Source organism: Afipia dichlorophenoxyacetatis, assembly GCF_055386385.1.
On sequence record NZ_AP029250.1, the window covers coordinates 1,932,958 to 1,988,904 of the forward strand.

At 58.5% G+C, this 55,947-nt stretch carries 54 protein-coding genes (2 of these 54 cut by a window edge); 36 read left to right on the plus strand and 18 right to left on the minus strand.

What is annotated here, in order from left to right; all coding sequences use genetic code 11:
* Positions 1-365: the 5' end (the start) of an outer membrane protein gene (locus tag ACZ5C3_RS08935; protein ID WP_464036994.1), read on the minus strand. 1,036 nt of this gene lie to the left of the window's left edge; only the first 365 of its 1,401 coding nucleotides appear in the window; the start codon lies at positions 363-365; the stop codon falls past the left edge of the window.
* A 206-nt stretch (positions 366-571) separates the two neighbouring features.
* Entirely contained in the window at positions 572-889 is a 318-nt protein-coding gene (locus ACZ5C3_RS08940) for a hypothetical protein (protein WP_464036996.1), read from the minus strand.
* Positions 890-1,079: 190 nt separating this feature from the next.
* Between ACZ5C3_RS08940 and ACZ5C3_RS08945 the strand changes: the two genes are divergently transcribed.
* The 6 genes from ACZ5C3_RS08945 (at position 1,080) to ACZ5C3_RS08970 (ending at position 4,905) form a co-directional block, all read left to right on the plus strand.
* Positions 1,080-1,406 carry an ArsR/SmtB family transcription factor gene (locus ACZ5C3_RS08945; RefSeq protein WP_464036998.1) on the plus strand — a complete coding sequence of 109 codons (327 nt, stop codon included), beginning with the start codon at positions 1,080-1,082 and terminating at the stop codon, positions 1,404-1,406.
* 73 nt (positions 1,407-1,479) lie between these two features.
* The gene (locus tag ACZ5C3_RS08950; protein ID WP_464038296.1) at positions 1,480-1,707 is read left to right on the plus strand and encodes a hypothetical protein; all 228 of its coding nucleotides are present in this window, start codon (positions 1,480-1,482) and stop codon (positions 1,705-1,707) included.
* On the plus strand, positions 1,704-2,114 hold the full coding sequence (locus tag ACZ5C3_RS08955) for a DUF1801 domain-containing protein (protein WP_464037000.1): 411 nt from the start codon (positions 1,704-1,706) through the stop codon (positions 2,112-2,114). The genes ACZ5C3_RS08950 and ACZ5C3_RS08955 overlap by 4 nt, the downstream gene beginning before the upstream one ends.
* Positions 2,111-2,554 carry an SRPBCC family protein gene (locus ACZ5C3_RS08960; protein WP_464037001.1) on the plus strand — a complete coding sequence of 148 codons (444 nt, stop codon included), beginning with the start codon at positions 2,111-2,113 and terminating at the stop codon, positions 2,552-2,554. Before ACZ5C3_RS08955 ends, ACZ5C3_RS08960 begins: the two co-directional genes overlap by 4 nt.
* A 101-nt stretch (positions 2,555-2,655) precedes the next feature.
* Positions 2,656-2,928: a hypothetical protein gene (locus ACZ5C3_RS08965; protein ID WP_464037003.1), complete on the plus strand. Its 273-nt coding sequence runs from the start codon at positions 2,656-2,658 to the stop codon at positions 2,926-2,928.
* A 114-nt stretch (positions 2,929-3,042) separates the two neighbouring features.
* Positions 3,043-4,905, plus strand: a complete 1,863-nt coding sequence (locus tag ACZ5C3_RS08970) for an acyltransferase family protein (RefSeq protein ID WP_464037004.1) — start codon at positions 3,043-3,045, stop codon at positions 4,903-4,905.
* A 23-nt stretch (positions 4,906-4,928) separates the two neighbouring features.
* On the opposite strand, the gene ACZ5C3_RS08975 is transcribed toward ACZ5C3_RS08970, so the two are convergent.
* On the minus strand, positions 4,929-5,492 hold the full coding sequence (locus ACZ5C3_RS08975) for a pyridoxamine 5'-phosphate oxidase family protein (protein ID WP_464037006.1): 564 nt from the start codon (positions 5,490-5,492) through the stop codon (positions 4,929-4,931).
* 77 nt (positions 5,493-5,569) lie between these two features.
* Here ACZ5C3_RS08975 and ACZ5C3_RS08980 point away from each other — a divergent pair, with 77 nt between their 5' ends.
* Both ACZ5C3_RS08980 and pdxR read left to right on the plus strand, forming a co-directional pair.
* On the plus strand, positions 5,570-6,238 hold the full coding sequence (locus tag ACZ5C3_RS08980; protein ID WP_464037008.1) for a GntR family transcriptional regulator: 669 nt from the start codon (positions 5,570-5,572) through the stop codon (positions 6,236-6,238).
* Positions 6,160-7,113 carry a MocR-like pyridoxine biosynthesis transcription factor PdxR gene (gene pdxR / locus ACZ5C3_RS08985; RefSeq protein ID WP_464044657.1) on the plus strand — a complete coding sequence of 318 codons (954 nt, stop codon included), beginning with the start codon at positions 6,160-6,162 and terminating at the stop codon, positions 7,111-7,113. The genes ACZ5C3_RS08980 and pdxR overlap by 79 nt, the downstream gene beginning before the upstream one ends.
* A gap of 81 nt (positions 7,114-7,194) precedes the next feature.
* Here the strand turns inward: pdxR and ACZ5C3_RS08990 are convergent, their stop codons facing one another.
* A complete protein-coding gene (locus ACZ5C3_RS08990) occupies positions 7,195-7,860 on the minus strand; it encodes a YybH family protein (RefSeq protein ID WP_464044658.1) in 666 nt (221 codons plus the stop codon).
* A gap of 50 nt (positions 7,861-7,910) precedes the next feature.
* Between ACZ5C3_RS08990 and ACZ5C3_RS08995 the strand changes: the two genes are divergently transcribed.
* Together ACZ5C3_RS08995 and ACZ5C3_RS09000 are read left to right on the plus strand one after the other, a co-directional pair.
* Positions 7,911-8,684, plus strand: a complete 774-nt coding sequence (locus tag ACZ5C3_RS08995; RefSeq protein WP_464037014.1) for an HpcH/HpaI aldolase family protein — start codon at positions 7,911-7,913, stop codon at positions 8,682-8,684.
* Positions 8,685-8,902: 218 nt separating this feature from the next.
* Positions 8,903-9,082, plus strand: coding sequence for a hypothetical protein (locus tag ACZ5C3_RS09000; RefSeq protein WP_464037016.1), 180 nt, complete (start codon positions 8,903-8,905; stop codon positions 9,080-9,082).
* Positions 9,083-9,231: 149 nt separating this feature from the next.
* Here ACZ5C3_RS09000 and ACZ5C3_RS09005 read toward each other — a convergent pair whose 3' ends face one another.
* The 3 genes from ACZ5C3_RS09005 to ACZ5C3_RS09015 all read right to left on the minus strand — a co-directional run bounded on the left by ACZ5C3_RS09005 (position 9,232) and on the right by ACZ5C3_RS09015 (position 10,453).
* Complete coding sequence (locus ACZ5C3_RS09005) at positions 9,232-9,471, minus strand: DUF6894 family protein (protein WP_464037018.1); 240 nt, start codon at positions 9,469-9,471, stop codon at positions 9,232-9,234.
* A gap of 128 nt (positions 9,472-9,599) precedes the next feature.
* Entirely contained in the window at positions 9,600-10,016 is a 417-nt protein-coding gene (locus ACZ5C3_RS09010) for a DUF1236 domain-containing protein (protein WP_464037019.1), read from the minus strand.
* 221 nt (positions 10,017-10,237) lie between these two features.
* On the minus strand, positions 10,238-10,453 hold the full coding sequence (locus tag ACZ5C3_RS09015; RefSeq protein WP_464038297.1) for a CsbD family protein: 216 nt from the start codon (positions 10,451-10,453) through the stop codon (positions 10,238-10,240).
* A gap of 773 nt (positions 10,454-11,226) precedes the next feature.
* Between ACZ5C3_RS09015 and ACZ5C3_RS09020 the strand changes: the two genes are divergently transcribed.
* The 3 genes from ACZ5C3_RS09020 (at position 11,227) to ACZ5C3_RS09030 (ending at position 12,877) form a co-directional block, all read left to right on the plus strand.
* Positions 11,227-11,496, plus strand: a complete 270-nt coding sequence (locus ACZ5C3_RS09020; RefSeq protein ID WP_464037021.1) for a hypothetical protein — start codon at positions 11,227-11,229, stop codon at positions 11,494-11,496.
* A gap of 199 nt (positions 11,497-11,695) precedes the next feature.
* Positions 11,696-11,875, plus strand: coding sequence for a hypothetical protein (locus ACZ5C3_RS09025; protein ID WP_464037023.1), 180 nt, complete (start codon positions 11,696-11,698; stop codon positions 11,873-11,875).
* Between the two features lie 462 nt (positions 11,876-12,337).
* The gene (locus ACZ5C3_RS09030) at positions 12,338-12,877 is read left to right on the plus strand and encodes a DUF4142 domain-containing protein (RefSeq protein WP_464037025.1); all 540 of its coding nucleotides are present in this window, start codon (positions 12,338-12,340) and stop codon (positions 12,875-12,877) included.
* A gap of 141 nt (positions 12,878-13,018) precedes the next feature.
* Here ACZ5C3_RS09030 and ACZ5C3_RS09035 read toward each other — a convergent pair whose 3' ends face one another.
* Entirely contained in the window at positions 13,019-13,921 is a 903-nt protein-coding gene (locus ACZ5C3_RS09035) for an alpha/beta fold hydrolase (protein WP_464037027.1), read from the minus strand.
* 352 nt (positions 13,922-14,273) lie between these two features.
* Between ACZ5C3_RS09035 and ACZ5C3_RS09040 the strand changes: the two genes are divergently transcribed.
* Positions 14,274-14,591, plus strand: a complete 318-nt coding sequence (locus tag ACZ5C3_RS09040; protein ID WP_464037028.1) for a hypothetical protein — start codon at positions 14,274-14,276, stop codon at positions 14,589-14,591.
* Between the two features lie 14 nt (positions 14,592-14,605).
* Positions 14,606-15,226 carry a general stress protein gene (locus ACZ5C3_RS09045; protein WP_464037030.1) on the plus strand — a complete coding sequence of 207 codons (621 nt, stop codon included), beginning with the start codon at positions 14,606-14,608 and terminating at the stop codon, positions 15,224-15,226.
* A gap of 267 nt (positions 15,227-15,493) precedes the next feature.
* On the opposite strand, the gene ACZ5C3_RS09050 is transcribed toward ACZ5C3_RS09045, so the two are convergent.
* Complete coding sequence (locus tag ACZ5C3_RS09050; RefSeq protein WP_464037032.1) at positions 15,494-16,450, minus strand: LysR family transcriptional regulator; 957 nt, start codon at positions 16,448-16,450, stop codon at positions 15,494-15,496.
* Between the two features lie 221 nt (positions 16,451-16,671).
* On the opposite strand from ACZ5C3_RS09050, the gene ACZ5C3_RS09055 reads away from it, so the two are divergent.
* The 4 genes from ACZ5C3_RS09055 (at position 16,672) to ACZ5C3_RS09070 (ending at position 22,867) form a co-directional block, all read left to right on the plus strand.
* On the plus strand, positions 16,672-17,208 hold the full coding sequence (locus ACZ5C3_RS09055) for an OsmC family protein (RefSeq protein WP_464037034.1): 537 nt from the start codon (positions 16,672-16,674) through the stop codon (positions 17,206-17,208).
* A gap of 179 nt (positions 17,209-17,387) precedes the next feature.
* Complete coding sequence (locus ACZ5C3_RS09060; protein WP_464037036.1) at positions 17,388-18,827, plus strand: MFS transporter; 1,440 nt, start codon at positions 17,388-17,390, stop codon at positions 18,825-18,827.
* Between the two features lie 663 nt (positions 18,828-19,490).
* A complete protein-coding gene (locus tag ACZ5C3_RS09065) occupies positions 19,491-21,056 on the plus strand; it encodes an amidase (RefSeq protein ID WP_464037038.1) in 1,566 nt (521 codons plus the stop codon).
* A 323-nt stretch (positions 21,057-21,379) separates the two neighbouring features.
* On the plus strand, positions 21,380-22,867 hold the full coding sequence (locus tag ACZ5C3_RS09070; RefSeq protein ID WP_464037039.1) for a sodium:solute symporter family protein: 1,488 nt from the start codon (positions 21,380-21,382) through the stop codon (positions 22,865-22,867).
* Between the two features lie 70 nt (positions 22,868-22,937).
* Here ACZ5C3_RS09070 and ACZ5C3_RS09075 read toward each other — a convergent pair whose 3' ends face one another.
* On the minus strand, positions 22,938-23,111 hold the full coding sequence (locus ACZ5C3_RS09075; RefSeq protein ID WP_464037041.1) for a hypothetical protein: 174 nt from the start codon (positions 23,109-23,111) through the stop codon (positions 22,938-22,940).
* Positions 23,112-23,408: 297 nt separating this feature from the next.
* Here ACZ5C3_RS09075 and ACZ5C3_RS09080 point away from each other — a divergent pair, with 297 nt between their 5' ends.
* The 3 genes from ACZ5C3_RS09080 (at position 23,409) to ACZ5C3_RS09090 (ending at position 31,359) form a co-directional block, all read left to right on the plus strand.
* Positions 23,409-23,870, plus strand: a complete 462-nt coding sequence (locus ACZ5C3_RS09080; protein ID WP_464044659.1) for a hypothetical protein — start codon at positions 23,409-23,411, stop codon at positions 23,868-23,870.
* A 618-nt stretch (positions 23,871-24,488) separates the two neighbouring features.
* Entirely contained in the window at positions 24,489-30,242 is a 5,754-nt protein-coding gene (locus tag ACZ5C3_RS09085) for an autotransporter domain-containing protein (protein WP_464037045.1), read from the plus strand.
* Between the two features lie 130 nt (positions 30,243-30,372).
* Entirely contained in the window at positions 30,373-31,359 is a 987-nt protein-coding gene (locus ACZ5C3_RS09090) for a glycosyltransferase family 2 protein (RefSeq protein WP_464037047.1), read from the plus strand.
* Positions 31,360-31,364: 5 nt separating this feature from the next.
* On the opposite strand, the gene ACZ5C3_RS09095 is transcribed toward ACZ5C3_RS09090, so the two are convergent.
* From ACZ5C3_RS09095 to ACZ5C3_RS09110, 4 genes are all read right to left on the minus strand, one after another.
* Positions 31,365-31,964, minus strand: a complete 600-nt coding sequence (locus ACZ5C3_RS09095) for an inner membrane-spanning protein YciB (protein WP_464037049.1) — start codon at positions 31,962-31,964, stop codon at positions 31,365-31,367.
* 109 nt (positions 31,965-32,073) lie between these two features.
* Entirely contained in the window at positions 32,074-32,934 is an 861-nt protein-coding gene (locus tag ACZ5C3_RS09100; RefSeq protein ID WP_464037051.1) for an amidohydrolase family protein, read from the minus strand.
* A 23-nt stretch (positions 32,935-32,957) separates the two neighbouring features.
* A complete protein-coding gene (locus ACZ5C3_RS09105; protein ID WP_464037053.1) occupies positions 32,958-34,922 on the minus strand; it encodes a TRAP transporter large permease in 1,965 nt (654 codons plus the stop codon).
* A gap of 130 nt (positions 34,923-35,052) precedes the next feature.
* Positions 35,053-36,063, minus strand: a complete 1,011-nt coding sequence (locus tag ACZ5C3_RS09110; RefSeq protein WP_464037055.1) for a TRAP transporter substrate-binding protein — start codon at positions 36,061-36,063, stop codon at positions 35,053-35,055.
* A 373-nt stretch (positions 36,064-36,436) separates the two neighbouring features.
* On the opposite strand from ACZ5C3_RS09110, the gene ACZ5C3_RS09115 reads away from it, so the two are divergent.
* Positions 36,437-36,841 (plus strand): DUF2306 domain-containing protein, encoded by a 405-nt coding sequence (locus ACZ5C3_RS09115; protein WP_464037057.1) that lies wholly within the window; start codon positions 36,437-36,439, stop codon positions 36,839-36,841.
* A 21-nt stretch (positions 36,842-36,862) separates the two neighbouring features.
* Here the strand turns inward: ACZ5C3_RS09115 and ACZ5C3_RS09120 are convergent, their stop codons facing one another.
* On the minus strand, positions 36,863-37,243 hold the full coding sequence (locus tag ACZ5C3_RS09120; protein ID WP_464037059.1) for a nuclear transport factor 2 family protein: 381 nt from the start codon (positions 37,241-37,243) through the stop codon (positions 36,863-36,865).
* A 97-nt stretch (positions 37,244-37,340) separates the two neighbouring features.
* Complete coding sequence (locus tag ACZ5C3_RS09125; RefSeq protein WP_464037060.1) at positions 37,341-37,982, minus strand: TetR/AcrR family transcriptional regulator; 642 nt, start codon at positions 37,980-37,982, stop codon at positions 37,341-37,343.
* Between the two features lie 128 nt (positions 37,983-38,110).
* Here ACZ5C3_RS09125 and ACZ5C3_RS09130 point away from each other — a divergent pair, with 128 nt between their 5' ends.
* The 7 genes from ACZ5C3_RS09130 (at position 38,111) to ACZ5C3_RS09160 (ending at position 45,429) form a co-directional block, all read left to right on the plus strand.
* Positions 38,111-39,418, plus strand: a complete 1,308-nt coding sequence (locus ACZ5C3_RS09130) for an HlyD family secretion protein (RefSeq protein WP_464037062.1) — start codon at positions 38,111-38,113, stop codon at positions 39,416-39,418.
* Positions 39,415-40,911, plus strand: coding sequence for an MFS transporter (locus ACZ5C3_RS09135; protein WP_464037063.1), 1,497 nt, complete (start codon positions 39,415-39,417; stop codon positions 40,909-40,911). The genes ACZ5C3_RS09130 and ACZ5C3_RS09135 overlap by 4 nt, the downstream gene beginning before the upstream one ends.
* Before the next feature lie 11 nt (positions 40,912-40,922).
* Positions 40,923-41,864, plus strand: coding sequence for an aldo/keto reductase (locus ACZ5C3_RS09140; protein ID WP_464037064.1), 942 nt, complete (start codon positions 40,923-40,925; stop codon positions 41,862-41,864).
* A 465-nt stretch (positions 41,865-42,329) separates the two neighbouring features.
* The gene (locus ACZ5C3_RS09145; RefSeq protein ID WP_464044660.1) at positions 42,330-43,565 is read left to right on the plus strand and encodes a hypothetical protein; all 1,236 of its coding nucleotides are present in this window, start codon (positions 42,330-42,332) and stop codon (positions 43,563-43,565) included.
* A complete protein-coding gene (locus ACZ5C3_RS09150) occupies positions 43,562-44,146 on the plus strand; it encodes a protein-S-isoprenylcysteine O-methyltransferase (RefSeq protein WP_464044661.1) in 585 nt (194 codons plus the stop codon). Before ACZ5C3_RS09145 ends, ACZ5C3_RS09150 begins: the two co-directional genes overlap by 4 nt.
* 308 nt (positions 44,147-44,454) lie before the next feature.
* Complete coding sequence (locus tag ACZ5C3_RS09155; RefSeq protein WP_464038298.1) at positions 44,455-44,640, plus strand: hypothetical protein; 186 nt, start codon at positions 44,455-44,457, stop codon at positions 44,638-44,640.
* Between the two features lie 141 nt (positions 44,641-44,781).
* Positions 44,782-45,429, plus strand: a complete 648-nt coding sequence (locus ACZ5C3_RS09160; RefSeq protein ID WP_464038299.1) for a hypothetical protein — start codon at positions 44,782-44,784, stop codon at positions 45,427-45,429.
* A 123-nt stretch (positions 45,430-45,552) separates the two neighbouring features.
* Here ACZ5C3_RS09160 and ACZ5C3_RS09165 read toward each other — a convergent pair whose 3' ends face one another.
* A complete protein-coding gene (locus ACZ5C3_RS09165) occupies positions 45,553-46,353 on the minus strand; it encodes a helix-turn-helix transcriptional regulator (RefSeq protein ID WP_464037067.1) in 801 nt (266 codons plus the stop codon).
* Positions 46,354-46,450: 97 nt separating this feature from the next.
* On the opposite strand from ACZ5C3_RS09165, the gene ACZ5C3_RS09170 reads away from it, so the two are divergent.
* A complete protein-coding gene (locus ACZ5C3_RS09170; protein ID WP_464037069.1) occupies positions 46,451-47,524 on the plus strand; it encodes a quinone oxidoreductase family protein in 1,074 nt (357 codons plus the stop codon).
* 21 nt (positions 47,525-47,545) lie between these two features.
* On the opposite strand, the gene ACZ5C3_RS09175 is transcribed toward ACZ5C3_RS09170, so the two are convergent.
* Positions 47,546-48,145, minus strand: coding sequence for a TetR/AcrR family transcriptional regulator (locus ACZ5C3_RS09175; protein ID WP_464037071.1), 600 nt, complete (start codon positions 48,143-48,145; stop codon positions 47,546-47,548).
* Between the two features lie 211 nt (positions 48,146-48,356).
* Here ACZ5C3_RS09175 and ACZ5C3_RS09180 point away from each other — a divergent pair, with 211 nt between their 5' ends.
* The 5 genes from ACZ5C3_RS09180 to ACZ5C3_RS09200 all read left to right on the plus strand — a co-directional run.
* Positions 48,357-48,737: a tautomerase family protein gene (locus tag ACZ5C3_RS09180; protein WP_464037073.1), complete on the plus strand. Its 381-nt coding sequence runs from the start codon at positions 48,357-48,359 to the stop codon at positions 48,735-48,737.
* 37 nt (positions 48,738-48,774) lie between these two features.
* Positions 48,775-49,689 carry a DMT family transporter gene (locus ACZ5C3_RS09185; protein WP_464037075.1) on the plus strand — a complete coding sequence of 305 codons (915 nt, stop codon included), beginning with the start codon at positions 48,775-48,777 and terminating at the stop codon, positions 49,687-49,689.
* 322 nt (positions 49,690-50,011) lie between these two features.
* Positions 50,012-50,494: a DUF305 domain-containing protein gene (locus tag ACZ5C3_RS09190; protein ID WP_464037077.1), complete on the plus strand. Its 483-nt coding sequence runs from the start codon at positions 50,012-50,014 to the stop codon at positions 50,492-50,494.
* Positions 50,495-50,503: 9 nt separating this feature from the next.
* The gene (locus ACZ5C3_RS09195) at positions 50,504-51,973 is read left to right on the plus strand and encodes a YncE family protein (RefSeq protein ID WP_464044662.1); all 1,470 of its coding nucleotides are present in this window, start codon (positions 50,504-50,506) and stop codon (positions 51,971-51,973) included.
* A 906-nt stretch (positions 51,974-52,879) separates the two neighbouring features.
* A protein-coding gene (locus ACZ5C3_RS09200) for an efflux RND transporter permease subunit (protein WP_464037078.1) crosses the window boundary here: on the plus strand, positions 52,880-55,947 show its 5' portion. 115 nt of this gene lie beyond the right edge of the window; 3,068 of the gene's 3,183 nt are visible here — the first part of the coding sequence; its start codon is at positions 52,880-52,882; its stop codon lies off the right edge, out of view.

A 55,947-nucleotide genomic window follows, 5' to 3' on the forward strand; every position in this document is an offset into this window, starting at 1 on the left:
GTTGCGCAATTGCCAAAGCCGCAGGACCGATCGTCCCTGAGGCCGCTGCCCTGAATATCGGCCTCGAGACCCAGCACGACGTTGTTGAAGCCAAGAAGATTGTTGAACTGGCGATTGTAGCCGATCTGGCCGCCTCCGAGCGCGCCGAGACCACCGAACCGCGATGTCTCACTGGGGACCTGGACGAGAACGGTCGTTGCGCTGCGGCCGAAGCCGACACCGGCGTTGGCACCGATGTAGAAGCCGGTCCAGTCATAAACCTGGGCGACGGGCGCCTTATAAAATGGTGCTTTTGTTGGCAAATCAGCAGCTTGCGCGCTGGCGGCGGCGCCCAGAAGGACGGCAGAAACAATAAACTTCTTCATAAGGGCCCCAATACGGAATCGAGAATGGCATTTCATACACTGGGAACCCAGCCCACGCTGTAGCGCACCAGCCACAGCGGCTGGGTCAAAGTTCCGTTTTCACCAAGGACGGTGGGGGCGGATGTGGCGGTCGCTTGAACGACGGTGGATCGGCAAAACCAATCAGCAAAACACTGGCGCGACGCCGGCTTTGACTATGGCCGCCGCTAAGTTGCTTTCGCAGCCTTCGAGATCAGGAAGACATGCGAGAGCGCGGCGATGATGGAAAAGAGAGCGAGCCCGAGTTCAGGGCTGTGCACCTTCTCAGGGCTATAAGTCATCGAGGCCCAGATGAAGGCGCGGACAATCAGCATGAACGCAACCATTCCCCACAGCGCCCATCGCTTCGGCGCGGACCATGTCGGCTTGCCGTCGAGACCCCACTGCATCCCGATGCGATCGCTTTTGATACGCGGCTCGAAATAGAGATTGCAGGCGATAACGAAGCCAACAGCGATCAGGAATACGAGATCAGCGGCTAACATGGGTAGCTTCCTTCGGCGTGGAGCCGCTCAGTTGGTGGCTTCGCTTGTTTAACAGGACATGCCGTCAGCAGCCTCATCGTCCTTAGCCCGGACCATAAGGATAGTTAGGCATCTGCTAACGGGCTCCTTGACTCATCCATAACCATCCAGTTATACGTAAATCCATAACCAACGAGTTATTGATTGACCGATGTCCGACGCCGCCCAAGACATGCTGTTCAGAACGCTGGCCGACCCGACGCGGCGGGCAATCTTCGAGCGCTTGTGCCGCGACGGCGAGCAGACGGTCGGCGCGCTGACGGCGCGGGCAGGGGTCTCGCAGCCGGCGGTCTCGAAACATCTCGGCGTGTTGAAGCAGGCTGGCCTCGTGCGCGATCGCCATGAAGGGCGGCAGACGCACTACAGCGCGCAGCTCAATGCGCTGTCGCCGCTGATCGACTGGGCCAGACAATTGCCCGGCTTCTGGGAGAACAAGCTCGACGATCTCGAAGATCTGCTCAAGCGGATGGACCAATGAACAGGCGAGCGAATGGTGCGCCGAGAAAACGAGAGTGCGTAGCGCGACACGCGACGTTCGTAACGTGAGGGAGTTGAACATGAGCTTATGGATTCGGCAGAGCCACCGCTGGCTGTCTATTATCTTTACGCTGACAGTTGTTGCCAATTTCGCCGCGCGAATCTTCGGTGAACCGCCTGCATGGATCACTTACTCGCCGCTGTTGCCACTTTTCCTGCTGCTATTCAGCGGGCTCTACATGTTCGCGCTGCCTTATGTCGTTAAGCAGCGCAATGCGGATGCACGAGGGCATGTGCGATGAGCAAGAGCGAATCTCCCTCGAAACTGATCGATGGACGGATCAAGGAGCTGGGTGACTGGCGCGGCGAGACGCTGGCGCGCGTTCGCGCCATTATCAAGCAGGCCGATCCAGAAGTGATCGAAGAGTGGAAGTGGCGCGGCGTGCCGGTGTGGGAGCATGACGGCATCATCTGCACCGGCGAGACGTATAAGGCCGCTGTGAAGCTGACGTTTGCGAAGGGCGCATCGCTCGACGATCCGTCAAAGCTTTTCAATTCGAGCTTGGAGGGCAACACCCGCCGCGCCATCGACATTCATGAGGGCGAGAAGATCAACGAGAAGGCGTTGAAGGCGCTCTTTCGCGCCGCTGTCGACTTGAACACGTCGGCGAAAGCCAAAAGGAAAACCGCGAAGAAGAAGGAGGCATGATGAACACCACAACGGAAACGCTGTCCGTCGTCGTCGAGCGCGACATTCCTCATCCGCCGGAAAAGATCTGGCGCGCGCTGACGCAGCCGCATCTGATCTCCGAATGGCTGATGAAGAACGACTTCAAGCCGGTGGTCGGCCATCGCTTTAATCTCAGCATGGACCCGCAACCGGCCATGCCCATCGTGCTCGATTGCGAGGTGCTGGCTATCGAGCCGCACAAGACGCTGTCCTATACGTGGGATTTCCCGAACGAGAACCCGGCCTTCGCGCTGAAGAGCGTGGTGACGTTCACGCTCACGCCGACCGAGAGGGGCACACATCTGCGTATGGAGCAGGCGGGCTTCCGGCCGGATCAGAAACAGGCCTATGGCGGCGCCAAATTCGGCTGGCAGAAATACCTCGCCAGCCTGGAAGAGATCGCGGCCCGGTCAAATTGACATCCGCCGGTCATCATTCACTGGCTGTCAAATGCGCATTCATCTGCTATGAGAGCCCCGCCTTGTCCTGATCAGGCGGGGTTTTCATTTTGGGCGTACGAATGAGCAGACTGATCGTTGCGATCATCATGGCCGTTATCGCCGGGGCGGCCGTACAGGCCGAGACCTTCGTGCAATCGCCGCTGTTGCCGCGCATGACCGGCGCTTTCATCTCGCCTTTCGCCCCGGCCGAAGCCGTCACCTGTGAAGATCGCTTTCAGTCGGTCTGCGCACGTCCGTGCACGACATGGGCTGGCGCGCAGCCGGACTTTCAGTTTTCCTACGACATCTGCGTGGCCAGGTGCCCGAGGGCCATCCATGGCACGTGCAGGTGAGGGGCTAAATTCGGCGATATAATACCTGTTGCGTCGAGGTCGCGTCGCTCAAAGAAAGGCCGTGCGGAACCGCTCCTGAGTTTTCAAACCGGGCGGGGTGTGCTTAGAAACGGCATGCATCCCGCTTCGGAACATCGCCGCGACATCGATTGGCTACGGGCCATCGCCGTCATCACGGTGATCGGCTTTCATTTCGAGCTCCCCGGTTTCCGGGGTGGCTTTGTCGGCGTCGATATTTTCTTCGTGATTTCCGGTCTGCTGATCGGCCGGATCATCCAGTCGGAGATGGCGGCAGGGACGTTCTCGTTTCTTGCTTTCTATGAGCGCCGCATCCGCCGGCTCATCCCGGCGCTATACGTTATGCTGGTGATTGTCGCGCTGGTGGGCAACGGTGTGCTGTTCGGTTCCGACCGATCGGAGTTTCTCCGCTCCATCCTGGGCGTGGCGACCTTCACATCGAACATCATGTTCTGGTCGCAGAGCGGGTATTTCGAGCGTGCAGCGTCGGAAAAGCCGCTGCTTCACACTTGGTCGCTCGGTATCGAAGAGCAGTTCTATATTCTGCTGCCGCTGATTCTGTGGCTGGTGTTTCGCATACAGAACATCGCCGTTCGTCGCGCATGCATCGCGGCGCTCGCGGTCTGTTCGTTCATCGTCAGCCAATGGCTTGTGAATACCGATACGGCAGCGGCCTTTTTCCTCATCCAGTCTCGCGCATGGGAATTGCTCGCGGGCGTGATGCTGGCATGGCTGCCCGTGATGCGCCTCGGTTGGTTTGCCCATGTGCTGCGCATCGTAGGCCTGACTATGATTACAATCGCGGTGCTGTCCTACACGCCGCGCATCGCATTTCCCGGCTTCAATGCGCTGCTTCCGGTTGCAGGCGCAGCATTGTTTCTGTCGGCTGGACCATCGTCCTTGCGTGCACGCCCCATCGAACTCATCGGCCAGATGTCCTATTCGCTGTATCTGTGGCACTGGCCGATTTTCACGCTGGCGAAGCTGTCTTCAATTACTCAGACGGTCACGGCGGCGGAGAAGCCTGCTTTGTTCGCGCTGCTCGCTGTGGCAGCCTCAGCGTCGTACTTCCTGGTTGAACGCCGCGTCCGCTATGCGCCTGTTTCGCAGCGGACAGTTTTTGCCGGCTCCGCAGTGGCCACAGTGTTGCTGGTGGCGGTTGCCGTTCTCGGACCAACCAGCATCAACGCGTCAACGCCAATCTCGCACGAAAAAACGTATGAGACGCAACTTGCCTCGGCCTATGACGGAGCCTGCTTCGCCCAGGATTGGACGCGCAACAAGCATCCTGAATGCTTTACCTTCGATCAGCAGAAGCCGGTTGCGCTGTTATGGGGCGATAGCCTCGCGGCGCAGTATTATCCGGGACTGAGCGAAGAAGTCCCGAACAATCTCACCCTGTTGGAAGCGACGGGTGCCGCATGCTTTCCGACATTCAACCCGATCTTCTGGCAAAAGGATTATTGCGCACCATTGGCAAACAACGTCAGGGCGTTCCTGAAGACCACGCCCGTTCGTTTGTTGATCATCTCGGGGGACTGGCTCACCTATAGCCAGGACGCCGGCATGGAAAAGTTCATCTCAAACCTGAAAGCGACCATCGCAGAAGTCGGCGTTCCCGTTGTTCTTGTCGGCCCTTCCATTCAATTCAAAGGCCGGCTTCCGTCCATCCTGGCCCGCGCCTATGCACGTACAGGAAAACTGCCAGCAACGCGGGATATCCTGCTCGATGACGTCGTGAAGCTGGATGGCGATATGAAATCTGCTTTTGCGTCGGTGGAAAGCGTCACCTACATCTCTGCGCTGGACACGATTTGTCCGCGCGCGAATTGTCCGCTGGTTGTTGGCAACGATGTCCCCCTTATCTTTGATCATGCACACATGACCGTGGAGGGCTCCAAACATGCCGGGCATGTGTTGGCACCGCTGATCTTCTCGCACAAAGTCGCAGCACCTTAGCCAATGCGCATGAGGCGTCTTGGCTAAAGATCGCCGGAAGGTGCGATAGCTCTCGGCGTCTTTGTTCTGTCTTTTGCAGGCCACTGTTCGGAAAGCGGAGGCATCGCCGTTTCTTTTCCGGTCATGCGCTCGACCGCGATCGCATACACTGTGATGATGTCGAGTCGTGGGAAAAATCCCTTGGGCCGTTGCGTGTCCGGCTTTCCGTACTTCGCCATTAACGCCTCACAGAAACGTTGCTTGGCATCTCCATCATCGACGATCCGTATTTTCCCGAACAGGCACACGCTTCGATAGGCAAGGCCGGAGTCACATTCGAACCGGCCGTAGTCAAAGACGCCTTCCTGTTCAGCGATTGAAAAACAGACGCGCTGATCCCACTCGACGTTCGTGCGCAGATGCCCGCCAGCGCTCGTGGTGTGCAGATAAATTTCACCGTCAATCCAGACGTAGAGCAGCGGGATGCAATAGGGCGAGCCGTTCTCGCTGACCGTCGCGAGATGGCCGCTATATGCTTGCGCCAGCGTGTCGCGCATATGGTCATCGGACATGGTGCGGTCCGCGCGGCGGATTTGCGGTGAGCTCATGACCTGGTGCATTCCCTGTCGCTGTTCGAACGAACGCGCATTTCGGATTTCATTGCGATCGGAAATAGGATAGAAAAATGTGGTCTTATGAAAAGTGCCACTTATCGCTCATGGGGCATACCACTTTGCCAAGCTCGAAGGCTGTCGTATCAAGGGAGAAGAGCAAGCGAAGCTGGGCGGAGCTCTATGCGCTTGAGATCGACCGCGCAGCGGACGTGACGGTGTTTCACCAGATCTATCTGCAGCTGCGGTCGGCGATCCTGTCAGGAACGCTGCATCCTGCGACCAAACTGCCGTCGACGCGCGCGCTCGCCGCGCAGCTCGGCGTGTCGCGCTCTGCGGTGGTGTCGGCTTTCGAACAGCTTCTTGCTGAGGGCTATGCTACCGGCAAGAGCGGGGCAGGGACCTTCATCGCGTCGGATCTCCCTGAACCGTTCGGCGCGTCTCATGGCCGCAAGAAGCGGTCGGCATCAGCCGCGAAGCCGGTCACTCCTTTGCAGGGCCCTAGTGACTCTATCGACGTGACGATGCAAAGCGACGAGCGCCCCTTCAATTTGGGCCGAACGCTGGTGGACGCGCGCACCGCCGAGCAGTGGCGCAAACTCAGCGCGCACGCATGCTGCGGTCCTTCGGGCGGCATCATCTTGGCTATGGCGATCTGCACGGCATGCCGGAACTACGCAAGTCCGTGTGTGACTATCTCCTGGCCGCGCGTGGCGTGCGGTGCGAGCCTGAACAAGTGGTGATCACAGCGGGCACCCAACAAGCGATCGATATCATTGCCCGCGTCGTGCAGGCTCCGGATAAAGAAGTTTGGGTCGAGGATCCGGGTTATTCATTGACCCGTCTGACGCTGCTTGCAGCGGGTGCGAAGGTGTGTCCCATCCCGGTCGATCAATTCGGCATCAACGTGACTGACGGCATTCGCCGGGCGCCGAAAGCCCGCGCTGTTTTCATCACGCCATCGCACCAGTTTCCGAAGGGCGTTGTGCTGTCGATGGCGCGGCGCCTCGAACTCGTGGCATGGGCGCGGGAGTCAGGGGCGTTGATCGTCGAGGACGACTACGCCAGTGAATTCCGCTATGGCGGCCGGCCGCTCGCGTCACTGCAGGGGCTCGATGAAGATGAGCGTGTCATCTACGTGGGAACGCTCAACAAGGCGCTTTTTCCGGGACTCCGGCTGGGCTACGCCGTCCTGCCGCCTTCACTCGTGCAGGCCTTCGTGACCACGCGCTACCTCATGGATCGCCAGCCATCGAGCCTTTGTCAGGCTGTGGTCACTGCCTTCATGGAAGAGGGGCACTTTACGGCTCACATCCGCAGGATGCGGGAGATGTATCGCGACCAGCGGGACGCGCTTGTTGCCGCGCTCAGGCGCCGTCTGGGTGATCACCTGACTGTCGATCCGCCGGACCAGGGAATGCATCTGGTGGCCTACACGCGGAAGGGGCTATCGGACGTCAGGATCGAACAGGCCGCACGCGAACACGGCGTCATCGTTCGTGCCATGAGCCGTCTGCATGTTGAGGCACCAGCGCAATCGGCGCTGATGCTGGGCTTTAGCGGCTATCCGCAGCAGATCATTCCATCGGCGGTTGCGCCGCCTGGCGCGCGCCTTTGAACGATAAAGCGTTGCCCCGCGTGTCGTGGTTACGGCCGCCCGTTCTTTGCGGACGGCTGTCTCGCAGTGTTGGGCCACCTGTCAGGTATCGAGCAGGGTCGTGCCGTAGAAATTGTCGATAATGCAAAGCCATTTTCCGTCGCTGCCTTTACGGAAAACATGGGTCGCGCGGCCCACGACGGAAGTGTTAGCGCCGTCAGCATCCACGGTATCCACGATGCTCTCCATGATGACGAGCGCGGTGTCGCCACTCTCGATCACCTTCATGTCGCCTTGTCTGATTGTCATCTGGCGATTGAAGTGGTCAGCGATGGCAATGAGCGCCTTTTGGATGCGTGCCTTGCCGGTCACGTTCAGTCCCGGCCTTACAACCATCGTTGCGCCCTCGGCGTAGAATGCCATCACGGCCTCGAAATCTTCCGCCATGATGGCGCGATCCGCGGCTTCGATTACCTGTCTCAGTTCATGTTCCGGCATGTTCGTCTCTGGTTTGGCCTGCGAGACGGACAACAAAAAACCCGCCTCGGGGGCGGGTTGCTTCGGTGAACAAAGACGCGCGCAAACCCACCATTCAATGAATGGTGCGAATAATGCGAAAGGTCTGGGCGCGACGCTTGTCCATACAGGCCATGTATCACATGCGCCGCCGATGTCCAGCGGGTGAGGGCGCGCATGATATTCTGTTGCGGGATCGTTCACGCAGCCTGCATAAACCGCAAAAGGTGATACGTTGCGCGCCGGGTTCAAGCCGCTGGGCAGTCTGGCGACTTAATTGTCTGAACGAAAGGTCTCGCATAATGGAAATGCCGCGTAACCGCTTCAAGGCCGCGATCAAGCAAGGCAAGTTGCAGATCGGCTTATGGAATAGCCTCTGCAGCCCGTTTGCCACTGACGTCATCGCCGACAGCGGATTCGACTGGATCTTGCTCGACACTGAGCACGCGCCGAACGAAATCCCGAATGTCATGGCGCAGCTGCAGGCGCTGACCACCAGCAGCGCCACTCCGATTGTGCGGCCGGCGTGGAACGACACGGTGCTGCTGAAGCGCGTGCTCGACATCGGCGCGCAGGCGGTGCTGGTGCCGTTCGTGCAGAACGCGGAAGAGGCGAAGCGTGCGGTGGCGGCGTGCCACTATCCGCCGTCCGGCGTGCGCGGCGTCACCGGCTCCGGCCGCGCCAGCCGCTTCGGCCGCGTGAAGGATTACCTGAAGCAGGCCAACGACGAAATCTGCGTGCTGGTGCAGGTGGAGACGTCGGAAGCGATCAGCCATCTCGAAAAGATCGCAGCGGTGCCGGGCATCGATGGCATCTTCGTGGGACCTGCGGACCTCGCGGCCTCCATGGGTCACATCGGTAATTCCGCGCACCCAGATGTACAGGCCGCGATCCAAGACGTCGTGACGCGGTTGAAGAAGGTCGGCAAGCCCGCCGGCATCCTCACGCCGAACGAAGCAGAGGCCGATCGCTACATCGAGTGGGGCTATACCTTCGTGGCTGTCGGCAGCGACCTCGGACTCTTGTCAAAGAACGCCGATGCGCTGGCCAAGCGCTTCGCTGCGGCGAAGAAGTAAGACGCGATCATCGCAAAGCGTCTGCAGAGCAGGCGCGTTCTTTGATGTATCTGGCGGAGCGCGATGCGCTCCGCCAGAACTGGTGAGGCGTCTTTGAAACCTTTCCACGTTCACAATGTTATCATCCCGCAGCGGAACCGGGTTGACTGGCAGTTGCTAAAAAAGCCGCTCGGCGTAATGCCCGTGCGGCTTTTTTCTTTGACTGGAGGGAGGACGACATGCCGAACGACAAGGAGCTAAAGCCGAATGACTTCCCTGTTGAAGTCGAAGGCGAGCAATTGGTCACCGCGGACGGAAAGCCAATTGCCAAAGCTCGGGCGCCTGAAGTCGCGCAGGACTTAGCGGACCGTCTCAATGAAGATGAGTACCGCAAAGAACAGGAGAAGTGGTCGGCCTGAAAGCGGACGCATCGACTGATGGTGCTGTTAACAGACTTGAGCAGAGGTGAGCACGGCATCGCTTACACTCAAGAGGCATCACAAGCCGCCCCGTCACTTCTTAGCGAGATCGCCCGTCTGACAACGCGCGCCGCCTCATCAAGTCACTGCTAATCGACCATACTCCGAGCAGTCGGTTTAATGTGGATCTCAAAGAGCGTGTTCTCAAATTCGTCCGCGACTCGCATACACCAGTCTTGACCGGGCTTCAGGTCGCCATCCAATTCCTTCAAAAGCTCGCCCGCTGAGGTGGTCGCCTCATGCCATGCTGCTCGGATATCCGGAAGTTCAAGACCATCTAGATCGAGTCGTTGATGAATATGGCGCACGTGAAAGAAATATAGAGGCATCAGAAAAACTCCGTCGGAGCTTGGAGGTGCACCCGCTCAAAGCGAGCGCACTCCAATCTCCGACAGCAAGGGGTGTTGTGCACACTTGGGGTCGCTTTGCTAAGCGAAAATGGATATCGCCCCTTGGGCTATTCAACGATTTCAACGATACGCCGCGTTCGCGGTTCGACGAGCACGGTCCGACCGTTCACAACAGTGTAACGGTATTCGCGGGCTCCATACTCTGGCGGAACGTCGTAGTAGGTAACTCCGTCTGCAGGTAGCTCCGCGCCGACGACCACATCGCGCGAATAAGTATAAGATGGCCGATGTTGCTCAACGACGTAACTGCGGAAGCGAGGGCGCTCATCGACGCCTAAGACACCGGCAACGCCACCGGCGACGCCGCCCAGCACGCCGCCAACAACGGCTCCAACCGGTCCTGCTGCGCGTTCTCCTTCGCGGGCACCGCGGTCGACGCCGCCCGGCACACCTTGTGCACTTGCTGTAAGAGGAATGGCCGTCGTTGCGAGGATGAGCGCGAGTTTAGCGTATGAACGAAACATTTGGTTCTCCCAATGAATTGTGAGGGACGAACAGACTTGTGTTGGATATGTTCCGTAAGCGCTTGCTGCTTCGCCCATAATCTTGAACACTTCGCCGCCTTGTTTCGTCGTGTGTTGCAAGCGGACCCCGGTCCTTTTGCCGGCGTTGTGGTTTCACCATCGTGCTCTCCAAGAAAAAGCCCCCGCAAATGCGGGGGCCAATGGTGTGGTGTCGAAAATAGTTACAGGGGCTTCTTGAGGGCGTCGGCAGTTTTATCAACGGCTTCTTTTGTCGTGTTCTTCGCGTCGCCCGACAATTTCTGGGCATCGCCTTTGAGTTCTTGCGCCGCGCCTTCCGATTTCAATTTGTCGGATCCGACGACACTGCCAATGCCTTGCTTAGCCTTGCCAAGAGCCTCGTTGGCCAAACCCGCAGCTTTATCTGTATTCCCGCTCATGTCCGTGCCTATCTGTTTGTGTGTAGATACGAACATCGCGAGAGTACGTTTGTTCCGAAAAAGCTAGCCAATTCATAAGGCCGCCGACTTATCATTCGCACGTCATAACGGAACAGAGCGAGCGAGGCAGGGAACAGCAGGAGCAACGGTTCGTTGTGTAATTAGAATGGGCGCTTAATGCTCCTGGAGGACACAGCGATGGATACCACCACGCTTTTGATTATTGTGCTTCTGATTCTACTGCTCGGCGGTGGTGGCTGGTATGGTCGTGGACGTTGGTACTGAATGACACGTCCGGTCTGGCTTTGTCTTGTCCGCGTTCTGATTTTAAGCAGTCCGGCAGGCCTTCCATCGCAAAGCGACCGGAGGCGAATTTACCCAGCGTGAGGCTTGGGCGAGTTCGCGTTAGCTACGAGCGAAGCGGCGCACGTGTTCGTCTTGTCATCATCATCTGCAGTTTTATGTTGACGGTCACGGGGACGATGAGCCGCGCCGCGGTGGAGGAGATCAAGCTTCCACCCGGGGTGACGTGCGAGGTCGTTCGCGAGATGGTTACCCTGCATGGCACGCTGGCTGCGTATGCGTGGGCCAAAGTAAATGGCTATTCCAGGCGAGAGATAGCGCAAGCGCGGAAGTGCCTTCGCACCTGAATCTCACCTCTCGCCCACTCGGCAAAACGCCCGAAACAATTCATCTGCAATTAACCTCGAAGATTCTAAGCGTGCAACCATTCGCGGTATCGAACGTCGGTTGCACAACAGTCAGGACGGACAATGCCAAATCTTTATGATGTCCATGCCGCTCGAATTGCCCAATTGCATCGCGAGTCTTGTGAGATCCGTCAGTACGCCATCGGCGGCGAGGCAGATATTGATGGATGGCGGCTCTCCCGAATGATGAGAGACGCTCAGACGCCGGCGCAAGCCGTTGATGCCGATTGCAAACTGAACGCGTGGATTAAGGAAACACATTTAAACAACCAACCCGCTTGGCGACCGTTCCGAGCTTTTTTTGCTGACGATATCGGAGTGTCACTGCGGTAGACGTTGCGTTGGCTGCGCGCCTTAATTGGCGCGCGGCTTTTGTCGCGAGGTGGCCGAACCCGAAAGTGTGATCAGGTCGCGTCCGATAAGCCGTGCAACGGATACGTAACAGGAGTAAGGAACTTCGATCACCGCCCCGCCCTCGGCTTGTATCGGTGACTGAGAGTATTGCGCTCCCGCCTGATCCGGGAGTGCCCCTATGCCAGACTACAGAGCCTATCTCATTGGCCGTGACGGCCACTTTTTCAACGCTGAGGAACTGGTTTGCGATAGCGACGAAGTCGCCATTGAATCCGCAAAACAACTTGTCGACGGCCACGATGTTGAGCTTTGGCACGGTAATCGCAGAGTTGCGAGGTTCGATGCGGAGAGAGAGTAGGCCCCTCAGCGTTCTATTTTCGATAATGTCATGGATGCTTCCCCAACTTGTGCGGAAGCGTTCGGGGTTTGTTTAGGTTCGTAAAACTATCCCAACTTAAGACTCGTGTTCCTATGTCGGGACGAGCACATTGGACCATCACCGCTCCATCATTGGCAGCTATCGGTGACAGAGAGTTTTGCGCTCCCGCCCATTCGAAAGGCGAGCGCCATGCATGAAATAGATAAGCATTTCTGCCCGTACTGCGGTTCTCAATTGGCCGCCGCTGATAAAGGCGTGCGCACGAAACATTCGTGCGATAAGTGCGACGCTGATCCACTGCGATCCGCCAAAGTGCGCGCGCTGATCAATCGGCCCGGCCTTCAGCCACCAGAAGAAGAGTAGTCCGCTTTGGGAACGAGTTTCTCGCTTTGCCGTTACTTTGAGGGGCTGCATTCGCGCTCTCGATGAGGAATTCTTTTAATGAAAACCGTTTCTCTCTTAGCTGTCGCTGGCTGTTTGATGTCTACCGCTGTGTTCGCGCAATCGGTTGGAGAGAAGACAGGCGTCAATTCAACGCTCGGCGTCGCTCCCTCGACTGCTGATTTCGTGAAGGAGGCGGCAACAAGCGATCTTACTGAGATTGCCGTTGCCAAGGTCGCTCTTGAGAAAGGCAATGTGGACGAGAAAAAGTTCGCGAACCAGATGGTGACCGACCATACGAAGACCAGCTCAGAACTGAAGGCGCTTGTGACGGGCAACGGAATCAAGGCTGAAATCCCCGCCGCGCTCGACAGTTCGTCGCAGAAAAAGGTCGATAAACTCAAGGATACAAAGCCGGCGGATTTCGCAGGCGAATATGACCCGATGCAAGTCGGTGCTCACAAGGATGCAGTTTCGCTCTTCGAACGTTACGCCAAGGGTGGCGACAATCCAAAATTGAAAGAGTGGGCCGGTAAGACACTGCCGCATCTTCAGCATCATTTGGAGATGGCGCAGGCTCTCGACAAAAATCGAAAATGAGACTCTGAACCCACGGACGATACAGGCGGGCCTTGGTGCCCGCCTTTTTTATGGAAGAGACCATCCAGAGACCGTCCATTGTTCGATTCAATTAGGAAGGGCGGTCCCATCAGCAGTCGGCGTTGCGGATCACGGACATCGTTAGTGCAGCGTCTCAGCTGCCGCTTCGTCGATTGCCGCCATTAAATGATCGGTCGAAGACTGTTGGATCATGTGACCGGCTCCCGCGATACGGTGAAACTTGCTCTGCTTGACTTCGTCGTGCAGGCGGCTTGATTGCTCATCGATATCGATGATCCGGTCATTTTCGCCTGCAAGGATGATCGTCGGCATCGCAAGTTCGTTGTATGTCTTTGCGGACGCAAATGCGGCGGGGATCATCAAAGCCGTTTCTGCTGCGCCGGCGCGGATCTGCGATGGCCGGACGGCCATTTCCTTGGGAAAGCCTGCAAATTTCTCCGGAACCGATCGCGGCCCGAACATCTTGCGCATCATGGCTGGCCACAGCAACCGGCTGGCGATCGGTGAGATGGTGGCGCTGAAGATATCGCCAAGCCCCGGTATAGCGGGTGACGACAAGGCCACTACGTCAGCGCGCGCAGTTGGGAAATAATATCCCGATGCCAGCACCAAAGCCTCGACAAAAGAAGGATGTTTGGTCGCGAGGGCAACGGCGACAGACGCTCCCCACGAATGTCCAAGTACGATCGCCTTCTGAACATTCAGCTTATCAAGTGCCTTCATGAACAGATCTGCTTGCGCCTCCGGCGTCCAAACGACATTCCGGGGTCGCAAGCTATGTCCAAATCCCGGGCGGTCGAACACGATCACCCTGTAATTCTCGGCCGCCAGATCAATCAGGCCACTCGACTCGAAATCCTGGATCATGCTGCCGTTGCCGTGAAAGAGAACCAGCGGCCGGCCGTCTCCGCGTTCCACGTAATGCAGACGCACCCCGTCGATGTCGGCGAACTGCCCCTGCGGGGGATTATCGCGCTGCGCCTTCTTGGCAAGCTGCCGGTTGACGATCGCCGTGGCTACCAAGACACCGGCTGCTGTCGCGGCGACGGTTACTCCCGGATAGCTCCTCGCCAAAGCGAGACAGTTTGAAAGGAATGATGAGGATCGTCTGTGCCGGAGCGTCATGTGCAGGACCTTGGTCGGACTGCACGATGACTCAGATATTGAGGAATGTTGCAGCACATGGTGAATGGGCGAGATGTCCGTTCGTTCCGTTCCCGCAAACTCGCATGTGAGGTGATATCTCGATCTTCATGTCTCTCTCTCAAGCATCATTTCGCGGCCATTCACCGCAGCACGCGACTCATTCGTCGTGGATAAGGAACTAACACGGCAACGAAAGGTTACGAGCGCTCCTACTCTCTTGGAGAACACAATGAAACGCTCAATTCTTTTCGCCTGCATCGGCTTTCTGGCCGCGACGACAGCATCAGCTCAGAGCCCGCCGGCGCAGTCGGGACCCAATAACAACGCGGTCAACAGCTCTGGGCAGAACAATTCGGATGCACCTGTTGCGGGTCGTAACAGCTTTACGGAAGGCCAGGCCAAATCAAAAATCGAAGACGCCGGCTATACGAACGTCTCCGAACTGAAAAAGGATGACAACGGTGTTTGGCGTGGCAAGGCGAGCAAAGATGGCTCCTCCGCGGCGGTCAGCGTCGATTTCCAAGGCAACATCAACGCTGCAAAGTAACGGAAGGATTCCAAATGACCGCTACAATTTCTCGACTTTACGATAACTATGCCGAAGCTCAAAAAGCCGTTCAGAACCTTGAAGGGGCCGGGGTGCCTCACTCCGACATCAGCATTGTGTCGAATAATTCCGACAACTGGTTCAGCACTGACAAGAAGGTCGATCGCGACCATGATGGCGTCGATGATCGTGCCGAGGGAGCAGGGAAGGGCGCCGGCATCGGCGCAGGTGTTGGTGGCGCGGCTGGATTGCTCGCTGGCCTTGGCTTGCTCGCGATCCCCGGGCTCGGACCAGTGGTTGCCGCCGGATGGCTGGCTGCAACAGCGGTCGGTGCTGCAGCGGGCGCCGCAACGGGCGGCATTGTAGGTGCACTCACGGAAGCTGGCGTCTCAGAAGAAGATGCGCACTCTTATGCTGAAGGTGTCCGACGCGGTGGCACGCTTGTCTCCGCACGCGTTCCGGAGGCAGATCGCACTCGTCTTGACGCGGTTCTGAATAAGTCTGGTGTCAACTTGCGTGATCGCAGCGCGGCTTGGCAGAAATCGGGTTGGAAAACATTCGATCCCGGCAGCAAGCCCTATGGTGCCGATGACGTCCGCAAAGAGCGTCAACTCTACGGCGGCAGCCTTCGCTAATCACTAACGAAATGGCCCGCTTCGGCGGGCCGTTTTTTTTGATCAGAACGATTGCGTTTCGCCTCATCTCGCACAGTGTGGCCATTCGCACCTCTTGCGATCTTGGACTTCTGTCAAAGAACGCCGACGCGCTCGCCAAGCGTTTTTCTGCTGCGAAGAAGGCTTAGACGATAGCGCAACGCACTCCTCAGATCTCGCGGAGTTTGAGCTTAGCCAGATCCTCCATCGCTTCCGGTAAGCGTGATCGCACGCCGGGAAGTAATACGGCTATCGAGCCTGTCGTTTTGCATCGGTTGCGCCGGCTCGGGTTTGCAAACTGGCTTTCCATTTTCCGGCTTTGATTTGCTTGAGAACAAGCGCCTCGAGGCATTTGATCAGTTCCTGAATCGCCGGCGAGTGCTCACGGTCGCGGCGCGTAGCAAGCGTCCATTTGACCGACATGCCCCGGATAGGAATGGCTGTGAGCAGGTTGTCCGATACGTCTTGTTGAACCGCCGATCTTGGCAAAATGGCAGATCCAACGCCCCGCCTGGCAAGTTCGAGTAGCATCGACAGCGTATTGGTTTCCGAGGCAATTTTAGGCTGAAGATCCAGTTGCTGAAAGGCGACATCAACCCGCCATCGAATGTAATTGGGAAGTTTGTACAGGACGAGCGGCAGTGTCGAGATATCGGACATCGTGAGCCGCGACTTGGAAGGCGAGCAGGCTGGGGCACTTGCGAGCACCATTTCCTCGGTCGCCAGGATCTTGACCGAGGTATTCCGCAGATGCGATCGCGTCGAAAACATCAACGCCATGTCGAGCTCTCCGTCGATGAGCTTGTCGCCCACGAGATTGCTGATCCCCTCGTGAACGAAGAGATTCACCCGAGGAAACTTCCTGCTGTACATTTCGATCAGTGGCCCATTGATAACAGCCACCAGAGAGGGTGGTAACCCGATCGCGATGCTTCCGCTCGGTTCGCGATCGAGCGTTGCGACATCCTCCTGCAATTCATCAAGCTGCCGTACCACGTTTAGCGCCCTGGTGCTGAGCGTGAGCCCTGCAGGCGTCAAACTAATTCCGCGCTGGTGACGGACGAACAGTTGCGCGTGGAGCTCGCGCTCCAACAGGGCAATGCGCCTGCTGAGCGTCGGCTGGCTCAGGTTCAACACCTGCGCAGCTCGCCCGAAACTTCCGAGCTCCGCGATCCTGAGAAAGCAACGTAGCGACTGAGCGTCCATCAATCATTCCGAAGGCGTTTGAGCGACACCGCGTCAGACATACCGGAAATGGCGGTCCCGCTGTGTGTCTAGGTTTGCGTGCAGTTGGTGCGCGAGGGATCATACATAAAATGCATCGCAGCGATAGCTGGTTTGTCGGATTTCAATGGGGGGGCAGCTCTCTATAGTGGGCCCATCGCCTGACGATATCGCGGTGATGTTGTAATGATGGAGGAAATGGAATGAACATAACTGTAAAGCCCGAGTACATCGAAGCCGACGGCACATCATTGACCGGACGGTTTCCGATCAGCTTCGAGTTGGAGGGATATTCCTCAGGAAAGCGAAGGAACGACGTCAAGGTCGGGATGGTCGAGCCGGTGCGTCTTCAGCTCTGGGACCTGGCAAGCGATGAAGGAAAATTCCATGGAGGCGACGAAACCGCACCCAAGCCTCTCGCGCTTTTCACGGCTGGCGTGGTCACCTGTTTCATGACGCAGATGCGCACGTTTGCGCGGCAGTGCGGCGTGCAGGTTCGCGGGTTGAACACGAAAGCCAGGTTTGAATGGTACGCGCAGCGCAACGGTCAGGATCCTTACGTCGCGCACCCTAATCAATTTGTGCTCGATATCGAATTCGACACGGACTCTTCGCTGGAAGCGCAGAAGCGTCTCATTCGAGCCGCTGCAAAGGGCTGCTTCGCGGAACAAATCCTGTCAGTCGATCTCGTGCACCGCCTCAAGCATGGCGATGAATGGGTCGTGTGTGAAGTCGATTAGCCTTTGGTCATCAAGGCATCCCGCGCGGGTGTGAGCATCCGCGCGGTCAAGACACAAGAGCAGTCAATGCTCAAGGCGAAGGGAAGCAACGCTATCACGTCCGCGAGCCGCACCAGTCAGTCGTGCTGGTCGCGGCGGCGAGTCGTTTTAAAAACACAAAAATCGAAGGGAGAGTATACATGTTGGCCGCACTTGATCGGCAAGTGAACCTAACACGCAATCAATATAAACTCGTTTCGGCGGCAGTCTTTGGCTTTGGCCTCGAGTTTCTTGATTATTTTCTCATCGCGTTTGTTTTGACGTTCGTGACATCGTCGTGGCACCTGTCATTTGGGACGTCCGCAGTCATTCTCCTCTCATCCGGCATCGGCTCGATGATAGGCGCGCCTTTTTTCGGTTTTCTTGCGGATCGAATTGGACGCCGCAAGGTGTTCATGATCACCATCGCAATATTCAGCGTGGCTACCTTCGCGCTTTGCCTGACGCCCGACGATAAGGATCTGGGTTGGATTTATCTGACAGCCTTCCGCCTTTTGATAGGTTTCGGTGCAGGGGGCTTGGTATGTGTCGACCTTCCACTTGTTCAGGAATTCATGCCCGCGCAAAAGCGCGGGGTTATCACCGGCTTGATCACATCGTCGACGCCGGTCGCGTTTTTCTTAGGGTCAGTCCTTGTTGCTTATGTCAGCCCATATGTTGGCTGGCGTGGATTGATGGCCATTTGTTTCGGATTGAGCTTCATCACACTCCTGATCCGAAGCTGGATTCCTGAATCGCCACGATGGCTTCTGGCTAACAATCGTGTTCGTGAGGCCCGCAACTCCGTCGCCTGGGCCTTGCAGGTTGATCCCCAAACTTTGCCGCTTGACCCCGAAAACAAAGCCGGCATCAAACACTCGTTCCGCGACCTGCTGAAATATCCGCGGAGCTTGATTGTCTCATGGATCACCAATCTTGGGGCGCAAACCGGATATTACGGGCTGACACTATGGACGCCAGTTCTGTTGGTGCAGCTTCTGCATCTGAGCCCGGCTCAGGTCGGTTCTTATATGATGGTCATCACGCTCTGCGCGTTCGCGGGACGCGTTGTCCTGTCCCTACTTTCCGAGAAGATAGGCCGGCGCGGCACTGGCGTCCTCTGCAGTTTCGGCGCGGCCGCGGCTCTTTCGCTTGCTGCATTCGCAGGCGAAGCTCAGGTAGGGATGGTGCCGCTCTTCCTGCTGTTCTTGATGATCTCTTACTTTTTTGGCGAGGGCGGCTTTGCTATCGTTGCTCCTTATTCTGCGGAAGTCTGGCCTTCCGCGCTGCGCGCGACCGGCATGGGATCCGCTTACGGGTTTGGCGGGTTAGGAAAGATCATAGGGCCGTTGGGTCTGGCCGTCGTCGTCGGGTCGTCCAATCTGGTTTTACCGGCGGCATCCAGCGCCGCTGTCACGCCGGCGTTCTTATACTTCGCCGCGTGGTACGCGTTGGCCGGGCTCATGTATCTGTTCGTCGGCTTTGAAACGAGAAATCGATCTATTGAAGATATCGATCGCGGTCTCGATCAACCGTCCTTGCCGAATGCCGCAGGGATATTGAACTCCAACCTCGAGACAAAGCCCCATCTTGTTCGGTGATGATCAGAGCGTGCCAGAAAACGCTTCGCTGCAGCGAAGACATAAGACGCAATGATTGAATTGGCAGCGGAGCGCAATGCGCTCCGCTGAGGCGCAGAGGATTTGTCGGTTATGACAGCGATAGCCAAAGTACCGTAATCGCAGCTGCTGTGCCGCCAATCCCCAGGACCCAGTCCAAAGGCTCAAGAAGGTGCGGCCGGTGTCGTGGTTCATTCTCGTCCATGAACTCCAAACGAGTTGAGCGACAAAGAGTTCCATGACGGCGCGTTGCAAATGAGACTTCCTTCTCTTGCCACGAGCACTCAACGAACATTGCTCTCGATTGGAATCAGTGGGATGCGGCGGGCTAGTCACAGCTCTATCGCAGCGCGATAGACTGACTCGTTTATTCCATCTTCTGAAATCTTCTCCGTTCCGCTTTCTGAAATTTCCGCGTGTACATTCCATGAATTGAAATTTCAGCTGCGGTAAGCGGCAATGTGCGAAGAAAAAATGCGTTCAGCTTTGTGTGATCGTTGACACGCGATGTTCTGCTCATAGAGTGATCGCGCTTAATCACTCGTCTGAAAATTTATCTGCGTACGCAGAGCTCAAGGCAACGCTCTCCACACTGTGGAGTAGCGCCCAATAAACTTGCCAAAATTTATCCGGGGAAGATCGTCCATGACTGGAAATGATTCAAATAAAGACAAGGCTTTTGGCGCAAACGAATTGACGCGGCGGGATTTTGTCGACCGATCGCTTGCCGTTGGTGCATCGGCGCTGGCAACGACAGTGTTCTCCGAAAGCGCATTCGCAGCGAAAGCAGATGCGCCGATGCCGATGTCGATCAGCGAAGCCGGCAAGCGGATGCGGAATGGCTCACTGTCATGCGTTGACCTGACGAAAGCCCATTACCACTACATCGAGATGTATCAGCCGAAGCTGAACATGTTTATCTCGCAGCTGAAAGACCAGGCGTTGAAGACGGCGGCTGAGCGCGACGCGGAGCTCAAACAAGGGAAGGATCGCGGCCCGCTGCACGGCATTCCGATCCTGGTGAAGGATCTCTACGATATGGCGGGAACGATCACCACGGTCGGATCCAAAGCCTTCGTTGACCGACGCTCCACCGAAGATGCGACGTCGGTACGCCATCTGTTAGAGGCAGGCGTTGTTGTCCTCGGCAAGACCAACATGAATGAATTCGCCGCAGGCGTGTCGGGCACCAACGCTTACTTCGGCGACTGCCATAATCCCTGGGCGCTCGATCGCTCGCCGGGAGGATCGTCGAGCGGCAACGGTGCGGCGCTGGCCGCAGGCATCGGCTTCGGCGGCACATCCAGCGATACCGGAGGTTCGATCCGCGTGCCCGCAAGCTGGTGCGGCATCGCCGGCATCCGCCCGACCTATGGTCTCGTTAGCCTGCATGGACTTTTCCCGCGCGCCTACAGTCTGGACTGTGCAGGCCCGCTAGCCCGTAACGTGTACGATCTCGGGCTGCTGTTGGACGCGATGGCGGGTTACGACCCCCAGGACAAATTCTCCGCGCTGGCGCAGCGGACGAAATCCTATACGCAAAATATCAAGGATGGCGTGAAGGGTGTCACCTTCGCGACGGTGAAGGACTATACCTACAAGAATGTCGACAAGCCGGTGGCCGATGCGGTGGCGGCCGCGGCTGAAAAATACAAGAGCCTTGGCGCCAAGGTCATCGAGATCGAGATCAAACCGCTGGAAGGTGAACTCGATTACAACAAGCTGTTCACCAACATCCTGCTCTATGAGTTCAACCAGATTCTCGGTGAGAAATATAACAACACGCCGAATGCGGCAGACCTCTACGGTCCGATCGTGACCAACAATATCGCCGTCGGCTCGAAAGTCTCGCGCGAGGACTACGAGCGCACGATGGCCGATCGGCCTGCGATCATCGCGCAGCTGAAGGATGCTTTCAAACAGGCCGATGCACTGTTGATGCCGGCGCTCCCCACGACGGCTCCCTTGTTAAAGGCTTCTGCGCAGGATTTCGGGCGCGGGCGGCAATTCACGATTCCGTTCAGCTACGCGGCACTCCCTTCGGCGGTGGTGCCGTGCGGATTCGACCCGGACGGATTGCCGATCGGACTACAGATCGTCGGCAATCACTTCAGTGAAGCCGCGCTGTTGCGGATGGCTTATGCCTATGAGCAGGCGACCGACTTTCACACAAAGCATCCGCCGCTGTTTGCAAAGACTGTTCCTGCCTAAACAAGAATAGGGAGGCAGGAAAGTGCGCCAACGGTGCACATGAATGTCGCAACTCAAAATCAACAATCCATCACAAGAAACGAAAAACAACGCGGGAGCGAATCTATGTTGAGGGCCGCAATAGGCTTGGGAATTCCCTTTACGGCAGTTGTCCTGCTGCTTCCTTACATCAATACGTTTGAGTTCACGCTGTTCAACATCCCGTCGCTTTATCTCTGGATGTTTTCCTGGTTCATCCTGACAAGTGGATGTTTGTGCAGCTGCTGGTGGTTCTTTGACCGCCACAGGCCAGAAGAAAATTGAACGCGGCTTTGGGGGCTACCATGGCAACAGTTGTTTTCGCAGCTTTGATTATCCTGTCCCTTGCGCTCGCTCTTGCTTCAAAAGGGGGGCATCATCCCAACAACGCGAAGGACTTCTTTATTGCTTCCAGGCAATTCGGAAGTTGGTTGGTTTTCTTTCTCGTCGTTGGCGAGGTCTATAGCATCGGGACGATTATCGGATTCCCTGGAGGTATTTATGCCAAGGGAGGAACCTATGGCGTCTGGTTTCTAGGCTACATTCTCTTGGCTTACCCGGTCGGCTATTTTCTGAATCCCTGGATATGGCGAGCCGGCAAGCGTTATGACGCGGTCACTTTGCCTGATGTGTTCAAAGGCCACTTTGCCGGCCAATACGGCCGCCGCGCGCTGGAGCTGACTGCAACGATTACCGCGATCACGTTTCTCGTGCCTTGGGGGCAGATACAATTCGGCGGCATCATCGTCGCATTGCATGGCCTTGGCTGGGATATCCACGCCGGCACCTTGGCTGGCGTCGCCGCCATTCTCGCATTTTGTTACGTAGCGATCTCCGGCATTCGAGCGCCGGCCTATGTCGCTATTCTCAAAGATACTCTGATGATGGCCGCGATCGTCATCACAGGGGTCGCTGCGATATCGGCGGTTGGCGGCGTTAGTCCCATTTTTGAAGCGGCCAAGGCGGCTTCGAATAACCATCTCGACCAGCAGGAATTGCGCTTCACGATGTCGACCATTGCTTTTCAAGCTCTCGGGTTCTGGCTCCTGCCTTTTAACATTCAGGGGATTTTTACAGCGAGATCCGAGCAAACAGTTCGTCGCACGCAAATGATCATGCCGCTCTACATGCTGATGTTCCCATTTCTGGTGATCACGGCTTACTACGCCCTGGATCACCACGTTGTCGGTGGAGGAGAGGCGAACAACGCATTTATTGCGGCAGCCGTACAGTTGTTGCCGGGATGGGCGATTGGCATCGTCGCTGCGGGCGCGTCTCTGTCTGGATTGCTTGTGCTTGCCGGAATTAGCCTTGCTATCGGTCCGCTGGTCTCGCGCAATCTGTTTAGTCACATTCCCGAGCAGAAGCAGCGGGGCATCACAAAAATCGTTGTATTCTGCTATTTGCTCGCCTCGATTGCTCTCACGCTGTTCGCGCCGACCTTGCTTCTCACCGTCAACAACACGGCCTTCTTCGGCATGACGCAATTTTTCCCGGGGGTGCTTTGTGTCCTCTTTTTCAAGCGCGCCAATCCGATTGCCATAGCTGTTGGAATGGTTGTGGCTGACGTGCTTTGCATCACATTTTATGTGATGCAGACGCCGCTATATGGAATCAATATTGGATTGGTGGGCCTGATCGTCAACATTTGCATTGTTGCGATCGGCAGTCTGGTTGCTCTGATCTTGAAAGGTGAAATGTCCAATCCGATACCTGTGGCGTATCAACCTACAAAAGCTCTACAGCGTCTGAAAATAGCCGATGACGGAGCAGTCGGCGAACCAGCACAATAGGTTCGCGCTAGCGAAAGGCGTTGCGTCGAGCCCCACCAGGCTCGACCTGCGCTACGGCGCGGCATGCCGATCAGGTCGTTGTTTTGTCCGAAGCAACGAAGAAGTACACGATGCCATAGATCGGAATGAAAACGGATAACAGCGTGTTGGCGATTGAGCCGTTCTCAATACCTTTCATGGCCCCCATCACCGGCCCCAGAAGCATGATGATCATGATGAGTATGGGCCAGCCGATCGAATTCATGGCATTTGTCTTTCGTCGCTCAACGCCGCTCGTTTGAATTCAGTCGACACCTTTTTTGAGAGTTGAAGTATCACGTCGTAATGCCTTCATCTCAGGATTTGCGCGTCGACATCAGAAAAATAGCACGCTGCCATTTCGTTGACTTGGACTATTGCGTCATTCCACTTTGCTTTTCGCGTCATGCATCGCATCGCTCACAGCATGTTCAACTCGTCACGCAAATATTGCGAACCTTCGGAGCTCGCCAAGCGTCCAATCCTGTGCGCACATGATGTGCCGCAGTGAGGGAGATGTGAGATGAAGACGAGGGCCGCCACAAAGGTGAGGGGCGCAGCAAAGATTATGGGTGCCGTCCTGCTGTGTGCATTCACAGCGCACGTCGCAAAGGCCGATACTTGGCATTTCAGGGATGTCCTCCGCCCGCATGGCCACGCGCGCTCGATGAAGGCCAAGATGGCGGACGCGCATAAATGCGGCGCTGTTGGTCATGCATTTTCGGATGATTTCCTGCCCACCATGCAACAGTGCATGTTGCAATACGGCTGGGCGCTCGATCACATTATTCCCGACCCCAAGCCTCGCTATGCGCGCGGTCACGGCAGAGACGATGACGAAGAAGAGTTGAACAAGCGGAATTGGGACGCCTCCAACGACGCGGAGCGGCAGAGGGATGAAGAATCGCGATCGAACGATGCCGCGCAGCAGCAACAGGAACAGCTCAACAACGATGCGGCTATCAGGGATCTGAACAATCAATGATGGCCAATGAGCAGGTGCGGGGCGGGGGCTGCTGTGTCTGGTTCACTCTCGACTTAGAAAACTTCGGAAAGGCCGCTTAGGGCGGCCTTTCGTGTTGATGATGATAATTCGGTCGACGAGGGCGAGGGCAGCGCAGGTCGTGGCTCCCAATCCCGAAGCAGGTTCGAGAGAGCGGTGTGCTCTTGAGCATCGTCTTAGGCATTGGCTCACTGGGACTGCTCTCGACGAATGCCAACGCGGGTAGGCAAATTTTGCCGATGCGAGCGCGACGATGAATCGATCGTCATCGATGTGTTGCGCCAAAGCTTCACTGCCGCGAAATCGGACAACGTTCCTCTGACGCCAAGCTGGAGTGCTGCCCAGTCCAAGCCTGCAGCCCGCGCGCCAGCTACTCATGGTTCCGTCGAATCATTTGATCGCGGGAGCAGAACGCCCAGCAGCATCATGATCCACGACGCCAGTTAGTGCTGCGTTCGCCTTGAGCTGTTTCGCGTAAGTGCGTCATCCAGAGCAAAAGATGCTGTTCGCGTGTCAGCGCATCTTGAAGCGCAATGCCCCTAACGGTCGTTCGACCATTCCTTATCGATGCCCGGAACTGCATGCAGCAAATCAGGGAACGTGCGCGTTGAAGTGTGGCGGCTCGCCGCCGGCCTTTTCCTTGTTATCGGTCTGTTGCTCTTGGTGCCGGCGGTGGCCCAGGCGCAAGCGCCGACGTCCACAAGCATGAGTCCTCTCGTCGGGTGGGCGGGTTCAAGTGTCGCCACGATTTTCAACGGAACAAATCTCGGCGTCACTGGCACGACCACGGTCACGATTGGTGGCGTGACGGCGGTCGGGCCGACTGTCTCCCCTGACCAGAAGCGCGTCAGTTTTACGATTCCGGCGATGGCCGCTGGCGATTACAATGTCGTCGCGACCACTCCGGCTGGCGCGACGGCACCGCTCATCTTTGAATTCGTCGGGCCGCCCACTATCACGGCGGCTTATGCGCCGACGACAATCTCCGTCACCGGTTCGTCGACGCTGACGCTGACGATCGCCAATCCCAACGCCCGTTTGGGCCTCAACGGCGTTGCAGTCAGCGCGGCGACTCTGCCGTCGGGTCTCACCGGCACCAATCCTTCCACGACCTGCGGCGGGACCGCGGCGACAAGCGGAAGCGATGTGAGTTTGTCGGGCGGATCCGTCGCCGCCCACGGCAGTTGCACCGTCACTCTGACCGTATCGGCCAGCACGGCGAACACTTACCCCGCTTACACCAGCGGTGCTGTCTCGGGAGGAAACGCTGCGCTTCTGGTGGGGACGCAGAGCGGCTCGCCCGCAACGACACCGACCGGACTCGTCGTCAACCCGGCACCACTTGCGGTGACACCGGGGGCAGCATCGGGCGTAACAGTAGGTGTGGCCTATAGCCAAGCGAATCCGGCAAGCGGTGGCGTCGCGTCTTATACTTACGCGCTCGCATCCGGATCGCTGCCGGCGGGCACGACCCTCGATTCCAATACCGGCATAGTGAGTGGCACGCCGACCACCGCGGGGCCGTTCAGCTACGCAATCAAGGCAACGGATAGTCAAGGCACGCCGGTGACGGCCACCGGCGCGACGGTGTCGGGCACCATCGCCAAGGGTTCGCAGACCATCAGCTTCACCGGGCCCGGCACGCAATCGTTGTCCGCGTCACCGATCAATGTCAGCGCGACATCGACATCAGGTCTTGGCGTCACATTCACGTCCGCCACCACTGCGGTTTGCACGGTTTCCGGAACTTCGGTGACGTTGCTGACGATCGGCACCTGCACCATCAATGCCGATCAAGCCGGCGACAGCAACTGGAACGCGGCGCCGCAGGTGCCGCAGTCATTCACGGTGACGCCTGCGGCGCTGGTGGTCACGCCGGGGGCCGCATCGGGAACGGCAGTGGGCGCGTCATACAGCCAGGCGAATCCGGCGAGTGGAGGTGTTGGGCCTTATACCTACGCGCTCGCATCCGGCGCGTTACCCGGCGGCACGACGCTGAACGTCAGCACCGGCGCGGTGAGCGGGACACCGACCATTGCGGGGCCGTTCAGCTACGCAATCAAGGCGACCGACAGCCAGGGCACGCCGGTGACGACGACTGGGGCGACGGTGTCGGGCACCGTCGCCAAAGGGACGCAGACCATCGGTTTCACCGGACCAGCCGCCACATCCTTGTCGGCTTCGCCGATGAGCGTCGGTGCAATGGCGACATCCGGCCTCGGAGTCACATTTACATCCGCCACGTCGGCGATCTGCACGGTGTCCGGAACTTCGATCACGCTGCTGACGACTGGCACCTGCACCATTAATGCCGATCAAGCGGGCGACAGCAACTGGAACGCGGCACCGCAGGTGCCGCAGTCCTTCACAGTGACGCCTGCGACGTTGGTGGTGACGCCGGGGGCAGCGTCGGGAACGACAGCGGGTGTGTCCTACAGTCAGACAAATCCGGCAAGCGGGGGTGTCGGGCCTTACACTTATGTGCTGGTGACCGGATCGCTGCCGGCGGGCACGACTCTCAACCTCAGTACGGGCGCGGTTTCAGGCACGCTGACCACCGCAGGGCCGTTCAGCTACGCGATCAAGGCGACCGACAGCCAGGGCACGCCGGCGACCGCAATCGGCGCGACCGTATCGGGCACCATCGCCAAGGGTTCGCAGACCATCAGCTTCACCGGGCCCGGCACGCAATCGTTGTCCGCGTCACCGATCAATGTCAGCGCGACATCGACATCAGGTCTTGGCGTCACATTCACGTCCGCCACCACTGCGGTTTGCACGGTTTCCGGAAATTCGGTGACGTTGTTGAGCACGGGAAGCTGCACCATCAATGCCGATCAAGCCGGTGACAGCAACTGGAACGCGGCACCCCAAGTGCTGCAGTCATTCACGGTGACGCCCGCGACGCTGGCGGTGACACCGGGTGCTGCCAGCGGCGCTCAGGTCGGCGCAAGCTATAGCCAGGCGAATCCGGCGAGTGGAGGCGTCGCGCCCTTTACTTATACGCTCGCGTCTGGATCGCTGCCGGCAGCTACGTCTCTCAATGTCAGCACCGGTGTGGTGTCGGGCACGCCGACCGCTGCGGGACCGTTCAGCTACCAGATTCAGGCGACAGATAGTGCCGGTCCGCCGCATGTGACCGCGACAGGTGCAACGGTGTCGGGCACCATCGCCAAAGGTGCGCAGACCATCAGCTTCACCGGACCGGCGGCCACATCGTTATCGGCTTCATCGGTGAGCATCAGTGCGACGGCGACATCAGGTCTTGGCGTCACGTTCACGTCCGCCTCCACCGCGGTTTGCACGGTGTCCGCAAATTCGGTGACGCTGCTGACGACTGGCACCTGCACCATCAATGCCGATCAAGCGGGCGACAGCAACTGGAACGCTGCGCCCCAAGTGCCGCAGTCGTTCACGGTAACGGCTGCGACGCTGGTGGTTACAGCGGGGGCGGCGTCGGGAACGACAGTAGGGGTGTCATACAGCCAATCGAATCCGGCAAGCGGTGGCGTCGCGCCCTTTACATACGCGCTCGCATCCGGATCGCTGCCGGCAGGCACGACTCTCAATGTCAGCACCGGCGTGGTGTCGGGCACGCCGACCACCGCCGGGCCGTTCAGCTACCAGATTCAAGCAACGGACAGCGCAGGTCCACCGCACGTGACGGCGACGGGGGCGACGGTGTCGGGCACCATCGCCAAGGGTTCGCAGACCATCAACTTCACCGGACCCGCGGCTACATCCTTATCGGCTTCGCCAGTGACCGTCAGCGCAACAGCAACATCCGCTCTCGGAGTCACATTCACATCCGCCACCACCGCGGTCTGCACGGTTTCGGGAAATTCGGTGGCGCTGCTGATGGCCGGAACTTGTACCATCGCCGCAGATCAGGCGGGCAATGCCAACTACAACGCGGCGCCGCAGGTGTCGCAATCATTCACCGTGACGGCTGCGGCGCTGGTGGTTACGGCGGGGGCAGCCAGCGGCACGCAAGTCGCCGCAAGCTACAACCAATCGAACCCGGCAAGCGGCGGTGTGGCACCATATACATACGCGCTGGCGTCCGGATCGCTGCCCGCAGGCACAATTCTCAACGTCAGCACCGGTACGGTGAGCGGCACGCCGAGCATCGCGGGGCCGTTCAGCTACCAGATTCAGGCGACAGACAGCGCCGGTCCGCCGCACGTGACGGCGACGGGAACGACGGTGTCGGGTTCGATCACTAAAGGGTTGCAGACCATCAGCTTCACCGGGCCTGCAACGACATCGGTGTCAGCTTCACCAGTGAGCATCAGCGCAACGGCGACATCCGGTCTCGGAGTCACATTCACATCCGCCACCACTGCGGTCTGCACCGTCTCGGGAAATTCGGTGACGTTGTTGACGCCCGGCACCTGCACCATCGTCGCCGATCAGGCGGGCAATGCTAACTACAACGCGGCGCCCCAGGTGACGCAGTCGTTCACGGTGACGGCCGCGGCCGTGATCGTCTTCACTCCTACTGCGCTCTCCGGCGGCGCGGTGGGCAGCGGCTACAGTCAGACCATCGCGGCATCCGGCGGCACCGGGCCCTATATCTATTCGATCGCGTCCGGTTCGCTGCCGAGCGGCTTGTCCTTGAACGCTTCGACCGGCCGGATTGACGGCACGCCTGCGGCCTCCGGCAACTCCAGCTTCACCGTCTCGGCCAAAGACGCGCACGGCGACATCGGGGCCATCACCTACACACTGGCGGTCACGGCGCCGTCGGTCGTCGCGGTTTCTTCCAACGTCCCGGCCATAGCCGGTACCACGGTCAACGTCGATCTCACCAATGGTGCGGTCGGTGGTCCCTTCACCAGTGCGCAACTGCTCTCGTTGTCGCCGGCGTCAGCGGGTTCAGTGGTCATCACGCTCGGTGACACCGCATCGAATTCCGACATGATCGTCGCCGACCTTGTCTCGGCGGGACACTATCTCCTGAAGTTCACACCGGCATCGACGTTCTCCGGTACCGCGGTGGCAACCTTCACACTCAGCAGCGCCTTCGGAACCTCGGCGCCAGCGAAGGTCACGTTTGTCGTCTCAAAGCGGCCCGATCCAGCCCTGGACCCGAACGTGATCGGTGTCGTCACTGCGCAGACGCAGGCAGCGCAGCACTTCGCCTCGACACAGATGACCAATTTCAACGACCGCTTGGAAGCGCTGCACGATGGCTGCAATCAGAACGCTTTCAACATTTCGCTGAGCGATAGTCGCAACCCGATCAGCAGCACCCCGCTGACACGCGTAGGCGCCGGCGACGCCGCGGCCGCCGGCACAGAGGCCAATACGTTCTGGCGCGACAACCTGCGGGGCGGCTTCACTGCGGATGGATCCGACAAAGCTCTGACATCTGCGGGCCAATCTGGCAGTGGCGCTTCGTCACTCCCCGGTGCCTCGTCAAACAACCGCGCCTCCGGCGATGATGTCGGGCGCCGCAGCGATGCCGTCGACAAGACACGTGCGTCGAAAACCGCGAGGCTGGGTGAGTGCGAGGTCGAGCGGCGGTTCGCCGCCTGGACCGGTGGATCCGTCACCTTCGGCAAACTGACGACGGGCACCAATGCCGGCACCGCCTACGTCAGCAGCGGCGTCAGCGCTGGTGTCGACTATCGGTTCTCGTCGGCCCTCACTGCAGGCATCGGCTTCGGCTATGGCCAGGACAGGAGCGAGATCGGAACCAACGGCACCGTGAGCAAGGCATTCAGCACCAGCGCGGTTGTGTACGGCTCATGGCATCCAAGCCGTTCCACCTTCGTTGATGCCCTAATTGGCTACGGCATCATGGATTTCGATTCCAGCCGTTTCATTACGAGCAACAATGAATTCGCAAACGGGCGGCGCAAAGGTCAGCAGGTCTTCGGTTCGCTGACGTCGGGCTATGAATACAGGGCCAATGGGCTTCTGGTGTCGCCGTATGCGCGGATCAGCGCGGCTTGGTCGACACTCAATGCGTTTACGGAATCCAGCGGTGGGGCATTCGCCCTGAGTTACGGCGCGCAGACTGTAAACAGTTTCACCGGAGGTTTCGGCCTGCGCACCGCCTATCAATTCAAGCAACCCTGGGGAGTTATCACGCCGCGTCTGCGTGTCGAATATGCCCATGAATTCGACGGCGCTAGTCACGCCTCCGTGGGCTATGCCGATCTCGGCGCCGGTGCGGGATCTGCGCTGCAGATCGCGCCGACCGGCAGTGACTATGTCAACGCGGAACTCGGTGCCGACTTCAACTTCGCCGGCGGCTGGATGATCGGTATCAGTTATCGCACCGCCTTTGGTCAGGACAAGACGCCGCCTCAGACAGTGCAGATGAGAGTCGATTCAAGATTCTGATTAATTGTAATTAACTTCAGCGATCATGTGATGTCGGATGCAACCTTCGGGCGGGCGCTTGTCGGGACGGAACAAACTGCCGCTGCGTTGTGTTCTGTTCGGAGATATTTTGACCGGACCTTGAAAAGACATGAGCTCAGTGGACGTTGTCGTTCCGTGCTTCCGGTACGGACATTTCCTTGATGAATGTGTCGGAAGCATTTTGAGCCAGTCCGGTCCCGCGTTGCGCGTGCTCATTATCAATGATGCGTCGCCCGACAACACGGACGACGTTGCGAAGGAGTTGGTCCGCTCCGATCCCCGTGTCGATTATCGCAGGCACACCTCAAATCAGGGTCTTATTGCAACTGCCAATGAAGGCATCGGCTGGGCCAGCGCCGACTATATGCTTTTGCTGTCCGCGGACGATTACCTCCTGCCGGGCGCTCTATCGAGATCCGTCGATCTCATGGACGGCCATCCTTCGGTCGCTTTCACCTTCGGCGGCGCGGTTGCGCTTGACGAACGAGGGGAACGATCACGCTTGAGAGCTGGCGTGAGACCCAAAACGCGCATCTTATCCGGGCTTGATTTTGTTGCACTTAACCGGGCGAGGAACATCGTGGTGTCGCCAACCGTTGTGGTTCGCACAAGCGTGCAGCAAAGATTGGGTGGGTATTTAACTGACTTACCTCACACGTCCGATATGGAAATGTGGTTACGGCTCGCCGCTCACGGTGACATCGGCGTTATCGCCGCAGACCAGGCCGTGTATCGACGGCACTCGGCGAATATGTCGAACGGGTTTTCGCTGGAGCAAGATCTCCTCCAACGCAAGGCGGCGATTGAACATTTCCTCAATAACGGCGCCGCCAGGCTGACGAACCCCGACGATCTTCGCGTCTGGTTGACCCACCAATTGGCACTTGAGGCGATCAAGTGTGCAAGCATCGCCTTCAACGACGGCGCGATGGAAAACTCGGCCCACCTCTCTCAACTTGCATTGACTATTGATCCGGCCGTTAAAAGGTCGCGCCGTTGGCGATTTCTCGCCTGCAAGAGAGCTATTGGATTGCGCGCATGGCAGCGTGTGAGTCCCGCGGTTGAATGGCTGAGGTCTAGGAGCGAAGACCGCTGAAGCGGCTACGTTCGCCCCACCGCAGCCAACAGCGCGTCTCGCTCAGTTGCGGGCAGGGCGCGAATGCGTTGCCGAGCGATGAGGCGCAAGGCGGCAAATCCACCAAGGAACACCACCACCTTGCTGACGATACCGAAGACTGGCATGAACCAGGCCCATGTCTCAAGGCTGTAAGTGAAGGCGACGAACGCATTGATCGCGGCAGAGACGAACATCAAGCCTGCCCAGACGAAGCCGACGATGACGGCGACATCGGGCACGACTTTTTGGGCGATCTCGGGCAAATAGCGATTGAGCCAGCCGGGCTTGAGCATCACCACACCGATGATCGCGTAGATCACGCTTGGCTTGAACAGCACGAAGCGCGGGTCGTTGGTGAGAAGCGTTGCTCCGCCCGCAGTGACAACCAGAAAGAGGCTCAGCCATTCCATGGTGTCGATTTGCTTGCGGCGGACGAGCTGGATACCGATCTGCGCGACGCCCAGAGCGATGCCGACGCCGACCGAGAGAACCGTGTTGTGCGTCAGGAGATAGAGGATGAGAAAGACGATGGTTGACGCGAGGTCGAGCAGCAGCAGCCGAGCGGCGTTGAGAAAGTCTTTCATTGGGCGTTGAATTCCGCTGTGCGGCTGTGCGGCTTAAAAGCCGTTATGCGATTTTCAGATACGGCGGAGCCCCATGTGCTCCGCCAGAATACGTCTCAACTCAACCTTCTCAAAACCCATAAAACGCCGCCGCGTTGTTGACGAGGATCTTGCGGCGGAGGTCATCGCTCGGCGCCCAATCCTGCAGCAGGTTCAACAGTGGCGTCGTTTTCGGCATTTGCGTCTTCTGGCCGACATGCGGCCAGTCGCTGCCCCACACGATCCGGTCGGGATTGACCTCGACCATCACGCGCGCCATTGGCAGCAGCGCCTCGTAGTGTTCGGCCTGACCAGCGGCGCGGTACGCACCCGAGAACTTGGCCCATGTGTTGCCATTGCTCAGCAATCGAAGAAGTGCCTGGAATGCCGGGTGCTTCACTCCATCGCTCGGATTGATGAACGCCATGTGATCGAACGAAACCGGGCAGGAGAGTTTCGCAACGCGGTCTTCCAGCTCGATTAGCTGTGGCGCCTTGGCGAGAAACTCGATGTGCCAGCCGCGTGCGCGGCAGCGGTCAGCATCGCGTTCGAGGCCTGAGAGATCGAGGCCGCCAGGATGGGCGAGGATGTAGCGGATGCCGCGCACGCCTTGCTGGTGCAGCTTATCAAGGTCGCTGTCGGTCAGATCAGCGGCCGGCACGATAATGGCGCGAAACGGCATGCCGAGCGCTGCGCCGAATTCGAGCTGGCAACGATTGTCCGTGCCATAGACGCTGGGTTGAATCGCGACCACGCGCTCAATGCCAAGCGTCTTGTAGAGCTTGCGCACGGCACCGACATTCGCTTCCGGCGGCGTGTAGTCGCGGTCATCGACATACGGATACTGTGGCGCGGTGCCGAACATATGCATATGGCAGTCGGTCGCGTTGGCAGGCATCGCAAACGACGGCGCAGTGGGATTGGGATCGGGCGCCAGGCAAAGTTGGGTCATGTTCGTTTCTCTTTTTGGATTCTCTATTTGCTTTGCAGAAGCGAGGGGAGCACGTGGGTGAACCACGGCACGAAGGCAACAACCAGCACGCCGATGATTAGCACCACGAAATACGGCAGCATCGCTTTGGTGGTGGCCTCCAGCCGGCTCTCGGCGACGGTGCAGGAGACATAGAATCCGATCCCGATCGGTGGAATGAAGATGCCCACGCCCATCGCGAGGATCATGATCATGCTGTAGTGGATGATGTCGATGCCATATTGCGTGGCGATCGGCATCAGCAGCGGCCCCAGAATGATCAGCGCGGGCAGGCCTTCCAACAGCGAGCCGACCACAATAAGCAGAACGATCGAGCCGAGAATGAAGACGATGCGGTTGTCACCAAGCGAATGCAGGATTGCGGCGAGACTTGCAGGCAGGTTGGCTGCGGTCAGCGTCCAGCCGAATGAGAAGGCCGCTGCGATAATAAAGAGCACCATGCCCGCGAGCAGGCAGGAGTCGACCGCGATGGTGTAGAGCGTCTTGAGGTCGACCGCACGATAGATCGCGTAGGCCAGCACCAGACCATAAAGCACGGCGACGGCGGAGACTTCCGTTGGCGTCGCGATGCCGAAGCGGATGCCGATCACCATGATCACCGGCATCACCAATGGCAGAACCGCACCGCCGCAGGCGCGCAGCAATTCCGGCATCGTCGCGCGCGGAATGGATGCTGTGCCGTTGTTGCGCGACAGGATGTAGTTGAGGATCATCAACAGTGTCGCGATGACGGCGGCGGGCAGAAGCCCCGCGATGAACAGCGTGCCGATCGAGATCGGCGCCACCGATCCCAGCACCAACATGGCAAGGCTCGGCGGGATGGTCTCGGACATGGCAGCCGAAGAGGCGAGCACGGCCGCGCCTTGCTCGGGCTTATAGCCCTGTTTCTTCAATTCCCGGCGCAGCACCGAGCCGACCGCGACAACGTCGGCGATCTTCGAGCCCGAGATGCCGGAGATCATGTAGATCGTCAGCACCACCACCTGCAGCAGGCCACCACGCATATGGCCCACCAGCGTCATGGCAAAGCGCACCAGGCGCAGACTGATGCCGCCTTTCTCCATGATGAGGCCGGCCCAGATGAAGAACGGCAGCGTGAGCAGGATGAAGTTGCTGGTGCCGTCGAACGTGTTCTGCGCGGCCGCGATCAAGGGCGCGACGCCGCTGACCAGAAGGAACATCAGCGAGCCGAGCAGCATGGCGAAGGAGACCGGCAGTCCCAGCAGCACGGCAAACAGGAAAGCCACCAACATCACGCCGAGGGCAGTGCCATTGCTGAGACGCAATGAGGGCACGACGCTCGCGGTGTAAACGACGCCGACCAGCAAAGCGACGACGATCGCGGCAGGAAGCACGTGGCGCGGGGCGTATTCGAAGACCAGCCGCTCCAGCGCGAAGACCACCACCAGCGCAAGGCCAATGGTCAGTGGCAGCATCAGCCACGCGGAATTGATGTCGAGGATCGGCGTATTCGACATCGATGCAATCGACAGCAGATTGAGCGAGACGTAACCAACGACCGCGGCGGCTACGAGCACCAGAAGGTCGATGCCGACGGCGACGGAGATACGCATGTTAGGGGGCAGCTTCGCCGTCAGGAATTCGACGGTCGAGTGATGCCGCGCGCGATAGGCCAGCGCGCCGCCGATGAAGGCGATGAGTGAAAGAAACATCTTCGCGGCTTCATCGGACCACAGCAAGGACTGATGAAACCAGAAACGCGAGCAGATCTCGGTCAGGACGATGCCGAGTTCGATGACGAGCGCTGCCACCAGCACGGCGCGGCAGACAGCATCGATGCCATTGAGGGCGCGTCGAATAACGGATGCCACCGGACCGTTGCGCGTCGCGTGTGCGGCGGGATCGATCAATCCCGCCGGATTCGTTAGATCATGCCCCGCGTGAAGCGAAGCCTGCCTAGTACCCGCTTTCCGAAGTTCGTGATCCATCGCAACATCCACCTTAACGAACTTCGGAAAGCAAAGGGTACTAGCAAACTATAATGCTAGTACCGCTTTCGATTTGAAGTCCCTGTCGCGCGTTTGCCGAGAGTGATGCAGGGACTTCAAATCGGCGGTACTAGCCATGCCCGGCTTCCTTGAGCACGGCGTCGTAGAGATCGGCACCGATGATATCCTTGAATTGCGGATAGACGCTCTCGGTGGCCTTGCGATAGGCGGCCTGGTCAACATCAACCAGCGTCATGCCCTTGGCTTTGAATTTTGTCGCGATCTCATCGCTCTTGGCGGCGATGGTCGCGCGCCAGTCCTTGGTCAATCCGACAGATGCTTCGCGGATCGCCTGCTGCGCGGGCGCAGGCAGTGTGTCGAACTTGGCTTTGCTCGCCATCAGCACACCGGCGTTGTAGACTTGGTTCGTCAGGTTGACGGTGTTGACGATTTCGTCCTGCTTGGTCGCTGCCACCGAAATCATCGGCGTCTCGACAGCGTCGATGACGTGCTGCGACAGCGCGAGATAGACTTCAGTGAGATCGATGGCGACCGGGCTTGCACCCAGCGCCTTGAAGGTGCCCGCGAAGATCGCGCCGGGCTGCACGCGGACCTTGAGGCCCTTGATGCCATCCGGCGTCGCGGCTTTCTTGTCCCGCGTGGAGATGACGCGCCACGCCCAGTGGCCGTAACCGAGGCCATAGATGCCCTTCGACGGCATCATGTCGAGCAGCTTTGTGCCGATCGGGCCGTCCAGCACGCGCTCGGCGGAGGCGCTGTCGGAAAAAAGGAACGGCAGGTCGACGACCTGGAATTTCGGAAACACAGTATCGATGAAGCCTGAGGTGTGCGCGCAGAAATCGATGATGCCCGTCTGCAGGCCGGTCATGATGTTGGTGCCGCTGCCCAACTGTCCGATGCTGAACACCTGGATTTCGACTTCGCCGGACGTGCGCTTGGAGACGTCGTCGGCGAAACGCTTCAGCACGTCATAGACCGGGTGGGCCTGGGTATCCGCGAAGGTGAGTTTGAGCGTGTGGGTCGGCGTTGCGGCCCAGCCACTGCGGCCGACAAAAGGCATCGCAATGGATACGGCAGCGCCTGTCGCGCCGATCTGCAAAAACTTGCGTCGTTCAATCATGGTCGTTTCTCCCTGAAATGCGCCCGATCTTTTGCCGGTTCGCATGTGTGACGGTCGTTATTCGATAGAATGTATTCCCTGAGATCGCGCGGCTGCGGGTCGAAGACCTGCGCCGGCGAGCAGATGACAATGTGGAGGATAAGGGCTGAGGGTTGAAGCGGTTAGCTTTCGTTGTCCGATGTTTGCGCTCACCTTATCGGCCATCTTGGAAAAAGCTAGCTCATATCGCTTGGCGATCTGAAGATTGTTGATGGCGAAGCCAGTGGCGCGATGCAGAGTTTTTTGGCACCTGAGAAAACGCTTCGCGTTTCATTATTTGACATGGAGCGGTGGCCCGTTTTGTAATCCGGTTTGCCAAGATCAGGGGGCTCTGATGAATTTTGCGCCACTGCTGGATGCCATCGCTCCAATTCCGCTTCACGCGTTCGCTGCGATGGCCGCGCTGATCGTCGGCATCGTCCAGTTCGCTGCTCCGAAGGGAACGCTGCCGCATCGAACCATTGGCTGGGTTTGGGTCGTGCTGATGTTGACCATCAGCGTCTCCTCGTTCTGGATTCATGGGACTAGCTTCAGACTCTGGCGAAGCTGGAGTCCCATTCATCTCTTGTCGATCTTCACGCCGCTGATGTTGGTGCTCGCCGTTTTCTATGCCCGCACGCACAACGCGAGAGGGCACAAGATCACGATGATCTCGATCTTCACCGGCGCTCTTGTGATCGCGGGTCTTTTTACACTCGTGCCGGGGCGGATCATGCACCGGGTCGTGTTCGGGAGTTAGAGTCGCGTCATCGCTTGCGGCTTACCCCGCATGCTCCACAAGATGCGCACGCGAAGGAGCAGGGGCAAATCCATCGGTGAAATATTGCGTTTCGTTGGCCACCAGTCCGTCGCGGAATTCCATGATGCTGACTGCGTAAGACGGCTGGCCATCATAGGTCAGCACGAATTCGGTAACCCACAGATCACCGCCGCCGATCATCCGGCGGACTGTAAAACGTTTTTTGTTGGGTTGGAGTAACCGGCTTTCCTGAATGTTGCGGCGGCCCCGGATCCGCTCGCCCGATTGCGGATAATAGAGAACGGCATTCTCGTGATAGATGTCGTGCTCGGCTTCAAAATCGTTCGCGTCCGAAGCCTGCCAATGGCGCTGCAACGCAAGGCGCATTGTTTGATTGTCCATATGGCTCTCCCTCCGCTGTTCCCGCGATCAGTCCTGCAAGGAATTCATTGTGCGGGACCTTGTTCCGGCACATGGGCGGGATTGGCGGGTGCGCCAGTCACTTTGCCTCGACCGGGTATCCGCAGATCACACCTACGGCTTTGCGCGCAATCTCCCGCAATTCATCACGGGAAGTGCCCGCACGGGCGCGGATGGCGATCGTCTGCATGGTCGCGGATGCAAGGATCGCAAGCGCCGCCGGATCGGCGTCGTCCTTCAGCTCGCCTTTCTCAACCGCGAGGCGGAAGCGCGCTTCAAAATCGGCGTCGATCAATCGAACCCCCGTGGCAACACTCTTTCGGATCTCAGGATCCTCAAAGCTTTCGGTGACCGCGGTTCCGATGACAAAGCAGCCGCGCCGCTGGCCTTTGTTTGAAAAATAAAACGACAGCGCGGCGTCATAGGCAAGCATCAACGCCTCGGCCAAAGGACGGTCGCCCGCGAGAGCCTCGCGCGTCGCGGCCAGACTGGCCTGCCAATAGTAAGACAGCGCTTCAATATAGAGAGCGTGTTTGTTGCCGAATGCTGCATAGAGGCTCGGCGGATTCATACCGGTCGCAGCGGAGAGGCTGTCGAGCGACGTGCCGGCATAGCCCGTCTTCCAGAATGTTTCCGTTGCACGCTGCAGCGCGGCCTGCCGGTCATAGTCGCGCGGCCGTCCTCGACGCTTCACTGCCGTATCGCTCTTCTTTTCCGTCATATCACATGGAACCTTCGGTTTCCGAGCCTCGGCCAATATTTGTAGTGAATATTATAAAAATCAAGCTTGATTGTCGAATTCGGCCTCATTAATTGTAGTGAACGTTACAAAATTAATGGAGGCCGATCATGAGTTTTCATTTTTCGCCGTTCGCGCGCTGGATGGGCTCGGGGAGGGAACTCGCTGAGAACGGTGATGTGGTCGAGTTTCCTGTGCCCAGTCGAGGCCAGGCTGCCGGGACGGAGCGGGCGCTCGCGGTGACCGGTGCAACCACTGCGGAGATGACAAATCCCGCGATGGATGCGCAGCGCAACAGGGCGGTCGATGGCCCGGCGTCCGTCAGCGCGGCCGCTCCGCACCGGAAGGAACTCCGCGCGCGGCTGCGCCGGCCTCTGATGCTCGCGCTGCCGATCGTGTTCGCTGTGTTCGGCGGTGCCTACTATCTCGCCGAAGAGCCTTATGTCTCGACCGACAATGCGTTCGTCCGTGCGGCGAAGATGTCCATCAACGCGCGGGTTGCCGGGCAGGCCGTCGCCATCGCCGTGCGGGACAATCAGCGCGTCCGGCAGGGACAGGTTTTGTTTCGGATCGATCCCGAGCCCTACCAGATGGCAGTCGATCAAGCCGAAGCGCGGCTGGTGAGCGCGCGTCTGCAAATCGATGCATTGAAAGCGACATACTGCCAGCAACAGGCTGAGCTCCAGTCGGCTCAGGATTCAGCGGCTTTTAACGAGCGCGAGTTCGATCGCAAGAAAACCCTGGTTGCCTCCGATTTCACGCCGAAGGCTGCGTTCGATCGCGCCGATACCGATCTCAAGGTGGCGCGTCAGCGCATCGTCTCGATCGAACAGCAGATCGCAAGCACGGTGGTCGCGCTGGCTGGTGATCCCGATATCGAGATCGATCGCCACCCGACAGTCCGCGCAGCCAAATCACAGCTCGATCGCGCCCGGCTCGATCTCTCTTATTCGGTGGTGAGAGCGCCTGACGACGGGATCGTGACCAAGGTGGACAATCTGCAGGTTGGTGACTTCGTCAATCCCGGCGCCGCCGTGTTCACACTGCTCTCGAGTCGAGAAATCTGGGTCGAGGCGAATTTCCGCGAAACGGGTCTGACCCATATGCGTCCGGGTCAAGACGCAACGATCGATGTCGATGTGTATCCAGGTCGAACGTTCAAGGCGCATGTCGTCAGCATGAGCCCGGGCACCGGATCGGATTTCGCGGTGCTGCCGCCGGAAAATGCGACCGGCAATTGGGTCAAGGTCGTTCAACGTCTGCCGGTGCGCCTCGAACTCGATGAGGCCGATCCGAACCGGCCGCTGTTTTCAGGGATCAGTGTCACCGCGCGGGTCGATACGCGCCACCGCGGCTCCTGGCTGAGTTTGCTCTGTGCCAGTCTGCTGCAGCCGGCGGTCGCGACGGAGGTCAAATGAGCACGGCTCTTGCCACGCATAGCGCAGCCGATGGGCACGGCGTTATCACCGCGGCGGCCCTGATGGCGACCTACATGGAGGCGGTGAACATCTCGCTGCCGAATGCGGCCCTACCGCATATCCAGGGCACGCTGTCGATGGCCAACGACGAGGTCGGCTGGGTGTTTACTGCATATATCGTCGCAGGCGCCGCGGTGATGCCGATGGCGCGCTGGCTCGCCGGACGCTTTGGCCGGAAGTTGATCTTTCAGCTTGCGCTCGCCGTCTTTGCGCTTGGTCTGGTTCTCGACACGCTTGCAACAATGACCCTTCAATTTGTCTTCGCACGGATCGTCCAGGGAGCCGGGGGAGGCGCACTCGGCCCTCTGTCGATGGCGATCCTGCTCGACGTGCTGCCGCCGGAGCGCCATGGCCGCATCGGCCTTGCGGCGACGGTGTGCTTCCTGCTTGGCATCAGCAGCGGTGCAAGCATCGGCGGCTGGTTCAGCGAATATCACGGCTGGCGCTCAATCTTCATGATCAGCCTGCCGATGGTGGGCTTTATCGCCCTCACGATGACGCTCTTGCTTCCCGAGAAGAGAGCGGAGCGCAACCCGCCCTTCGACTTCTTTGGCGTGGCGACGGTATTGCTTGGCTTGATCGGCCTGCAGATGGTGCTCGATCGCGGCGAACGCCTGGAATGGTTTGCCTCAGCGGAGATCTGGGTGGAAGCGATCGCCTCGATCTCGGGATTCTATCTTTTCAGTGTGCATGTCCTGACGAGCGATGCGCATTTCCTCAATAAGGCGCTGTTCAAGGACCGTAACTTCATCCTCTCGGTGATCATGATATTCGCCGTCGGCTTCGTGCTGTTGCCGACTCTCGCTCTGACCTCGCCGATGCTGGAGGAACTACTCGACTATCCGGTCGACACCACTGGCTACATGACGCTGGCGCGTGGCGTGACGCTTGTGGGTGCAGTCGTGCTGATGAGCTTCGCCCCGGCGCGGATCGACAATCGGCTGTTCATGATCGGCGGCATGGCGATGGTGGTCTATGCCAATTGGCTGATGCTTGGCTATTCACCTGAAATGGACTGGCGTCTGGTGGTCGTGGCGGGGCTGCTCCAGGGCACCGGTCTCGGCACGTTGCTGCCGGCACTCACCAAGGTGGCGTTCAGCACGCTCGATCAAAAATTCCGTCCGGAAGGCACGGCGCTGTTCAGTCTGTCGCGCGCCTTTGGAAGCACCATCGGCATCGCGATCGTCCAGCTGTTTTTTTACAACAACACCCAGGCGATGCACCTTGCGCTCGCCAAACACCTCACGCCGTACCGAACCGTTGCTCATGTCGCGAGTTCATTCAGCCAGCCGGGGCTTGCCGCGCTCAATGGCATGGTCACGCACCAGGCGGCTTTTGTTGCGGTTGTCGACCAGTTCAAAATCCTGATGTTCGCCATGCTGATCGTGAGCCCGCTGGTGCTTTTTCTCCATAAGCCGCAGCCGGTCAAATAAAGGAGTATCCCATGACTACACCTGACACGCTTCGCAATACGCGTATTCGCCTCAATCACGGATCTGTTTTGATGCCCGCTGCGGGCTTCGGCACCCTGATCCCCGATCCTGTCGCGACCAAACAGGCGGTCAAGACTGCGTTGGAAGTGGGCTTTCGACATTTCGATACGGCGGAGCGCTATCGCAACGAAGCCGTGGTCGGTGAAGCGATGAGCGAGGTCTTCGACACGGGGATGGTTCGGCGCGATGATGTTTTCGTAACTGCCAAACTCTGGAACACCAATCATCGTCCAGAACGCGTCAAACCGGCCTTCGATGCAAGTCGCCAGCGGCTGCAGATCGACACTGTCGATTGCTACATCATCCACACGCCCTTTGCTTTTAAGCCCGGCGACGACCAGGACCCGAGAGATGAGCAGGGCAAGGTCATCTATGACTCAGGCGTGACGTTACTGGACACATGGCGGGCGCTGGAGGGCCTCGTGGACGAGGGGCACTGCAGGTCGATCGGCTTGTCGGACATCACTTTGGAGAAGCTGCGGGAGATCGTGTCAGTTGCGCGGATCAAGCCGTCCGTGGTGCAGGTGGAATCCCATCCATATCTTCCCGAATGGGAGCTGCTGGACTTCTGCAAGGAGCACGGCATCGTGCTGCAGGCGTTTGCGCCCTTGGGACATGCAATGCACCCGAACGTGCTCGATGACCCGATCATCGAAAACATCGCACGGCGCGTTCACAAGACACCGGCTCAAGTTGCCTTGGCGTGGGCGTTGCAGCGCGGGACCGCTTTTCTCACTACTTCCAAGACGCCTCGCCGTATCGAGGAGAATTTCGACATTTCGGCCCTCCCTGAGGATGCCGCGCAGGAGATTGGAGATAGCATCACAACGCGCGTTCGGTTTAACCCGGTGGTAGAAACCGGCGTCCCAGGATTCATTCCCGGAACCAAATGACGAATGGGGCCGCCTTGGCTCCGGCGTATTGCGGTTGAGTTCAGGGACCGAAACTAGCCGTTGACGATGAGCCCGCGAAGGCCATTTTAGATGGACCGCCGAACTTGAGGCGAGCGAACGAGCGTGGCAGTGTGTTGCCAGACTGCATTTTGATTTGCCGCAAGACACGTTTCGGAGATCGGCCGAGTTTGAGCGCGGCCTGACCTGTTTTCTGCAATGAAGGCCAAGACCACTGTTTTTTAAAAAGGCCACACTTCTTAAAAGTCCTGTCGATTGAACGTGCAAGCTGGTTGCGAAAGTTCATAAGCAAGTTCGTCAAGAACTTGGACCAGTCTCATTATTTGCCGGTGCGGCGCAGTTGCCGGCCCGGATGCCACGACGAAGTTCCTGATGATGCAGTTCTTGATGACGCAGCTTTTGGATTGAAGGCAACCAGCCGGAATTCTCATACACCTGGGAGGAGCGATGATGGACGAGCCACTCATCCTCAACAGACTGGTGTTTCATATTGGCGGCTATGATCCGCATATTTTGCCGGAGACGTCATATCTCCGGTTTGTTCGTGAGTCGAAGCGGTTTGAAAAAACCTGGAGTGCGACAGTCTCGGTGTCTCCGCCGAACCTCACGGCCGATGAGGCGATATGGCAGATCACGACCACAGGCCCGAATTGGCAAGTTGAGACGCGCTATTGTCTGGTGCGTTGGGATGACATCATTGCGACCGTGGCTCGCCAGCCCTGGTGGCGCCGCATTCCTCTCAGTCAGTTGGCGTTTATCGATTTTGCCGCGGCGGGCGCGCTATGGGGTTATATCCGCACCAATTGGCGATACGCACTGTTCTTTATTTATCCGTTTTTGCTTTTCGATGCCTTTGTCCTTATTGCCTGGTTTACGGGTGAATTTTTTACCCGCGCGAGCAATTCCATTTGGGTCGGGATACTCGCAGGGCTCATAACATTTGCTGCTCTGGTGCGGGGGCCGTGCCGGTGGTTCGGCCTCGCCACGTTGTTCGATGATTGGATATTTTCCAGCGCTTATGTCCGGACTGCCTATCCTGTTCTTGAACGAAGGCTCGACGTCATCGCAGGCGAAATAGACAGTGCTGCGCGCCGCGCTCAGGTGGACGAGATCCTCGTCATCGGCCACAGCCTTGGTGCCGCGATTGCCGTCGATCTTCTGGCTCGCGTGGTGGCGGTGAATCCTTCCATCGGCGAACGCGCTCCGCGAGTGGCATTCCTGTCGGTGGGGTCGTCCATTCTCAAAATCGGACTGCATCGCGGTGCCAAACATTTCCGCGCGTCACTTCAGCGTGTGGCCGCAGCCCCCGGCCTATTCTGGGCGGAGTATCAGGCGTTGACCGACGTGATGAATTTCTACAAGACCAATCCAGTTTCCGAACTGGGCCTCACGGCAATTGACCGCCCGGTGGTGCGCATCGTAAGAATCCGCAGCATGTTGGATCCCGTATTTTACAACCGCATCCGTCGCAATTTTTACAGGGTGCATAATCAGTTCATCAGCGGCAACCAACGGCGCACGCCGTACGATTATTTCATGCAAGTCTGTGGGCCATTGTCAGCAAAGCGGCAGGTCGAATTGCCGGAGGGAGCAGCCTCGGCGCTTGACGCAAACGGCGCATTGATCGGCGTTGAGCCGGATAATCACACACCTGTTGAATCAGCACGGATAAACCAACGGTGACGCCATCACTTGCGAAGGTGATCTTCGCTCTTCTCGCAGTGGGCTGGTACGTTATTCGTTTCCCTTATGAACGAAGGTCCCGCCTCACGCCTGTCGTGCGCAACGCCCGTGGTGCGCGCGAGATCGCGCTATTGTCCATTTCTCTCACGGGTCTTGGCATTTTGCCCTTCGTCTACATCGCAACCGGATTCCCGCGCTTTGCGAATTATGCCTTTCGGCCGGCTCAGGCCTGGATCGGCCTCGTCGTCGCGATCGCGGCGCTCACGATGTTTCGTTTGACTCACAAAGCGCTCGGGCGGAATTGGTCCGTCAGTCTCGAAGTCCGCGAAAGTCACAAGCTCATTTCGAGCGGAATTTATCGCCACGTGAGGCACCCGATGTACACAGCCTTCTGGCTGTGGGCCGTTGCGCAAGCATTGCTTCTGCCGAACTGGTTCGCCGGATGCGCCGGGCTTGTCGGGTTCGGTATTCTCTTTTTTGGCCGAATTAAAAAAGAGGAGGAATTAATGCTGGAGAAATTTGGCGACGATTATCGCGCATATATGTCGCGAACCTCTCGCGTGATTCCCTGGATTTATTGATCGGCAGATCTCGTGGAGTGCTCTCGGCTGCGAAAAGCCTGACAAACACAGGTATCCGCGGTGTGATGATGCTGAAGCACACAGAAAAAGCGGAACTCCACGTGTTATTTTAGACACATCCTTAAGAATTCTCCCGCACCCTCAATTAAATCCAAGCGCTTTTATTTGTTTGCCACCTTTGGTGTGGCAAGCTTTCACCAGCGTAAATCGCCGCAAATGGGGTTTTCGAGCACGACACGTTTTCCAAACCTTATCCAAGGAGATGGCTAATGCTGAAGGCTCTCGTCGTAACGACAGCATTGCTTGGAATGGCAAGTCTCGGAACTGCAAGTCTCGCTACCGCCGCCGACCTCCCGCGCGCCCAGCCTGTGGTCTCACAGGCGCCAGTTGGAAAAATGCCGATCGGCAAATATCCGGTTGGAAAGTACCCGGTTGGAAAATACCCAGTTGGAAAGTATCCGACTGCTGCTGCTCCCGTTGTGACCAAGGGGTAATGCGCTTCCGCTCTTTGGGGTGACGTGTCGTCGAGCTTCGTCGGCGCGTCTGTGAGCGGAATGCAAGTCTTTATCCAGACTGCTTTTATCTCAACGTCTTTATCTGGACGGCTTTAGGAGCTGACAGTGCAAATGACTTCAATGAAAGGGAGCCGCAGAGGCTTTTCCCTAACGGGCTTCTGTGTGCTCGCAATCTTGCTTGCAGCGGGCACTGGCGTTGCTTCGGGGCAGCAACTTGCAGCACGCGGCGAGCCTGAAAGGTCCAGTCAGGCCGCAACGACGACGGAGACTTCCGGCAGACAGGCGCACAAACCGCGGGAGCAATATCCATATTACGTCGACTTCCGCGCAAGGACCGCGGCGAGTTATGGCCATGCGTTCGTCTGGTACGGCCGCAGGACCGATCGAAAAGTTGAAGTTGCGGGGCTGCATCCAGCCGGAGAAAGCACGGTGCCTTACGTTCTTGGCCACGTGTTGCCGGTGCCTTCTGAGACCGGTGCAAGTTACGGCGACCTCGACGCTCAATACCTGACGAGCAGTTATCGCGTTTATCTCAATGAAGCGGATGGCAAACGCGTCTTCGCCTACATCAAGAAGCTGCAGAAAAGTTCGCCGGTTTGGAATGCCGTGACATACAACTGCACAGCGTTCATTGGCGACATTGCGAAGTATATGGGTCTGAAGACGCCATATACCCACCTGCTGTACCCGGAGGAGTGGGTGGACAATCTTCGTAAGATCAACGGTGACCGCAAGGTGGTGCAGCTGGCGCCCGAACGCGTGCAGTAATCCAGTTCGAGGCAGCGATCGTTACGCGCGCGCAGATGCTTCGCGCGCGTTCGATGTTTTGCACCTGAGTATCATGCCGGCCACCACTCAGCCGCGTTGCGATAAAGCTGAGGGCTCCCGCGCTTAACTCCGCCGCTTGGCCGTGCGTTGTTTCGGCTGGCCATAGATGACCAGCGTCAGGCGCGGATCGTCGTTGGTCTGAAATGTCGCATAGGTCGTCTTGATCGTTCCGAGCTCGGGATGTCGCATCACTTTCTCGCCGGACGATCTGATGCGGACGCGGTGCTCTTTCCACCAGCGCCGAAACTCGGGGCTTAGCTGTCGCAGCTCTTCCACCAATTCCATGAACTCCGGCGCATCGGACCAGAAATCGTAATTGACGCGGAAGCTCTCCAGCATGCCGCGCGCTTCCTGCTCCCAGTGGGGGTAGCGCTCCTTCATCTCCGGCGCGGTGAACATCTGATAGAGCGAGTTGCGCTGCTTCGCCGAAATCTTGGCGTAGTCGCGGAACAGCCTGACGGCGTGCCGATTCCAGCACAGCACATCGAAACGGGCACCGACGATATAGGCCGGCGCGTTCATGCAGTTGATCATCTCGACGAGGTGAGGCGGCACGGTCTCCTTCGTGAAGCGCCGTCGAGGCGGCCCGAAGGCCAGACTGTTGAGGTGAGCCTGATCGGCAGGCGTCAGACGAAGTGCCTGTGCGAGCGCATCCACCGTCGCACGCGATGGCAGTGAATCGCGTCCCTGTTCAAGCCTCACATACCAATCGACAGAAATGCCCGCGAGTTCGGCGACTTCTTCGCGCCGCAGACCCGGCGTTCGCCGCCGCGCCACTACGGGCAGGCCGCAATCGGCCGGGTTCAGCCGCTCGCGCCGCTGGCGCAGCAATTCGCCGATCTGTTTGCTGGCGGTTTGGGTCATTGTCCTAGCCTAGCACTATCCTAGGATAAATCTCCCCCTGAATAAGGTCCAGAGCGATCGCTAGTCTTTTGCTTGAATACTCGCGAAAGGAAAAGAGATGAAGGCATGGCAGATCGAACGCCTGGGCGGCGCAACAGCCCTCCGTGATGTGTCGATGCCCGAACCGCGTGCCGGAAGCGTCGTCGTCAGGATCGAGGCGTCGGCTCTGATGTCCTATCTGAAAAACTATGTGGACGGCAAATTGCCGATCTACGATCCTCCGGAGGGATGGTTCACCCCGGGCGGAAATGCGGTAGGCATCGTGCATGCTGTCGGCCCGGATGTGTGTCACATCCATCCGGGGCAGCGCGTCTTTGTGTCCTCGCACATTGTTGCCGACGAGCGGATTGCGGAGCCTGCACAAATCCTGCTCGGCGTGACCGCCATGGGTCCTTCCGGTAAATCGCTTCAGCAGGACTGGCGCGACGGCACGCTCGCGCAATATGCGCTCGTTCCGAAGTCCTCGGTGACGCCGCTGGATGGCCTCGATGCATTCGATGCCGTGCAACTCGCGGCGCTGACGCGGTTCGCGGTGCCCTATGGTGGGCTGTTGCGTGGACGCCTGGTCGCAGGCGAGACATTGATTGTCACCGGCGCAACCGGGGCCTATGGCAGTGCCGCTGTCCTGCTGGCGCTGGCGTTGGGAGCAGGGCGCGTCATCGCCGCCGGGCGGAATGAAAAGAAGCTTGAGAGTCTCATTCAGATAGCTGGGTCGCGCGTTGAGCCCGTCATCCTGTCAGGTGATGTGGTCAGCGATGCAGCGAAGCTGCGCGCTGCTGCCGGACGCGGTGCGGACATCGCCTTTGACATGGTCGGCAATGCCCGCGATCCGAATGCAACACTTGCAGCGCTGCGCGCTTTGAGGCGCGAGGGCCGGCTTGTGTTGATGGGCAGCATGTCAGCGCCGCTGCCGATTTCTTATATGGAGGTAATGATGAACGGCCTCGAGATCATCGGGCTGTTCATGTATCCGCCCGATGTGTATCGCAGGCTCGGCGCGCTGGTTCGGTCGGGAATGCTGGACATTGGCGTCATTCGGCCGCGGACGTTTCCTCTCGATGACCTGCCTAGGGCGATGGATGCGGCCGCCGCAGCAAGCGCCCTCGAGTCCGTCGTTATCACCCCAAGCTGATATTTCCACGGAGGAGTTCGGCTAGCGGCTCTCCTTGCCGAGGATGAGATCGATCGTGTGCCTGGCGATCTTGCGAAGCTGGGCCTCGTCATCGAAGGCGCGTTCCATCACGGCCAGTCCGCGCGCGACGGTCGTGATATGTAACGCTGCAAACTCCGGCGCACCGCTGAACTCGCCGCGTTTAACACCATCGGATAAAGCGTCTTGAATGAGGCGTGTGACGCGCGCCACCATATCCGCGAAGGCTTGCCGCGCGGTCTCATCCAGCCCCTCATCGTCGGACGGGTCTAACTCCATCAATCCTCGCGTGGTCGGACATCCGCGAGGCGGCGAGCCGGAACGGAAGTTCTTGATGACGGCTTCGAAGAACGCCGTGAGGCGCTCGCGTAACGTCCCCGAACCGAGCGCCTTCTGGATAGAGCCGAGATATTTGCCGGAGTAGCGCTCGTAGGCGGTGAGAAACAGCGCTTCCTTGCTGCCAAAGGCATTATAGAGACTGCCGCGCTGGACGCCGGCCTCTCGCGCAATATCCGCAAGCGATGTACCGCGCACGCCCTTGCGCCAGAATTGATCGAACGCGATCCGCAACACGTCGTCGTGGTCAAATTCGCGCGGCCTCACATGTCTCTCCTCTTTGCACAGGGCGAATTCCCGCATCCTGTGCGGGCTGGAAAGTATTTGACATGGTGTCAAGAATATGGACATCATTTCTTGACACTACGTTAAAAACAACTTGGGGCTGATCGCTCGCCTTTTCAATGGGTGAATTACCAGCCCGAGGCCGCGCGTTGCGGTCGCCGTCACCATAGCCAGTGTGTAAAAGGATCTGCGAATGCCGCTCGTCCACATCTCGTTGCGTGCAGGAAAGCCGGAAGCCTATCGACAGGCGATCTTCGACACGCTCTACCGCGCGATGCGCGAGACGCTCAACGTGCCCGAAGACGACCAGTTCATGACCATCACGGAGCATGACGCTGGGAATTTCCGTTACGGCGGCTCCTGCTTTGGCATCACCCGCAGTGAGAATGTCGTGTACATCCAGATCACGGTGTTCAACACCCGCACGGCTGAACAGAAGAAAGCGCTGTTTCAGCGCGCCGCGGAGTTGCTCAGCGACAGCCCCGGCATCCGGCCGGAAGACGTGTTCGTAAATATTCTCGAATCCGCGAAAGAGAATTGGTCGGTCGGCCACGGCCTCGCGCAATTTGCGTGAGGGGAGTGCCTGACCTGAGCCAAGACTGGACGTAACCATGACTGACCAGACCTCGTCGACCTCATCACCCCGAAGTGCCGCCTCGGCATGGATGTTTGGCCTCCTGGTTTTCATCGTGTTCGCCTGGGCCCTGAACTGGGTTGTGATGAAGGTTGCGGTTCAGGAGATTTCGCCGCTGTGGGCCGTCGCCGTCCGCACGGTGATCGCGGTGGCCGTGCTCGTCCCCGGCGTCGCGCTGAGCGGCCAGCTCACGTTGCCGGCGCGCGGCGACGTGCCGATCGTTCTGGTGATCTCGCTCTTTCATATGACGGCGTTTGCCGTGCTGATGACCATCGGCCTCAAATATCTGCCGGCCGGCCGTGCCATCGTGCTCGGCTACACCACGCCGTTGTGGGTGGCACCCGCCGCCTGGATGTTTTTGAAGGAGCCGCTGCCGCTGCTTCGGCTTGCCGGTGTGGCCCTTGGGCTTGCCGGCGTGTTCGTGCTGTTCGATCCGACGCGGTTCGATTGGCACTCGCCGGAGACTGTCAAAGGCAACGCTCTCGTCCTGCTGGCGGCGCTGTGCTGGTCGATCAGCATTGTCTATACGCGCGCGCACCGCTGGATCGGCACGCCGTTTCAATTGATCGTGTGGCAGACACTTCTGGCCGCCATCATGCTCATTGGCTTTGCATTTGCGCTCGAAGGGGCGCCGAACCTGAACTTGAGCTCGGCCGCCGTCTGGTCGCTGATCTACAACGGCGCGATCGGCACGGCCCTTGGCTTCTGGGCGATGATGATCGTCAACAAGGAGTTGCCGGCGACAGTCACATCGCTCAGCGTGCTGGCGACGCCGGTGGTTGGCATGTTCATGTCCGCGATGATGTTGCATGAACATATCGATCTGCCGCTCGTCGTTGCGAGCCTCATGATCGCCTTAGGGATTGCCATGGGCGTGGTGCGGAGGCGTTGAGCGTCATGTCAGTTACCCTGACAAATCATCGATCTCACACGCAGTGACGACAGCGTTCGGCGCGAATTGTCGTGAAGTCGTCCTAATTCGAATTTAAAAGTGGCGACTCCTTGTGACATGAGGATTTGCCACTCGCGGCTCCCCATGCCGGAATGCGTGGCGTGCGTGTAAACACTGGCATCGCATGCCGGCCGGAATAGTCCGCATCGTCTGGTGTTTGCGTCTTGCATCAATTTTGTCTGATGGGGTGACAATGAATTTTCTTTTCCGAGCCTCTGTCCGAAAGCGCGCAATTTCTCTTGCAGCAATATCGGCGGTTGCGATGATCTCTCTGGCGGGCGGACATCTGCTGTCGTTCCGCGCGATGGCCCAGGACACCGAGCACAATCTTGAGAACTCGGCCGAAGCGTCGTTTCTCGCCGAAAACGATACCGCGATGTCCAAGATGATGGCGGACATGGCGGTGAAGCCGACTGGCGATGTCGATCGCGATTTTGTTGCGATGATGGTGCCCCACCATCAAGGCGCGATCGATATGGCGAAAGCGGTCCTCCGTTACGGAAAAAACGAGCAGCTCCGCCGCATGGCGCAGGAAATCATCGTGACCCAGCAACAGGAGATCGCCGCGATGCGCCTTGCGGTGGGAGAGCCGTTGCCGCCATCGGTCGCTTCGCCAACGGCGGCCGAACCCGCAGCGCCTTCGTCAGCAATGCAGGGCACGATGGAGATGTCACACGGAGCCAAGTCTCCTGATGCAATGTCGCATGGGTCTCACGGCTCCACAAATTCAATGAATACGAAGTAGGACATCGAGATGAAGCGCACACTTCTGGCAATGAGCTTTTTTGCCGCCACCTCGATCGTTACACCAATTTGGGCAGGTCAAGCGCCCGGCGCTGCAAGCGATTCGGATATTCCCGTCAGTCATAAGGATCGTGTCTATACCGCCGAGCAGTTTTCCAACACCGTCTCGGTGACAGATCCCGTCGACAACACGCTCCTGGGCGTCATCCGTCTTGGCGATCCGCAGCCAGGAAATTTCAGCCCGCTCTACAAAGGGCAGGTTCTTGTCCACGGCATGGGCTTTTCGTCCGACCACAAGACCATTGCTGTGGTTTCGATCGGCTCGAACTCGGTCACCTTCATCGACACCGCCACCAACGCGGTCAAGCACACGACCTATGTCGGCCGCTCGCCGCATGAGACGTTCTTTACGCCCGATGGCAAAGAAGTGTGGGTCACGGTGCGCGGCGAGGACTATGTATCCGTGCTCGATGGCACGACGTTCGAGGAGAAAACGCGGATCAAGGTGCCTGCAGGCCCGGGGATGCAGATCTTCTCACCCGATGGAAAATACGGATACGTCTGCTCGTCGTTCAATCCGGAGACCGTGGTTGTCAATGTCGCGGATCACCAGATCGTCGGGCACGTCAAGCAGGACAGTCCGTTCTGCCCGAACATCGCAGCGACGCCGGACGGCAAGCAGGTCTGGCTCACGCTGAAGGACGTCGGCAGAACGATGGTCTTCAATGCGCAGCCGCCGTTCGATGTGATCAAATCGTTCGACACCGGACCGATCACCAATCACGTCAATATTGTCCATAATGCAAATGGGACGTTTGCTTACGTCACTGTTGGTGGATTGAACGAGGTCAAGGTGTTTCGCACCGATGATTTCTCGCAGGTCGCAACCATTCCGGTCGGCAAGCTGCCGCATGGCTTGTGGCCATCGGGCGACGGCAGCCGTATTTATGTTGGGCTTGAGAATGCTGATAGTGTGACCGCCATCGATACCATGACCAACAAGGTGATTGCGACGAGCCCGGTTGGGCAGGCGCCGCAGGCCATTGCATATGTGCCGAACGCGGTTCCCGAGGGCGATGGCAGACAAGGCTTGCGGCCGATCGGTCTTGCGGGCCAAACCACGCATCTGACGCTCACCGCTGTTGCGGACAGCAAAGCCAAGCACGATGCTGGGAGCGGGCCGACCAGTGTGTCGTTGTTCGATCAGGGGTTGATCCAGGTATTGCAGGCATCGGTCACCGGCCTCGAGCCCAAGCAACCGTATGTACTCGCGCTTGCGAATCAAGCTGATGGCCAGGGGCTGCTCGAACCGCTGGCGGCATTCATGACCAATCCGGCAGGATCGGCGATCGTCAACGCGACCGGACCTATCCGCCAGATCGTTCAGGGCGAAGAAAACACCACGCGCCGCTTCCTTGTCATCGCCCATGGCGATGCGACCAGGCTCGGACCTGTGGTGCAGGTGCAGAACCCGCAGTGATCGCTGTTCGCCTCGTTCACGCGAGCTTGCCTTCGCACTTGAAGAGCGTCTCAGCTAAGGCGAGACGCTCTTCAAGCAATCCGCCGGAGTTAAGACTCCTCACACTGTAGTGAGTCATCCCAAGCAGGTTCCATCGCCGAATCGGGGCTGGATTCCGAAATCTTTAATAAATTCGTCCGCATCATTTCTCCTTCGGGACACTAAGGGTGATCTCGGGAGGATTGTCATGCGTATCGCGAGAGAAATGGTTGCGGAGACCTTCCTGGCTGTCGCGCTGACCGGCTATGCCGGGCTCTGCGCTGCGTTACTGGAATTGGCCTTCGTGCACTGAAGATGCCGGGACTTGAGGCTTTGAGGGCAGGTGCGGGAGGCGGCTGTCCCGGTCGTCGGCTGACTTCTTACAGCTTTCGAACTGTTCGCCGCCGCGTTCCGATAGCGCTTGCCGATCGTGTTTCCGGTATTTGATATCCCCCTAGAGCGAGGGCCTCCATCGCGCGACTGGCGGAGGATCGCACAGGTACCGTCACAACGCCATATTGCGCGGCAATGGTGGTGGTCGTGTCGAGAGGCGGCATATCATCACCCTCACATACAACGATCACCGCGTTCAACGCGGCGTGAATTCTCGTGAGATGTCGTTCGTCAACTTGATGTGAGAATCCTAAACTGTCTTTTACTTGAGGCTTTGTCATGCACTCCCCATGTTGCAGTGCATGGCGTGCACGACGCTGATCTCGTAAAGCGATCTCACACAGTCGATTGCACATCGTCGCATGATGCCGAAAGGGCGCACCGTCAGTTTCTGACGGCGAGGGAGTTCGTTTCGATGAAATAATAAACTGAAGTTTGTTCTTGCATGGGCTGGTCGTGGTGTGCGGCCAGATCGATTCAGAATAGGCGTGCACCATGGGTATTGTCCGCTTCGCGTTGCGCTTCCCTCATACGTTTTATGTGGTGGCAGCGCTCATTCTCTTTCTCGGTGTCGTTGCCAGCCGCTCGATGCCGACGGATATCTTTCCCGAGATTCAAATCCCGGTCGTCACGGTGATCTGGAGCTACACCGGCCTCAGCACGCCGGAGATGGAACAGCGCGTCACCACGTACAGCCAGTATTCCATCAGCGCCAACGTCAACGGCATCAAGGACATTGAGGCGCAGACGTTCAACGGCATCTCGGTTCAGAAGATCTACTTCCAGCCTGACGTCAATCTCGACCTCGCCATCTCGCAGATCGTTGCCGCGACGAACTCCATCCGCGCATTGCTGCCGCCGGGAATCCAGCCACCCATCGTAGTGCAGTTCAATGCATCGAGTGTGCCGGTGCTACAGATCAGCTTAAGCTCCGACAAGCTCAGCGAACAGCAGCTTTATGATTACGGCATCTACCGCATCCGCCAGCAACTGGCGCCAATCCCTGGCATCACGCTGCCGACGCCGTCGGGCGGCAAATATCGCCAGATCATGGTCGATATCGATCCGACCAAACTCGTCGCCAAAGGACTGACGCCGCTGGACGTGGTGAATGCCGTCAACGCGCAGAACCTGACGCTGCCCGCCGGCACGGCGAAAATCGGCACCACACAATATACGGTGCGCACCAACGCCTCGCCTGCGAGTATCGAAGATCTCAATAACATCCCGATCAAGGTGGTGGACGGCGCGACGGTGTTTGTAAAGGACGTCGGCCAAGTTCACGATGGCTGGCTGGTGCAGCAGAATGTGGTGCGCAAGGATGGCCGCCGTTCGGTGCTGCTCAGCATCATCAAGAACGGCAATGCCTCGACGCTCGCGGTCGTCAACGCGGTCAAGGATGCACTGAAGTCGGCGCGCGCCGCGGCACCTGCCGGCCTCAACATCAACGAGCTGTTCGATCAGTCGGTATTCGTCAAGGATTCGATCGCGGGCGTGCTGCGTGAGGGCGCCATTGCCGCGGGTCTGACTGCGCTGATGATCCTGTTGTTCCTCGGGTCGTGGCGCTCGACGCTGGTGGTGATGATCTCCATTCCGCTGTCGATCCTGACGTCGATCGTGGTGCTGTGGGGGATGGGCGAGACGCTCAACACCATGACGCTGGGTGGCCTTGCGCTGGCGGTCGGCATTCTGGTGGACGATTCCACGGTGACGATCGAGAACACGCACCGTCTTTTAACGGAAGAACATCAACCGTTGCCGCTGGCGACCCTTCATGGCGCGGCGGGCATCGCCATTCCGACACTGGTGTCGACGCTGGCGATCAGCTGCGTGTTCACCTCGGTGATTTTCCTCCACGGTCCGGCCAAATACCTGTTCACGCCGCTCGGCCTCGCCGTGGTGTTCGCCATGTTGGCCTCCTATGGGCTGTCGCGTACGCTGACGCCCATCACGATCGGGCTGTTGCTGAAGAACGAGCACCACGATACGACGTCGCGCAATTGGTTTGCGCGGGCGCATCATGCCTTTGATCGCGGGTTCGAGCACATGCGGCAGGGCTATGTCGCGTTGCTGAACATGCTGCTCCATCGCCGGATCATCATTCCAATCATCAGCGTGCTGGTGCTTGGGCTTGGCGGCACCATGCTCACGCTGGTTGGGCGCGACTTCTTCCCGGTGATCGATGGTGGACAAATTCAGTTGCACGTCCGCGCGCCCGCCGGTACGCGCATTGAGGCCACGGAAAAGATCTTTCAGGCGGTCGAAGACAAGATCCGTCAAGTGATCCCGGAAAAGGAGCGGGAGCTGATCGTCGACAATATCGGCCTTCCGGCACGGACATATAACCTCGCCTTCACCGATGGCTCGACCATCGGCGTCAATGACGGCGTCATTCTGGTTTCGCTGAAAGAGGGCCACGCGCCGACCGCCAGCTATGTCAAGAAGTTGCGCGAGGTGCTGCCGGAGGCATTTCCTGAGGACCAGTTCTATTTCCAGGCAGCCGATATCGTGACCCAAATTCTCAACTTCGGTCTTCCGGCGCAGATCGATGTCCGCACTGTGGGCTATGATCGCGCCAACAATCTGAAAGTGGCGGATGAGCTGCGCCAGCGCATCGCCGCGATCCCGGGCATCGCGGATGCGCACTTGCAGCAGGAGGTCAATGGACCGGCGTTTTATGCAACCATCGACCGGACCCGCGCCGCGCAGCTCGGGCTCAATGCGCAAACCATCGCGAACAATGTCAACGTGAGCTTGAGCTCATCGGAGCAGGTGACACCGAATTTCTGGACCGATCCGACATCCGGCATTCCGTATTATCTGGCGGTGCAGACGCCGGAGCGCGATGTGAGTTCACTCAATGATTTGCGCAACACGCCGGTGTCGACGTCGCTGTCGTCAACTGTCGGCGGCGGCCCGGTGCCCGGTTTGCTCAGCAATGTCGCCACGCTCAAACGCGAGAGCTTGCCGACCAATTCCAATCAGGCGAACATCCAGCCGGTCTATGAAGTCTATGCGAGTGCGCAGGGCAGGGACCTCGGCACAATCTCGACGCAGATCAACAACATCGTTGCGGATCTACAGAAAGAGATTAAGCCAGGTAACACCATTCAGGTGATCGGCCAGATCCAGAGCATGAACGATGCGTTCTGGGATCTCGGCATCGGCCTATTGTTCGCGGCGGTGTTCGTCTACATGCTGATGGTGGTGAATTACCAGAATTTCGGCGATCCGTTCGTCGTCATTCTCGCACTGCCGGCCACGCTTTGCGGCATTGTCACCATGCTCTTCATCACCGGCACCACATTGAACGTGCCGTCACTGATGGGCGCGATCATGGCGACCGGCGTGGCGTCGGCGAATTCCATTCTGCTGGTGACATTCGCGCGTGAACAGCAACTCGCAGGCAAGACGTCGTTCGAAGCTGCCATCGATGCTGGCCACACCCGCATTCGTCCGGTGCTGATGACAGCAGCCGCCATGATCGTCGGCATGATCCCGATGGCGATTGGCGGCGCAGGCGAAGAGCAGAATGCGGCGCTGGCACGCGCCGTGATCGGCGG

What these genes read in the sequence shown, in the direction of transcription:
- ACZ5C3_RS08940 (WP_464036996.1), bottom strand. Translation starts at nt 889, where the DNA reads ATGTTAGCCGCTGATCTCGTATTCCTGATCGCTGTTGGCTTCGTTATC.
- ACZ5C3_RS08945 (WP_464036998.1), top strand. Translation starts at nt 1,080, where the DNA reads ATGTCCGACGCCGCCCAAGACATGCTGTTCAGAACGCTGGCCGACCCG.
- ACZ5C3_RS08955 (WP_464037000.1), top strand. Translation starts at nt 1,704, where the DNA reads ATGAGCAAGAGCGAATCTCCCTCGAAACTGATCGATGGACGGATCAAG.
- ACZ5C3_RS08960 (WP_464037001.1), top strand. Translation starts at nt 2,111, where the DNA reads ATGATGAACACCACAACGGAAACGCTGTCCGTCGTCGTCGAGCGCGAC.
- ACZ5C3_RS08965 (WP_464037003.1), top strand. Translation starts at nt 2,656, where the DNA reads ATGAGCAGACTGATCGTTGCGATCATCATGGCCGTTATCGCCGGGGCG.
- ACZ5C3_RS08970 (WP_464037004.1), top strand. Translation starts at nt 3,043, where the DNA reads ATGCATCCCGCTTCGGAACATCGCCGCGACATCGATTGGCTACGGGCC.
- ACZ5C3_RS08975 (WP_464037006.1), bottom strand. Translation starts at nt 5,492, where the DNA reads ATGAGCTCACCGCAAATCCGCCGCGCGGACCGCACCATGTCCGATGAC.
- ACZ5C3_RS08980 (WP_464037008.1), top strand. Translation starts at nt 5,570, where the DNA reads ATGTGGTCTTATGAAAAGTGCCACTTATCGCTCATGGGGCATACCACT.
- pdxR (WP_464044657.1), top strand. Translation starts at nt 6,160, where the DNA reads ATGCCGGAACTACGCAAGTCCGTGTGTGACTATCTCCTGGCCGCGCGT.
- ACZ5C3_RS08995 (WP_464037014.1), top strand. Translation starts at nt 7,911, where the DNA reads ATGGAAATGCCGCGTAACCGCTTCAAGGCCGCGATCAAGCAAGGCAAG.
- ACZ5C3_RS09000 (WP_464037016.1), top strand. Translation starts at nt 8,903, where the DNA reads ATGCCGAACGACAAGGAGCTAAAGCCGAATGACTTCCCTGTTGAAGTC.
- ACZ5C3_RS09005 (WP_464037018.1), bottom strand. Translation starts at nt 9,471, where the DNA reads ATGCCTCTATATTTCTTTCACGTGCGCCATATTCATCAACGACTCGAT.
- ACZ5C3_RS09010 (WP_464037019.1), bottom strand. Translation starts at nt 10,016, where the DNA reads ATGTTTCGTTCATACGCTAAACTCGCGCTCATCCTCGCAACGACGGCC.
- ACZ5C3_RS09015 (WP_464038297.1), bottom strand. Translation starts at nt 10,453, where the DNA reads ATGAGCGGGAATACAGATAAAGCTGCGGGTTTGGCCAACGAGGCTCTT.
- ACZ5C3_RS09020 (WP_464037021.1), top strand. Translation starts at nt 11,227, where the DNA reads ATGCCAAATCTTTATGATGTCCATGCCGCTCGAATTGCCCAATTGCAT.
- ACZ5C3_RS09025 (WP_464037023.1), top strand. Translation starts at nt 11,696, where the DNA reads ATGCCAGACTACAGAGCCTATCTCATTGGCCGTGACGGCCACTTTTTC.
- ACZ5C3_RS09030 (WP_464037025.1), top strand. Translation starts at nt 12,338, where the DNA reads ATGAAAACCGTTTCTCTCTTAGCTGTCGCTGGCTGTTTGATGTCTACC.
- ACZ5C3_RS09040 (WP_464037028.1), top strand. Translation starts at nt 14,274, where the DNA reads ATGAAACGCTCAATTCTTTTCGCCTGCATCGGCTTTCTGGCCGCGACG.
- ACZ5C3_RS09045 (WP_464037030.1), top strand. Translation starts at nt 14,606, where the DNA reads ATGACCGCTACAATTTCTCGACTTTACGATAACTATGCCGAAGCTCAA.
- ACZ5C3_RS09050 (WP_464037032.1), bottom strand. Translation starts at nt 16,450, where the DNA reads ATGGACGCTCAGTCGCTACGTTGCTTTCTCAGGATCGCGGAGCTCGGA.
- ACZ5C3_RS09055 (WP_464037034.1), top strand. Translation starts at nt 16,672, where the DNA reads ATGAACATAACTGTAAAGCCCGAGTACATCGAAGCCGACGGCACATCA.
- ACZ5C3_RS09060 (WP_464037036.1), top strand. Translation starts at nt 17,388, where the DNA reads ATGTTGGCCGCACTTGATCGGCAAGTGAACCTAACACGCAATCAATAT.
- ACZ5C3_RS09065 (WP_464037038.1), top strand. Translation starts at nt 19,491, where the DNA reads ATGACTGGAAATGATTCAAATAAAGACAAGGCTTTTGGCGCAAACGAA.
- ACZ5C3_RS09070 (WP_464037039.1), top strand. Translation starts at nt 21,380, where the DNA reads ATGGCAACAGTTGTTTTCGCAGCTTTGATTATCCTGTCCCTTGCGCTC.
- ACZ5C3_RS09075 (WP_464037041.1), bottom strand. Translation starts at nt 23,111, where the DNA reads ATGAATTCGATCGGCTGGCCCATACTCATCATGATCATCATGCTTCTG.
- ACZ5C3_RS09080 (WP_464044659.1), top strand. Translation starts at nt 23,409, where the DNA reads ATGAAGACGAGGGCCGCCACAAAGGTGAGGGGCGCAGCAAAGATTATG.
- ACZ5C3_RS09090 (WP_464037047.1), top strand. Translation starts at nt 30,373, where the DNA reads ATGAGCTCAGTGGACGTTGTCGTTCCGTGCTTCCGGTACGGACATTTC.
- ACZ5C3_RS09095 (WP_464037049.1), bottom strand. Translation starts at nt 31,964, where the DNA reads ATGAAAGACTTTCTCAACGCCGCTCGGCTGCTGCTGCTCGACCTCGCG.
- ACZ5C3_RS09100 (WP_464037051.1), bottom strand. Translation starts at nt 32,934, where the DNA reads ATGACCCAACTTTGCCTGGCGCCCGATCCCAATCCCACTGCGCCGTCG.
- ACZ5C3_RS09105 (WP_464037053.1), bottom strand. Translation starts at nt 34,922, where the DNA reads ATGGATCACGAACTTCGGAAAGCGGGTACTAGGCAGGCTTCGCTTCAC.
- ACZ5C3_RS09110 (WP_464037055.1), bottom strand. Translation starts at nt 36,063, where the DNA reads ATGATTGAACGACGCAAGTTTTTGCAGATCGGCGCGACAGGCGCTGCC.
- ACZ5C3_RS09115 (WP_464037057.1), top strand. Translation starts at nt 36,437, where the DNA reads ATGAATTTTGCGCCACTGCTGGATGCCATCGCTCCAATTCCGCTTCAC.
- ACZ5C3_RS09120 (WP_464037059.1), bottom strand. Translation starts at nt 37,243, where the DNA reads ATGGACAATCAAACAATGCGCCTTGCGTTGCAGCGCCATTGGCAGGCT.
- ACZ5C3_RS09125 (WP_464037060.1), bottom strand. Translation starts at nt 37,982, where the DNA reads ATGACGGAAAAGAAGAGCGATACGGCAGTGAAGCGTCGAGGACGGCCG.
- ACZ5C3_RS09130 (WP_464037062.1), top strand. Translation starts at nt 38,111, where the DNA reads ATGAGTTTTCATTTTTCGCCGTTCGCGCGCTGGATGGGCTCGGGGAGG.
- ACZ5C3_RS09135 (WP_464037063.1), top strand. Translation starts at nt 39,415, where the DNA reads ATGAGCACGGCTCTTGCCACGCATAGCGCAGCCGATGGGCACGGCGTT.
- ACZ5C3_RS09140 (WP_464037064.1), top strand. Translation starts at nt 40,923, where the DNA reads ATGACTACACCTGACACGCTTCGCAATACGCGTATTCGCCTCAATCAC.
- ACZ5C3_RS09145 (WP_464044660.1), top strand. Translation starts at nt 42,330, where the DNA reads ATGATGGACGAGCCACTCATCCTCAACAGACTGGTGTTTCATATTGGC.
- ACZ5C3_RS09155 (WP_464038298.1), top strand. Translation starts at nt 44,455, where the DNA reads ATGGCAAGTCTCGGAACTGCAAGTCTCGCTACCGCCGCCGACCTCCCG.
- ACZ5C3_RS09160 (WP_464038299.1), top strand. Translation starts at nt 44,782, where the DNA reads ATGAAAGGGAGCCGCAGAGGCTTTTCCCTAACGGGCTTCTGTGTGCTC.
- ACZ5C3_RS09165 (WP_464037067.1), bottom strand. Translation starts at nt 46,353, where the DNA reads ATGACCCAAACCGCCAGCAAACAGATCGGCGAATTGCTGCGCCAGCGG.
- ACZ5C3_RS09170 (WP_464037069.1), top strand. Translation starts at nt 46,451, where the DNA reads ATGAAGGCATGGCAGATCGAACGCCTGGGCGGCGCAACAGCCCTCCGT.
- ACZ5C3_RS09180 (WP_464037073.1), top strand. Translation starts at nt 48,357, where the DNA reads ATGCCGCTCGTCCACATCTCGTTGCGTGCAGGAAAGCCGGAAGCCTAT.
- ACZ5C3_RS09185 (WP_464037075.1), top strand. Translation starts at nt 48,775, where the DNA reads ATGACTGACCAGACCTCGTCGACCTCATCACCCCGAAGTGCCGCCTCG.
- ACZ5C3_RS09190 (WP_464037077.1), top strand. Translation starts at nt 50,012, where the DNA reads ATGATCTCTCTGGCGGGCGGACATCTGCTGTCGTTCCGCGCGATGGCC.
- ACZ5C3_RS09195 (WP_464044662.1), top strand. Translation starts at nt 50,504, where the DNA reads ATGAAGCGCACACTTCTGGCAATGAGCTTTTTTGCCGCCACCTCGATC.